The organism is Vallitalea guaymasensis (genome assembly GCF_018141425.1).
In the GTDB taxonomy this organism is placed as follows: domain Bacteria; phylum Bacillota; class Clostridia; order Lachnospirales; family Vallitaleaceae; genus Vallitalea; species Vallitalea guaymasensis.
The window spans coordinates 3806319-3863989 of the sequence record NZ_CP058561.1 but is presented as its reverse complement, the minus strand read 5'-3'; the positions used below and the strand labels follow the sequence as shown (position 1 = coordinate 3863989).

52 protein-coding genes (2 of these 52 cut by a window edge) are annotated in these 57671 nt (G+C 30.6%); 10 read left to right on the top strand and 42 right to left on the bottom strand.

Annotation, left to right across the window (positions count from 1 at the left end; translation table 11 throughout):
* The 9 genes from HYG85_RS16590 to HYG85_RS16550 form a co-directional block, all read right to left on the bottom strand.
* Positions 1–214, bottom strand: partial view of a hypothetical protein gene (locus HYG85_RS16590; protein ID WP_212690587.1) — the 5' portion only. It extends 221 nt beyond the left edge of the window; only the first 214 of its 435 coding nucleotides appear in the window; its start codon is at positions 212–214; its stop codon lies off the left edge, out of view.
* A gap of 131 nt (positions 215–345) precedes the next feature.
* The gene (locus HYG85_RS16585; RefSeq protein WP_212690586.1) at positions 346–780 is read right to left on the bottom strand and encodes a hypothetical protein; all 435 of its coding nucleotides are present in this window, start codon (positions 778–780) and stop codon (positions 346–348) included.
* A 107-nt stretch (positions 781–887) separates the two neighbouring features.
* Entirely contained in the window at positions 888–1709 is an 822-nt protein-coding gene (locus HYG85_RS16580) for a hypothetical protein (RefSeq protein ID WP_212690585.1), read from the bottom strand.
* 319 nt (positions 1710–2028) lie between these two features.
* Positions 2029–2211: a hypothetical protein gene (locus HYG85_RS16575; RefSeq protein WP_212690584.1), complete on the bottom strand. Its 183-nt coding sequence runs from the start codon at positions 2209–2211 to the stop codon at positions 2029–2031.
* Positions 2212–2326: 115 nt separating this feature from the next.
* A complete protein-coding gene (locus tag HYG85_RS16570; protein ID WP_212690583.1) occupies positions 2327–4378 on the bottom strand; it encodes a transglutaminase domain-containing protein in 2052 nt (683 codons plus the stop codon).
* A 457-nt stretch (positions 4379–4835) separates the two neighbouring features.
* Positions 4836–6068: a hypothetical protein gene (locus HYG85_RS16565; protein ID WP_212690582.1), complete on the bottom strand. Its 1233-nt coding sequence runs from the start codon at positions 6066–6068 to the stop codon at positions 4836–4838.
* 509 nt (positions 6069–6577) lie between these two features.
* Positions 6578–6928, bottom strand: a complete 351-nt coding sequence (locus HYG85_RS16560) for a hypothetical protein (protein WP_212690581.1) — start codon at positions 6926–6928, stop codon at positions 6578–6580.
* 70 nt (positions 6929–6998) lie between these two features.
* Positions 6999–7436, bottom strand: a complete 438-nt coding sequence (locus HYG85_RS16555; protein WP_212690580.1) for a hypothetical protein — start codon at positions 7434–7436, stop codon at positions 6999–7001.
* A 23-nt stretch (positions 7437–7459) separates the two neighbouring features.
* Entirely contained in the window at positions 7460–9064 is a 1605-nt protein-coding gene (locus tag HYG85_RS16550; RefSeq protein ID WP_212690579.1) for a hypothetical protein, read from the bottom strand.
* A 449-nt stretch (positions 9065–9513) separates the two neighbouring features.
* On the opposite strand from HYG85_RS16550, the gene HYG85_RS16545 reads away from it, so the two are divergent.
* A complete protein-coding gene (locus HYG85_RS16545) occupies positions 9514–9942 on the top strand; it encodes a hypothetical protein (protein WP_212690578.1) in 429 nt (142 codons plus the stop codon).
* A 99-nt stretch (positions 9943–10041) separates the two neighbouring features.
* On the opposite strand, the gene HYG85_RS16540 is transcribed toward HYG85_RS16545, so the two are convergent.
* From HYG85_RS16540 to HYG85_RS16525, 4 genes are all read right to left on the bottom strand, one after another.
* Positions 10042–11748, bottom strand: coding sequence for a glycoside hydrolase family 66 protein (locus tag HYG85_RS16540; RefSeq protein WP_212690577.1), 1707 nt, complete (start codon positions 11746–11748; stop codon positions 10042–10044).
* A gap of 18 nt (positions 11749–11766) precedes the next feature.
* Positions 11767–12597: a carbohydrate ABC transporter permease gene (locus HYG85_RS16535; RefSeq protein ID WP_212690576.1), complete on the bottom strand. Its 831-nt coding sequence runs from the start codon at positions 12595–12597 to the stop codon at positions 11767–11769.
* 17 nt (positions 12598–12614) lie between these two features.
* Positions 12615–13541, bottom strand: a complete 927-nt coding sequence (locus HYG85_RS16530) for a carbohydrate ABC transporter permease (protein WP_212690575.1) — start codon at positions 13539–13541, stop codon at positions 12615–12617.
* 92 nt (positions 13542–13633) lie between these two features.
* The gene (locus tag HYG85_RS16525; protein WP_212690574.1) at positions 13634–14944 is read right to left on the bottom strand and encodes an extracellular solute-binding protein; all 1311 of its coding nucleotides are present in this window, start codon (positions 14942–14944) and stop codon (positions 13634–13636) included.
* Positions 14945–15276: 332 nt separating this feature from the next.
* Here HYG85_RS16525 and HYG85_RS16520 point away from each other — a divergent pair, with 332 nt between their 5' ends.
* Positions 15277–16185: an AraC family transcriptional regulator gene (locus tag HYG85_RS16520; protein ID WP_212690573.1), complete on the top strand. Its 909-nt coding sequence runs from the start codon at positions 15277–15279 to the stop codon at positions 16183–16185.
* On the opposite strand, the gene HYG85_RS16515 is transcribed toward HYG85_RS16520, so the two are convergent.
* Positions 16169–16885, bottom strand: a complete 717-nt coding sequence (locus tag HYG85_RS16515) for a DUF2161 domain-containing phosphodiesterase (protein WP_244971213.1) — start codon at positions 16883–16885, stop codon at positions 16169–16171. The genes HYG85_RS16520 and HYG85_RS16515 overlap by 17 nt on opposite strands.
* 183 nt (positions 16886–17068) lie before the next feature.
* Here HYG85_RS16515 and HYG85_RS16510 point away from each other — a divergent pair, with 183 nt between their 5' ends.
* Positions 17069–19108 (top strand): discoidin domain-containing protein, encoded by a 2040-nt coding sequence (locus HYG85_RS16510; RefSeq protein WP_212690571.1) that lies wholly within the window; start codon positions 17069–17071, stop codon positions 19106–19108.
* 82 nt (positions 19109–19190) lie between these two features.
* Positions 19191–19412 carry a hypothetical protein gene (locus tag HYG85_RS16505; RefSeq protein ID WP_244971212.1) on the top strand — a complete coding sequence of 74 codons (222 nt, stop codon included), beginning with the start codon at positions 19191–19193 and terminating at the stop codon, positions 19410–19412.
* An 89-nt stretch (positions 19413–19501) separates the two neighbouring features.
* On the opposite strand, the gene HYG85_RS16500 is transcribed toward HYG85_RS16505, so the two are convergent.
* The 10 genes from HYG85_RS16500 to HYG85_RS16455 all read right to left on the bottom strand — a co-directional run bounded on the left by HYG85_RS16500 (position 19502) and on the right by HYG85_RS16455 (position 34156).
* Entirely contained in the window at positions 19502–20629 is a 1128-nt protein-coding gene (locus HYG85_RS16500) for a TMEM165/GDT1 family protein (protein ID WP_212690570.1), read from the bottom strand.
* Positions 20630–20984: 355 nt separating this feature from the next.
* A complete protein-coding gene (locus tag HYG85_RS16495) occupies positions 20985–22559 on the bottom strand; it encodes a MutS-related protein (RefSeq protein ID WP_244971347.1) in 1575 nt (524 codons plus the stop codon).
* A 2-nt stretch (positions 22560–22561) separates the two neighbouring features.
* Positions 22562–24154 (bottom strand): MutS-related protein, encoded by a 1593-nt coding sequence (locus HYG85_RS16490; RefSeq protein ID WP_212690568.1) that lies wholly within the window; start codon positions 24152–24154, stop codon positions 22562–22564.
* 151 nt (positions 24155–24305) lie between these two features.
* Positions 24306–25628, bottom strand: coding sequence for an FAD-dependent oxidoreductase (locus HYG85_RS16485; RefSeq protein WP_212690567.1), 1323 nt, complete (start codon positions 25626–25628; stop codon positions 24306–24308).
* A gap of 107 nt (positions 25629–25735) precedes the next feature.
* Positions 25736–27910 carry a helix-turn-helix domain-containing protein gene (locus HYG85_RS16480; protein ID WP_212690566.1) on the bottom strand — a complete coding sequence of 725 codons (2175 nt, stop codon included), beginning with the start codon at positions 27908–27910 and terminating at the stop codon, positions 25736–25738.
* Positions 27911–28189: 279 nt separating this feature from the next.
* Positions 28190–29473 carry a CehA/McbA family metallohydrolase gene (locus tag HYG85_RS16475; RefSeq protein WP_212690565.1) on the bottom strand — a complete coding sequence of 428 codons (1284 nt, stop codon included), beginning with the start codon at positions 29471–29473 and terminating at the stop codon, positions 28190–28192.
* 31 nt (positions 29474–29504) lie between these two features.
* Positions 29505–30872 carry a jacalin-like lectin gene (locus HYG85_RS16470; RefSeq protein ID WP_212690564.1) on the bottom strand — a complete coding sequence of 456 codons (1368 nt, stop codon included), beginning with the start codon at positions 30870–30872 and terminating at the stop codon, positions 29505–29507.
* A 38-nt stretch (positions 30873–30910) separates the two neighbouring features.
* Positions 30911–31774, bottom strand: coding sequence for a carbohydrate ABC transporter permease (locus tag HYG85_RS16465; protein ID WP_212690563.1), 864 nt, complete (start codon positions 31772–31774; stop codon positions 30911–30913).
* The gene (locus HYG85_RS16460; protein WP_212690562.1) at positions 31775–32692 is read right to left on the bottom strand and encodes an ABC transporter permease subunit; all 918 of its coding nucleotides are present in this window, start codon (positions 32690–32692) and stop codon (positions 31775–31777) included. It lies immediately after the preceding gene.
* A gap of 24 nt (positions 32693–32716) precedes the next feature.
* The gene (locus tag HYG85_RS16455; RefSeq protein ID WP_212690561.1) at positions 32717–34156 is read right to left on the bottom strand and encodes an extracellular solute-binding protein; all 1440 of its coding nucleotides are present in this window, start codon (positions 34154–34156) and stop codon (positions 32717–32719) included.
* A 314-nt stretch (positions 34157–34470) separates the two neighbouring features.
* On the opposite strand from HYG85_RS16455, the gene HYG85_RS16450 reads away from it, so the two are divergent.
* The 5 genes from HYG85_RS16450 to HYG85_RS16430 all read left to right on the top strand — a co-directional run bounded on the left by HYG85_RS16450 (position 34471) and on the right by HYG85_RS16430 (position 38943).
* Positions 34471–35955, top strand: a complete 1485-nt coding sequence (locus tag HYG85_RS16450) for a spore germination protein (protein WP_212690560.1) — start codon at positions 34471–34473, stop codon at positions 35953–35955.
* A complete protein-coding gene (locus HYG85_RS16445; RefSeq protein ID WP_212690559.1) occupies positions 35942–37093 on the top strand; it encodes a Ger(x)C family spore germination protein in 1152 nt (383 codons plus the stop codon). The genes HYG85_RS16450 and HYG85_RS16445 overlap by 14 nt, the downstream gene beginning before the upstream one ends.
* 43 nt (positions 37094–37136) lie before the next feature.
* Positions 37137–37328, top strand: a complete 192-nt coding sequence (locus HYG85_RS16440; RefSeq protein WP_212690558.1) for a hypothetical protein — start codon at positions 37137–37139, stop codon at positions 37326–37328.
* A 21-nt stretch (positions 37329–37349) separates the two neighbouring features.
* Entirely contained in the window at positions 37350–38444 is a 1095-nt protein-coding gene (locus HYG85_RS16435) for a GerAB/ArcD/ProY family transporter (protein ID WP_212690557.1), read from the top strand.
* 103 nt (positions 38445–38547) lie between these two features.
* Complete coding sequence (locus HYG85_RS16430; protein WP_113673986.1) at positions 38548–38943, top strand: hypothetical protein; 396 nt, start codon at positions 38548–38550, stop codon at positions 38941–38943.
* Positions 38944–38947: 4 nt separating this feature from the next.
* Here HYG85_RS16430 and HYG85_RS16425 read toward each other — a convergent pair whose 3' ends face one another.
* From HYG85_RS16425 to HYG85_RS16375, 11 genes are all read right to left on the bottom strand, one after another.
* Positions 38948–40051: a GntR family transcriptional regulator gene (locus HYG85_RS16425; protein WP_212690556.1), complete on the bottom strand. Its 1104-nt coding sequence runs from the start codon at positions 40049–40051 to the stop codon at positions 38948–38950.
* A 9-nt stretch (positions 40052–40060) separates the two neighbouring features.
* On the bottom strand, positions 40061–41521 hold the full coding sequence (locus HYG85_RS16420) for a rhamnulokinase (RefSeq protein ID WP_212690555.1): 1461 nt from the start codon (positions 41519–41521) through the stop codon (positions 40061–40063).
* A gap of 160 nt (positions 41522–41681) precedes the next feature.
* Positions 41682–42428, bottom strand: coding sequence for a glutamine amidotransferase (locus HYG85_RS16415; RefSeq protein ID WP_113673983.1), 747 nt, complete (start codon positions 42426–42428; stop codon positions 41682–41684).
* Positions 42429–42466: 38 nt separating this feature from the next.
* The gene (locus HYG85_RS16410) at positions 42467–43663 is read right to left on the bottom strand and encodes an adenine deaminase C-terminal domain-containing protein (RefSeq protein WP_212690554.1); all 1197 of its coding nucleotides are present in this window, start codon (positions 43661–43663) and stop codon (positions 42467–42469) included.
* Positions 43660–44217, bottom strand: coding sequence for an amidohydrolase family protein (locus tag HYG85_RS16405; RefSeq protein WP_212690553.1), 558 nt, complete (start codon positions 44215–44217; stop codon positions 43660–43662). Before HYG85_RS16405 ends, HYG85_RS16410 begins: the two co-directional genes overlap by 4 nt.
* Positions 44218–44296: 79 nt before the next feature.
* Entirely contained in the window at positions 44297–45298 is a 1002-nt protein-coding gene (locus tag HYG85_RS16400; RefSeq protein WP_212690552.1) for a LacI family DNA-binding transcriptional regulator, read from the bottom strand.
* Positions 45299–45432: 134 nt separating this feature from the next.
* Positions 45433–46107 carry a hypothetical protein gene (locus HYG85_RS16395; protein WP_212690551.1) on the bottom strand — a complete coding sequence of 225 codons (675 nt, stop codon included), beginning with the start codon at positions 46105–46107 and terminating at the stop codon, positions 45433–45435.
* Between the two features lie 85 nt (positions 46108–46192).
* On the bottom strand, positions 46193–46759 hold the full coding sequence (locus HYG85_RS16390) for a TetR/AcrR family transcriptional regulator (RefSeq protein ID WP_193774589.1): 567 nt from the start codon (positions 46757–46759) through the stop codon (positions 46193–46195).
* 98 nt (positions 46760–46857) lie between these two features.
* Positions 46858–47619, bottom strand: a complete 762-nt coding sequence (locus HYG85_RS16385) for an amino acid ABC transporter ATP-binding protein (protein WP_212690550.1) — start codon at positions 47617–47619, stop codon at positions 46858–46860.
* A 13-nt stretch (positions 47620–47632) separates the two neighbouring features.
* On the bottom strand, positions 47633–48283 hold the full coding sequence (locus HYG85_RS16380; RefSeq protein ID WP_212690549.1) for an amino acid ABC transporter permease: 651 nt from the start codon (positions 48281–48283) through the stop codon (positions 47633–47635).
* A gap of 65 nt (positions 48284–48348) precedes the next feature.
* On the bottom strand, positions 48349–49152 hold the full coding sequence (locus HYG85_RS16375) for an amino acid ABC transporter substrate-binding protein (RefSeq protein WP_113673976.1): 804 nt from the start codon (positions 49150–49152) through the stop codon (positions 48349–48351).
* A 291-nt stretch (positions 49153–49443) separates the two neighbouring features.
* Between HYG85_RS16375 and HYG85_RS16370 the strand changes: the two genes are divergently transcribed.
* Positions 49444–50928: a methyl-accepting chemotaxis protein gene (locus HYG85_RS16370; RefSeq protein ID WP_212690548.1), complete on the top strand. Its 1485-nt coding sequence runs from the start codon at positions 49444–49446 to the stop codon at positions 50926–50928.
* 130 nt (positions 50929–51058) lie between these two features.
* Here HYG85_RS16370 and HYG85_RS16365 read toward each other — a convergent pair whose 3' ends face one another.
* From HYG85_RS16365 to HYG85_RS16335, 7 genes are all read right to left on the bottom strand, one after another.
* Positions 51059–52033, bottom strand: coding sequence for a LacI family DNA-binding transcriptional regulator (locus HYG85_RS16365; protein WP_212690547.1), 975 nt, complete (start codon positions 52031–52033; stop codon positions 51059–51061).
* Between the two features lie 20 nt (positions 52034–52053).
* Positions 52054–54651: a GH116 family glycosyl-hydrolase gene (locus HYG85_RS16360; RefSeq protein WP_212690546.1), complete on the bottom strand. Its 2598-nt coding sequence runs from the start codon at positions 54649–54651 to the stop codon at positions 52054–52056.
* A gap of 197 nt (positions 54652–54848) precedes the next feature.
* Positions 54849–55040: a ferredoxin gene (locus tag HYG85_RS16355; protein WP_113673972.1), complete on the bottom strand. Its 192-nt coding sequence runs from the start codon at positions 55038–55040 to the stop codon at positions 54849–54851.
* Positions 55041–55125: 85 nt separating this feature from the next.
* Positions 55126–56040: an aldo/keto reductase gene (locus tag HYG85_RS16350; protein WP_212690545.1), complete on the bottom strand. Its 915-nt coding sequence runs from the start codon at positions 56038–56040 to the stop codon at positions 55126–55128.
* 18 nt (positions 56041–56058) lie between these two features.
* Positions 56059–56445, bottom strand: a complete 387-nt coding sequence (locus HYG85_RS16345) for a reverse transcriptase-like protein (RefSeq protein WP_212690544.1) — start codon at positions 56443–56445, stop codon at positions 56059–56061.
* A gap of 79 nt (positions 56446–56524) precedes the next feature.
* Positions 56525–57223 carry a L,D-transpeptidase family protein gene (locus tag HYG85_RS16340; protein ID WP_113673969.1) on the bottom strand — a complete coding sequence of 233 codons (699 nt, stop codon included), beginning with the start codon at positions 57221–57223 and terminating at the stop codon, positions 56525–56527.
* 138 nt (positions 57224–57361) lie between these two features.
* Positions 57362–57671, bottom strand: partial view of an ABC transporter ATP-binding protein gene (locus tag HYG85_RS16335; protein WP_212690543.1) — the end only. The gene runs 1430 nt beyond the window's last position; 310 of the gene's 1740 nt are visible here — the last part of the coding sequence; its start codon lies off the right edge, out of view; it ends in the stop codon at positions 57362–57364.

The following is a 57671-nucleotide window of genomic DNA, read 5'->3' as shown; positions in this document are numbered from 1 at the left end:
AAAGTAAAGGTACTTTTTCATAAGCATTTGTTTCATCAATACCCTCTGTTAATTTATTATATTTATCCATATATTCATTATAACATTCAGCATATAATATTTTACCCTTATTATTACTAGCTAATTGATTGCTATATAATAAATATATACCAATGATTAGTATAAAAAGTAATATTAAGAATGTGAATTTAGATTTAATATTTGACTCTTTCATTACAATTTCTCCTTAATATCTTTATCAATTTCTTACAATGCAATAATCTACATTATAGTAAAACCTAATGAAACAGAGTAATATAATGATTATCTTATCAAAACAATTATTAAAATTATCTATATAATTTTTTATTTGTTCCTCAAATATTCTTTATACATAATCCGTTGGCCTATTATATGATCCACTATTCGATTCTTTTCAAATCTGGTTAGATTATCCCAATCAGATACTTTTGCAAAAATCTTGTCCATTAGTTGATACTCTTTTTTTCGAGAGATATAAGAAAAAGAATCTTTCTGTGATTTTGAAAGCTTAGTATCCTCTATAATTTTTTTTACCTTAATCATAATTTCTTTGTTATTGTTGGTTAATAAAGTGTTTTTAATATCATAGATATCAATAGATACCATTATCTTTGCCATATTATTTTCAAAAGCGTTCACAAATCTTTCATGTTTTATTTTTTTGATTGAGTTATATATAAATACTATTGAAATCAACAAAATTGTTAATGCTATCCCTATTATTACCTTACGTTTTAAACTAATCTGTGTAAATCTCATTCACGACTCCTCTTGTTTATCTTATGGTATTTGTATAAGTAATATCTATATTATCTAGTCAGTCAATTTTTTTCAACCCTAACTGTCATCTTTACAAATATATTATTTTAAATTTTACCTTGTATCAATATGTACCCCATACTATTTTGTGTAGGAACAATGATGCCAATATTATCACCCATGATATAAAAATCATTCTCATGAGAAAATTGTGCGTAGGATTCAACAAATATTTTAATAAATGTAGTATTTTCTTCTATATCTTCAAAATTATTGTCTATTATTTCAAACTTAGTATGTAAATTATCTTTGATAAATGATTCGTCTATAACAAAAAATTCTTCTAATTCAAGTTTTCTTTCACTGGCAATATCAACAGTAATAGCATGTGCAAATCCATTTGATATGTTATGGTCACTTACTTCCCCTACAAATAGAATGCTTATAATCTCATCATTTGCTTCCATTATTTTATAATCAACACTATACTCTGTATACTCTCTATTATCTAAAATGTCATGATAATTTATAACCTCATTAAATAGTATATTATTTAATAGTTTTTCTTTTTCATTGTTTTTTAAATTATATATTTGAGGATATCGTATTTTAAGTGATTTAATCCACTCTGTATTGTCATTAGGTCTAACCATATCATTATTAATTAGTTCACTAGGTGCAATGCCATAACCATTAACTTTTATATACCATTTATCTGAAAATGTACCACTTTTTTCATTTACTACTACATTATCATTTAATTCAGTAAAACTATTATCTTTTGGGTAGGTATGTCCTCTTACCGTTTCATTATCTTTTGCTTTTTTAACATTTTTGTTATTTGGATTATTAACGATAAAACCACATGATGAAAACATAAAAATGCAAAAGATTATTAATAAACTAATTATGAACTTATTAATCTTCAAATACTATACTCCTGTTAATTGATGAATTGTTCAACTATGTAGTTTAATAGAAATAGAAATTTTTATTTTTAGTTATTCCAATTCTCATACGTTCTTTTAAATAAGTTCCGCTTTTTATTTTGTTTTAACTATAATTTGTTTTAATTGTTCATTTTTTTTAAACTCCATCTTTTATATTTTTTTATCATTTTGTTTTCTTCCTATATTAGTAACTTTATTTAATTTATAATCTTTATATATTAAATTTAATAAAGAGAATAAAACAAATTTATCATTATAAACAAGTGATTCTTTGCTAACTATAATATTATATTAATTATTAATCTTCAATATCTTTAATATTAATATCATGTTTTTCACAATATTTTTTTGCTCTATATTCTTTATATTTCATCCATAAAAAGAATCCTGCTAAAAACATTCCCCCAATAATATAAATTAAATAACTAATTTTAGACTTCCACTCATATGATGGTTGGCTAAATAGTACACTCAACATCATTCATCAAACTTCCTTTTAATAGTATAAATACTACAGTTTAGATTTCATATCCATATAATTTAGCGCTAAAAAACATGCCCCCTTTATAAACAGGGGCATATTATTTATTATCCTATTATTTTATTCTATATAAAGTATAGATATTTGTTTTCTCATCTAATGACAAGCCATATTTGAACTTATTTTTCTTGAAGAATCCTAAATCCGTATCAATATCTTTATTTGCTAATTTGAACTTAATGTCGTAGTAATACCCATATACTTCAAATTTACCTACTGATTCCAAAAGATATAATCTTAATTCTTCTGTTGACTGGATATTCATTGGGTCTGTATTTGGATAATTACCTTGTTGAATGCTTCCAAGTTGGTCCCATCCATGAGTTGACATAACTTCAAGTGGCGTTTTCAAAAAATATTTATATGATATAGATTTCTTTGCATCGTCACATGTTACATCAACATTATACCATCTATCATTAATATAAACTGCATTCCATGAATGTGAACCTACAAATGTATATATATCAGATAGTATCAATGTGGATATCCCTGCTTCATCGCACAAATAATAAAATAATGTAGCATAGGCAACACATACCCCTTTACCAGAGTTTAATGCATCTAGAGCTACTTTAGAAGTAGTATAATCTGGCTGTCCACTATATGTTATATTATTAGCAATATAATCATGTATTGTCTTTACCTTCTCTTCATCAGTCATCTTGGGATTAATTATTTTATTAATAATGTCTTTTGCTCTTCTTCTAACTTCTTGATTAGCTGAGTCACCTTTAGCTGTTTTTTCAAGTCTAGTATTTTTATCTACTGGCTTTGGTTCATATCTATTGATTATTGAATGATCTATATAGTAATAATTTTTATCCTTGAAGTTTTTATTCAAATGTATTCTACAACCTTCTTTAACAAAAATTGTTATTTTACTCTTTTTCGCATCAATATTTACATAAAACGGACCATAATCAATCATTTTAGCTGCTAGATTAAAGTCTATATCAGCTATTTCTTTTGTAAAAATATCTTTTATATAATCAAAGTCCCTAATATCCTCTAGAATTATTAAGTTTCCATCTAAAGTTATTTTAGCTGAACTCATAAGATATTCACTAGGAAATATGCCTCTCAAATAATAATTATAACAAGAGAAGTAATTATCAACATCTACAATAGCATTTTCTAGTTTATAGTATTCTTTAGGTTCAAATCTATGATTAATATAACTCATATCATAATTACCTGTATATTCAAGATATTCTGGATTTACATCATTATAATCAATAGCATTACATCTGCTATAATGACCATTAATTGAAGCAATCATGTGTGCCATCTCTTCACGAGTTAACATTTTATTCAAATCACTATATTTATCAATGAATCCAAATATATAAGCAAGTTTCACATAATCTGGATGTGTACTTTTTATACTTGGTTCATTAATAATAAATCTGTCAATATATATATCATCTTTTATTGATTCATAAACCAGTTGTGAGTATTCTCCAACTGTTATATTTCTATCAAATTCTTTTTGAAATTTTTCTGGTACTTCTCCATTTAGTATTGACTCCCCTATTTCAGTCCTATATTCAATTGATGGTAAGTCATACTTGAATGCTGTTAATGCTTTTCTGTCATTTTCAACTATATTCTTAGCCCATCTGAAGTAGCTATCTATTTCATCCAACACTTCCTTTAAAGATTTTGATTCCATTCTAAGGGTTGCTGGTTCTTTACTATATTCAAAAATTGTCTTGGTATTGGAAAACATTTCAATTATCTTTGCATATATTTTATTTTTTTCAGATGCGTCTTTACAATAATCATTTATATCTTTATCTATTTTCTTTATCTTTTTCATAATAGATTGCTGGAACTTCATAACATCTGAATGTGAAGGTGTCATAACCTTTCCTTTTATCTTTACTTCAGTATAGAAATTACCTAATGAATCCATGGAATAATCATACACTGTAGTATCTTTGCTTATAGCCTCATAATTTTCTAACCTTGTTTTAATTACTTTCTCAAAATCAATAACCTCTTCTTTTTGCAAATTTTCATTATCAGTAGATTGTTCTGCATATGCTACTACTGATAAATTTAGAGTCATGATACCTATCAATATTATTAGTAATTTTTTCATTGGTGTTGTCCTTTCTTAGTTTATTTGTTGAAACTTGTAATTATTAACCTTTAATATATTTATATATCTGTATGTAAAACATAACATATTCAATCAATCTCTTTATATCAAACTTGAATATTAAATGTTCAGTTTTTTACATGTAAAAAGATATTGTTAAAATCTATTTTTCTACTACTGGTGCACAAATAGCTAAAATAAATCTATTTATTAAAAGTAATAAAGCCAAAATAAATATACTTATTATTAGATGCTCAGTTATCCAAGTATTAAAAGTAATTAGTAATACTACAAAAGTTATAATCATTGGTATATTTACAAAAATTGGTTCTCCTATTCTTGTTCCACATATATTACATTTTTGAGAAAATCTTGGGTCCATTTTTAATTTTGTCAGAAAAGAAATCTCACATTTGCAATGTGGACATTTATGTTTTTTAATTTTAATCAACTCCTCTTAATCAAACCACATTTTATTCCTATTAATTTTTAAATCAGGTGAAGGATGTCTTTCATATAAATAACTATATTGTGCAGGTATAGTTACTTTAATTGGTTCTTGTTTTCTAGCACTAACAATTGTATTATTTTTATTCATAACATAATTAAAAGTTTCAATTATACCTTCATGCTCAAATGACACTGAAACACTGGAATATCCTTTTATTTTTTCCAATTCTTTATCAGTTTTCATAGCTGATATGAAAGTTATGAAAGTTCCTAAATTTTTAGGTTTAGGGGATAATCCCACTGTATTCAAAGTAACATTAAGCATGTCAGGTGTATTTTCATCAGTTATATCATTAGAAAGATTTGTACCTGCTTCTGGCGCTATTGAGCCTAATGCTGATACTACTCCTATTGGATATACTAATATACCAGAAATAGCATTCATAATATTAAATCCTTTTTCCATTCTGTATTTATCATTTTGAATTATGTTTAATTTTGAATGAATCCTACTATTCTTATAATAATATTGTGATTTATAATTTCCATCTTTATCTTGTGAATAATATAAACCATTATATTCATCTTTTTGTCGTATTATATCAATAGCTCTTAATATTGCAAGCATTTGATCATCTTTATTTTCTTTGGAAGATAAATAAGCATATGTTGTTTTTAAAGCATATACATTATTTAAATCTGAAGAAGATAATATATCCGCATCCTGTAAGTCAGCACTCTCTTTGATTTGTCCTACAGAGTGTTCTGAGTAATCTTTATTATTTATATGAACTCCATTATCCTCAAAAAACTTCTTTACATGAGTTATTTTACTTATCAATTGATTATACAATCGTTCAAACCAATTCTGTAAAAGACTAATACCACTTATACTTACTTCATCATGGTCCGTTTTTGTCGTATCTGTATCATGTGAACCAGTACTTGTATCTAATAATTGGTTAAGCAGATTTTGTATTTGATGTTCGCTATTGCTATATTCCATTACTGCTTTATTAATAATTTGACTTGAATTGTAAGTACTTTCAATAATATTTTGAAAATCATTTGTCAAAGTATTAAAATGGTCATCTATATTATCCCTTCTGGTAATATCAATGTCAATAGAATTCTTAATCATTTTGAATCTATTAAAAATATAGTCTATTCTTTTAGTTATTTTTATTATGTCATTTTCTTTTTCAGATAAAGTATTCAAATTGTATTTTGTCTGTCCCATAAATAGCTCCTTTCTATTATCATTTAATATTATATCTTTTTATAATTAAATACAATAAATCCTGACGAACGACACGATTTATGGGATAAAATGCATTTTCAAAACAAATATTACTCTTTATGTATAATAAGAATAACTATTTTGCCAATTAATTTCTAAACTTTAAATAGATATATATTATTCATATCAGCTATCTTTTTATTCTATCAATATACCTAAACCGCTAATTATGATATTATATTTTAATCCAATCTTTACGATATTATAGTATTAAAGTGCTATTTTTATAATTATTTCAATTTGATAAACTATAATAAGACAACCTGAGTTTTGCAGTATAAAGCCATTAAAAATAGCCGTTACCCCAGTAAATATAATGGTATACGGCTTTTCTTGTTTGTCAGAAAGTTATAGTGTAACAACTCCTTTTTTTGTGTTTCCTAAAATTTTTTTTATTTTTCCTAAAGTGAGCAATTTTCTAATGCTATATTTGTGTTTGGTATTCAATTCTAATATACGAGCAATAACCAAAGATACAAAGCATAAGCTTGTATGTGGTCCTGTCTAGAAACATAGACAAGGCGAGCCTCCAAATCGGATTTAGTCACACGGAAAGATTCCTTTTTAAGAGTAGCTTCCCTATCTTTACGAGCTTTTATAGCATACTTCTCACTATAGAAAACAACCTGTTTTTCATCAACAACTTTACTCATTTTCTTACCAGAAGAGGTAGTTTTCTCACAGTACTTTTTTGCTTTATAATCTAAATATTTATTTCCTATGAAGCATATTGCTAATAATATACCCGCAATTATCAAAACAGAATAACCAACTTTAAACTTCCATCCAGATTTGATCATTAAACATATTAATTTATCCTTAAAACAATACTCTTATTGATTATTCAAATACTGTTGAATCCCATTAATCTTATTTCTTATGCTTTGAACCATTAGAAATATTAATAATGGATTTATTACCTATAAGTATCATTTGTACTTCTAACTTTTCAGTATCACTCATATTTTCCCAATACTTAGCTTTCTCGAAGCTGTCTTTAATATCTAAATAAAAATTCTTTGCTGCTACTAATTCAAAAAAAGTCTTATCTGTTCTTAAAGAATCCATTTTAGGTATTAATTCCTCTAATTTTGCAACTTTATCAAGATTTTCTTCTGTTAAAGAAGTATCTAGATTTTTTATATCAATAGTATTTATTAACTCACTATATATTTCTGTAAATTCGTTATTGTATTTATCAAATTTGATTTCAATTATTTTAAGTCTAACGAAATTTGAAATAAAATATATCATAATTAACATAGCTATACTTGTTATAGTTATAATCTTCTTCTGTTTTTTTGTCATACTAATTCCTTTCTCATATTAATTTATACCCCTTGTTCCCGAGGTAATATGTAATTTTTATAGTACCATGTCTTCTTAAATTGCTCCTCGTGATATTTATCTTCTATATCTTTAAATATCACCTCTAAATTATTGATATTATGCTCATAATTCTTGTTTTTTTCAATAATTTCACCTATTTTACTTGATATTTTATATAATAAGTACTCTTGATCGTTATTTAGGTTTTTACCGTAAACATCAGTAAACTCATCATAAACATCTTTAGATATAGTTTCCCATTCATTAATAAATTCATTTCTATAACCTTTTAATAAAAACATATTAAATGGGTCATTATCTATTGCACTAGTATATTTAAGATTTTTGAGATTCTTTTTATCCTCAAATTCATTTTTAACCATATCAAATAATGCAATAGGCATTAATGCATTTGGATTATTAGCAAATGTACTCCACTCAGCCAGTGTATTTGCTCGCTTTGAATATTTTTCAAGTGTCTTACCAAATACAAATTGTCCTAAATCATTTGTACTTTTTAGCTGAGACATTTCGTAAATAAATTTTGTATTACCAACTGATTCAATTATTTTATCTACTAATTCTGTATTAAAATTATCATATAAATATGTATAATCCATATAGTTACTATCTGCGATAGGAATTTTTGTAAAATATTTATATAAATATGTAAAAGTATATATATCAGCCATTAGATCCAACTTGACAGCATTAGAATCAGGTTTAGGTGGATTAGTAAAATATGTTTCATCTCTAAGATTATTATTAATTTCTTTATTGTAATATCCACTAGTATCAATATGCAAAATATTATTATGATTTATATAAAAGTAATTATTTATATTGTTTATACTATCTTCCTCAATAAACCCATTTTCCTTTAATTCATCAATCCCAATCATATGTACCGCTTGGAAAGTAGCTCTATCTAATTTACCTGTTACCTCAACATTTAATCCTTTTTCACGAATATACTGTTGTAATTTCTTTATTCTTTCCTTATCATAATAATAACCTTCTTTTTCAGATGCCTTCCTAAAAATTCTATATGACTCAGATTTGCTATATGTACCTATTGCTGATTCGTCCAATACATTGCTTTCCAATGTATTGTCATCTTCAACTACTGACTTTAAATAATCTTTATTATTTATATGAACTCCATTATCATTAAAAAACTTCTTTACATGAGTTATTTTACTTATCAATTGATTATACAATCGTTCAAACCAATTCTGTAAAAGACTAATACCACTTATACTTACTTCATCATGGTCCGTTTTTGTCATATCTGTATCATGTGAATCAGTACTTGTATCTAATAATTGGTTTAGCAGATTTTGTATTTGATGTTCGCTATTGCTATATTCAATTACTGCTTTATTAATAATTTGACTTGAATTGTAAGTACTTTCAATAATATTTTGAAAATCATTTGTCAAAGTATTAAATTGGTCATCTATATTATCCCTTCTAGTAATATCAATGTCAATAGAATTCTTAATCATTTTTAATCTATTAAAGATATAGTCTATTCTTTTAGTTATTTCTATTATGTCATCTTCTTTTTCAGATAAAGTATTCAAATTGTATTTTGTCTGTCCCATAAATAGCTCCTTTCTATCATCATTCAATATTATATCTTTTTATAATTAAATACAATAAATCCTGACGAACGACACGATTTATGGGATAAAATGCATTTTCAAAACAACTATTACTCTTTATGTATAATAAGAATAACTATTTTGCCAATTAATTTCTAAAAATTAAAATAGCTATATATTATTTATATCAGCTATTTTTTTCTACTAATATAACTAAACCGCTAATTATAATCTAACATTATTAATCCAATCTTTGCGATATTATAGTATTAAAGTGCTATTTTTATAATTATTTCAATTTGATAAACTATAATAAGATAATATTATAGAAAGGGATAATAGTCCTATTCATATTTTTAGGTAGTGTGATAACTAAGTATGGAAATGTAAAAAAACAGTAGATTGATATAACCTAAGAATAAATTTTATTCTATAGAAAGGTGTTGCCTATGAAAAAGAATGCTTCCACATATATTGTAGCATATATGATTATATTATTAATTGGTGCTCTAAATTATATAATATTTAAATATAGTGCTAATTATAAACCTGTTAATTATAATTTTCATAACAGTAATTTTTATATAAGAGTTTTATTACTACCTATGATAGGTAGAATCTTATTTGGTATGAGTATTGGATTAGAGTCTCTATTGACCAAAGTAGGTAAACACGTCAAATTAAAGATGAATACAACAAGATTACTTATCATGGGGATTCCTAGCTTATTAATAAGCCTAATAAAAATACTATATGTATTTGGTATAATCCACTATTATTTTATTAGGAATGAAACTTTCTTATTATCTGCATTATTTCAAATTTTATTTGGCTACATAATAATTAGCAGTATAGAAAAAAAAGAAATCACTAATTAAATAAAAGTTATCCTCATATATTAATCCATATGATTTTAAATATATGAGGATAACTCTTCTATTATTACATAAAAATATCTACTGTTATGGCATTCATTTTTACCTAACCTTGATATAAACCATTCCCCAAAATTCAACTGTAGGTACTTCAAAACAAATATAACGTCCACGATCCATTGATTCCATTGTATATTCTAAAGTTTTGCTACTAGCCATCTCACCATCTGGCGTAGCATAATATACTCCCAATATCTCTTCATCTATCAAAGCTTGAATCTTAATCCCTTTTACTTTTTTAGGTTTGTTTTTCTTTTCTTCATTCCATATATCACTATCTATCCCCATCATATTGACTAGATGAATTACCTTACAATTATCAGTTTCCCTTATCTGTGTCCATATTGATTGTTCTTTAGGGTATGAGGAAAAATCACCACCTGAAAATATATATTCTGTATTAATGCCATTTGCATGAGTCATAGAAATATCCTTAGCATTAATGTCATATAGTATGTCACCATACCTAACAATAAAATCATAATAATTCCTAACCTTATTAGTATGTTCATCTAATATTTTACCATAGTTTACATAATATGGATCACATAACACCCCATTATTCTCACCTAACAATAATTGAAATCCTCCACTAGCCGAAATAACAGCAGTTGTTAGAAGTAGACTATTAAGACAACTTTCTGGACTACAATCATATTTCTTATCAAAACATTTTAGATATGCTGCAAGAATAACCTGCTTACCGCTTAATTCCTTAGCTCTATGAATGAGTTCATACAAATGTCTATATTTATATTGAGGATTCCACACCTCTATGTAACAAGCGGCTTGTTCACTAGGTGCTACAGCTTCTATTGCCCAGTTGCTGACAGCATTAAATATCAGACCAACTTCTGGCTTCACTTCTCTTAGTCTATCATAGGTTCTATTGATAAGAGGCAAAAACTGTTCATCCAGCTTTTCTAGTTTTCTCTCATTATTTAGCTTGGAATAAGCTGTTTTTGGAAAGCCATATGTATCAAGATGAATCCCGTCAAAATCAAATTTATCAATAGCTAATTGGAATTGATCTATTATATGCTTGGTCCAAGGTGAAGAACTTGCAATATTCATTATATAGAACCATTCTCCTAGATTCTGGGGTTTATCTTCGTTAGTATAAAGAGCCCATTCTTTATGAGTATTATAGAATTCCTTGGAAGCGGCATATATACAGCCATAACCTATTGAAGCCATATTGTAATCATGACAGCTTTTTATTTTACCCAAAATAGCTTCCTTTGACAACTTTCTATCTAATAGGTCTATAAAATAAGGTTCTCCAGGTATCAAATCTTCATGTTTATACATCCAATCATAAAATTGAACAGCATTAATGTGGTACTTAGACATCTGTGAGATATCTTCTTCGTCCTTTTCATCTTCTTTATAAAAATCACTTAAGAATCCATATCTTGGTCTGACCTTCCAGTGTTCAAGCACATCAAAAGCTGTATCTTTACACTCATTTTGAACCTTGATCTCAACACCATAACCTCTATTTTCAACAACTGGTGGTAAATATTCAATTACTATTTTATTTAGCCCTTCATTCAGTACGTGTATTTCTTTGGTATTAGATATTATCTCATCCAACTGATATATCTTACATCCAATATAATAAGGTTTATTATCTTTATTTCTATTATTGATCTCTACATTAATCTTTACTTTTTCATTTAGCTTATATACTGCTTTATCAGTAAATACATCCATAATTTCGATTCTTGTTGTATCTGTATTTTCCATTCTTCTCACCTCTAAGCTTTATTCTTTTATTGCACCTTCGCCAATGCCACCAACTACAAAGAACTTTTGGTTTATAGTATAGACAAGCATTACTGGAATAAGGGTAATTATTGATGCGGCAAAAACCAAGCCATATTTGGTTGCGTGCTGCCCATTGATTCTGTGAATTACAATTGGTAATGTCAATAGACTTTCTTTTGCCCCTAATATTATCTTTGCAGTCAAAAAATCATCCCAAGTTCCCAATAAGACAAGTATTGCCAAAGTACCTATGGCTGGTTTTGCCAGAGGCATAACTATTTTCTTGAATATTGTAAAATGCGAACCTCCATCAACTACAACAGATTCAATCAACTCATTTGGTATCGCCTCAAAAAATCCTCGTAGGAAAAAGGTATTTCCACATATCCCAGTACCTACATATAGTAATATCAATCCTCTTCTTGTACCTATCATACCTAATTCGTTGATTAACATGAATTGAGGTATGATATTAAGTACTCCTGGAATCATTAATGTAAAAAGATATAATTTGAATAATAATTCTCTGCCTCTAAAAGGTATCTTAGCAAAGGCATAAGCTGATAGGGCAGAAATGAATATGACAATTATAGTTGTAACAAAAGTAATAAAAACACTGTTTCCAAAGTAATTAAATATATGATAAACATTTATAATTTCTTTAAAATTATCTAATGTAAATTCCTTAGGTAAAAGTCTAGGTGGATTAGGTAAAGAAAATGTAAATGTTTCAAATGAATTACCAATCATAATTATAAATGGCAGCATAAAAATGATAGCTCCCAATATGAGTAGTAACCATGTGAATGTCTTTCTAAAACGTCTCAATATAACTCATCTCCTTCTTAATAATCCACTTTCATCTTTTTATTCAATATCAAAGTAACAATCAATATACTGACAGCTGTAAGAATTCCAATAGCCGCTCCTTCACCGAATTTGTACAACTTGAATGTACGTGTATATAGTAAGTATTGTAATACACTGGTCTTACCTCTTGGGTCGCCTCCTGTTAATACTAGCACTTGTAAAAATACATTAAATGACCCTATCAATAATTGTATAGTTAAAAAGAATGAAGTTGGTTTTATAAGCGGTATGGTCACTTTCTTAAGTTTCTGTAATCCTGTAGCACCTTCTATGTCTGCAACTTCATAATAACTTTTGTTGATTCCTTGCAATGCAGCCAAATATAATAACATGGCATAACCTATATTTTTCCATATTCCAAGTATCCAGATTGATATATTTCCACCCCATTCAGTCTTCAACCAATTTATAGGTTGTGGAATTATATGAAGGATATTGACAAGTAAATAATTAATAGGTCCTTGAATTCCAGGGTTAAAAAGATATTTGAACATTAATCCTGCAATAATCCATGAAGTTATTACTGGTAAATAGTAAATCACCTTGAATGTAACAGAAAATTTCTTAATAGAATTAATTGCTACCGCAATGATAAGCCCCAAAAACAAAGTAATTGGTGTTACGACTACAGCATACAAGATGTTGTTTCTATAAGCTGTAAAAAAACGTTGCTGCGATTCATTAAATAACTCTTTATAGTTGTTAAGCCCTGTAAAAGTTAACTTACCAGACATTATGTCATAATCTGAAAAACTGATTTGTATGTTTTTGATCATAGGATAAAATATAAATGCAATGGCTAATATCAATCCTGGTAATATAAAAATAATGGCTTGCCAAGATTTGTTATATATTTTGTTTGACTTAGTATGTGTCCTTTTCTTAACTAGGTTTGTTTTCATACGCCTTGACTCCTCCAATGAAGTTAATAATAAGGTCTATCCTAGAATACATAGCACTCTAAGATAGCCCCTTATCAATTTTATATCTCATGTTAATTTTGACTAAGAACTTCATCCAATAATGATGCTGCTTGTTTCAAACCATCTTCAGTTGTTGCTGCTCCAGTGAGTATACTGTCAAACGCATCTTTGATATATTCTTCAATAGTAGCTTTTTCAGGTGATGGAATACGTGTTCTGGCGTTGTTCAATTGTTCAAGATACACTGACCAGACTTCATCACTTGTTAATTTTGGATTCTTAGCTGCTGATTTTAAAACAGGCATTTGACCCATTTCCTGTCCCATAAGTACTTGTACTTCCTCTGATAGTAGGAACTTTATAAATAAGAAGGCTTCTTTTGGATGTTCACAGCTGTTGAATATACCGATACTTTCACCTCCAACTATTGAACCTGATTCATTATTGTAAGTTGGGATTAAAGCAGGTTTCAAACCTAATTCTTTCCAATCACCTGTGAAAGCAAAGAACCAAGGTCCTTCAAGGAACATAGCGTATTCTCCTGATTTGATACCATCCCAAGCATCTGTGGTACCATCAATCTCTTTAATAGTGAACATTCCTTGTTCATGAAGTTCTTTTAATTTATTCACTGCATCAATGCTTTGTTGGCTGTCAATATAACCTGTAGCTTTAGTGAAGTCTTCATTAGTCAACACGCCACCGAATGACCAGAAATAAGGTAAGAAATCCCATTCTCCAGCACTAGAAACATTTAATGTGTATCCACCTTTTTTGGTACTTGCGTCGATGAATTCTTCCATTGTTTTAGGAACATCTTCAAATCCTAGTTCTTTTAATTTGTTCATATTGAAAACTGCTGCTTTACAATTTGTATCTAGTGGTAATCCATAGTATTTACCATTATAATAATTAGTAGACATTGGTCCTTCAAATAGATTGTCTTTTAGTTCATTGAAACCTTCCATTTCATCTAGTGACATTAAAGCTCCTATTTTGGCTAATCCAGAAACATCAGTTATATCAAGTCTAGCCACATCTGGTGTTGTATTGGTTCCAGCACTTATAACAATTTGTTCACGGTATTGATCATTACCTTGTGCTACAACTTCTACTTCAATATTTGGATATTTTTCATTGAACATTGGTATAATTTTTTCTTGGAAGAATGGAGTTTCTTTGTCGGCACCATAGTTATGCCAAAAAGTTATTTTAACTTTTTCCTTAGACTTATTATCTTCACCTGTATGAGTTTGTTCATTTGTTTTACCATCTGTATTGTTGTTTGGGTTATCTTTTACATCTTTGGTTTCTTTAGCACATCCAGTTAGTAGTAACCCTAAGGTTAAAACTGCAATCATTATGTTTCTTATAATTTTCATTGTATTACCCCCTTAATAGTAGATTCTGTATATGTATAATTATAGCCATTGGATATAATAATAAAATAACTAAATCTGACTTTCTTTATACAAAACCTACTTTTTAAAAATTTATAGGTTGATAATTGTTGGTAAGAGATATTATACTTAATTAGGGAATAAATATATATTTTTTTAGTATTTTTATATTGTAAGATTGTCAGTGTAAAGGGTTAAAATCACTTGCCTTACCCTGAGAAGCGGTCGGTCTGCGTAATTTTAACCCTTTACACTTCTTCATTGCTATATAAGTAGTTACTGTTTATTATTATATTTTATAGGGGAGTGATTTTGTGATTTTTAGGATGAGAACTAATGTATTGCCTGTTGTAAGATTTATTGGGCAGATATCATATCATCAGGGGTGGAAGCATTTTGAGAGGAAAGCTGATGAGTTTATAGTATATGTTATCAAGAAGGGTGATATGTATATAGAGGAAGATGGAGTGCGGTATCATTTACGGAAGAAGGATATTTTTTTCTTTGAGCCTGGTAAAGTCCATAATGGTTATAAATCGGCATCTTGTGAGTATTTTCATATTCATTTTTCTAGTTTAGTATTGAAGGAATTGGAATTTAATAATGATAGTGATTTGGTTAATGAATTGCGTAGGAGGAGATATATTGCGACTACGAGTAATTGTTTGTCTAGTGAATTACCTAATGATTCCACTTGTTTTTTACCTAAGCAGTATTCGTTGGAGCATATTGATTATTATTCTAATAAATTAAAAGAGTGTATTAATAATTATGAAATACGGATTGAGAATTATAAGGAAATCATATCTACGGAATTACTTAATCTTCTCATTAGGATTTCTAGGGAATTTGCTTCGGATATTATAGAGTCTTCTTCTAATCAGATAAGTAAACCTTTGCATAAAGCTACGGAGGTTCTAGATTATATTAATAGTGAGTATACCAATAAGTTAACTGGTGAGATTATAGGTGAACATTTTGATTCTAATTATGATTATCTTAATAGATGTTTCAAACAGCTTACAGGTCATACAATCATTAATTATGTCAATATGCTGAGAATCAGTAAGGCTAAGGAGCTAATACTTACAACCAACATGAAGTTTACTGAAATAGCTTATCTTGTAGGTATTGACAATCCTTATTATTTCAGTAGATTGTTTAAACAACATGCTGGATGTACCGCTACTGATTATTATAATAATACTATGCTTCATCCTTAGGTAGTAGATTATAATAATAATCAGCTAATTCTTTATACTGTTTTATAGCTTCAATGCCTTTTGGGCTGATTCCATAGATGCCTCTATCTATTTTGGTGAACCAGTCGTAAAAATTATTATATAGTATGGAAGTGGTTTTATCACCTGTTCCTAGTTCCCTTAGCTGTTTTGGTGATAAGTTGCCGTATTTTTCTAAGCAGCAGGCAATATGTATTGAATTTTCCTTATATGCTGTCATTAGCTTTGTCTTAGTGCTTCCTCCTACATTGAAATTACCGTATCGTCCTTCAATCTCAGCTATAATATTATTTTTCTTCTTAGATGATAATCTCTTGCTTTGATTTCTGTCAAAAGGTTTAGGGTGATATACCACCTGAACCAATGGTTTGTTGCCTTTGAATGAAACAAATATCAGTCCTAGTTCTAATCTCCTGATTAGATAAAGCTTGTCCTTCCATTGCCTAGAAAACATTTTTTTAGGTCGTTCTATTGCAAGATATACTCTATCAGTTAGTCTTTGTCCTTTGGTTCCTTGAATCAACAGTTTCATGTTCAGAACTTTCTTAAGTTCAATGACAATTAGTTCATCATCTTTCACTGCTGTTACGTCAATAGATTTGACCTCGCCATTAACTTTGTATCCTAGATCCGTAAAATAATTGTATATAGGGTCATATAAATCCGTTTCTTTTATCTCCATCGTCATTCTCCATTTTATTTATATAAAATATTATATACTTTATAGATTGATTAGCCAAGTTGCAAGTTATAAATCCTTATAAAATAAATATATATGCCTATCCTTAATTTTTACTATTTTTGTATTTTTAGTGCTTGGTCATAATATTATAGTAATAAATACTTATAGAAAGGAATGTTATTTATGCAAAGAAAAATATCATTGATTATGGTAATTCTTCTTTTTTATAACTTATTATCTATTCCATGTGTACAAGCAGAAGAAGATACAGTTAATGAAATTAAGGTTTGGGAGAGCTATTTTGGTGATGGAGAGAAATATGCACTGAAGAAAATGGATTCCTTATATTTTAGTAAGTCCGGTACATGGGGAAAAGGTAATGTTATTAATGTATTATCTCATGAAACTGATCAAACCATGATTGGTATAGGGGGAGCACTTACAGAATCGGCTGTATCTGTTATTAATAGTTTGCCTAGTGATAAGCAGCAAGAGATATATGATGCATATTATAATGAATCAGGTGCTGAGTATTCAATTGTAAGAACCCATATAGGGTCTTGTGATTTTTCTGTAGGGGAATATTCCTATGCACCAACCCAAACAACTGATCTTTCTAATTTTTCCATTGACCCAGATAAGGATGATATCATACCAGCTATTAAAAAAGCTTTATCTTATAACGGAGATATCAAAATATTTGCAGCTCCTTGGGCACCTCCTGGGTGGATGAAATATAGTGGTATAAGATATGGTAATGGAGATGGGGGAGGTATTAATGCTGGATCAGTCTCTACAACTCCAAATCATATGTTGCCTGAATATTACCCTCTATATGCGAAATATTTTGCGGAGTATCTAAAAGCCTATAAAAAAGAAGGTATCGATTTTTATTCTATTTCTATGCAAAATGAAGCTCAGAATAATCCAGATTGGGAAGCTTGTTATTGGACCATTGATTCTACTATTAATTTCATAACCAATCATCTAGGTCCAAGCCTTGATAAAGAGGGATTTAAAGATATTAATCTGTTAGTATGGGATTGGGATAAACAAGAAGGTGCTATTGGTAAAGGTGATGGTTTTATTACCTTCAATGAAACTTTATTACAATCTAGTGCCGCTGAATATATTGATGGTATTGGGTTTCATTGGTATGGTCCTCTTGATATAGCTGATGAGATTGTAAAGCGACCTACTTGGGCGGTTGATGACTTCAAAAATATTGCCTATTTTCATCATAATTATCCTACAAAATTATTAATTGCAACAGAAGGTTGTCAAGAGAAAGGACCTTGGCTTAATTCCATTGAACCTGCAAAGAGATATGTGTTTGATATGATTAATGATTTTAAGGTTGGTACAGCAGGATGGATTGACTGGAATATGGTTCTTAATACATGTGGTGGACCTTTACACCGTGAAACCAATTATTGTCATGCTCCTATTATGGTTGATACTGCAACAAATGATATTATATACAATCCGGCATACTATGTATTCAAACATATGAGTAGAACTATAAGACCTAATGAAGTAAGAGTTAATACAGAAAGTACATCCCGTACATATAGGAAAGGTGATGTAATAACAGTTTTTGATGCTAAAGATTATGAATTTACAAAAGGGTTGCATGAAGTTGCCTTTCAAGATAAGGAAACAGGTAAAATCAAATTGATTGTAGGCAATATTTCTAGTGAAATACAAGAGTGTGTTATTAGAGAAGGGGGACGATATGTTACAACAGCTATCAACCCCTATACTTTATTAACTTTCTCCATAGAGCCAACAGCAAATACTGATTATCACACAGCTATTCACTCTGCTGCAGCATCTTCTTATGAACATAGTCCTATTCATGATTACTCTCCAATATCAGCTATAGATGGCAATATTGAAACAAGATGGGCTAGTGATTGGAAAGATGATGAAAACATTACCTTTGATCTTGGTGAAGAAAAGGATATAACAGGTATTGATTTACTATGGGAAAACGGATGGTCTAATGAATATGATATACTAGTGTCCCAGGATTCAGTAAATTGGGAAGCAGCTCAACATGTGAAGGGTAATGAAATGGATATTTATGAGATAGATGGTATGCATCCTACTACTATTAATTTTACACCTGTTTCTGGCAGGTACATAATGCTAAAAGGTATTAAACGAAATCAATCTTATGGCTATTCATTGTATGAAGTTCAAATAATTTGCAATAAATGAAAAAAATGGAGTATATTTTCTTGCAAAATAATAAATACTAGTATTGTTAAATTATAACTAATACAATTAGGAGGAAAAATATATGCATAACCAAATGAATAATCAAAATCAACAAGGCAAAAATGCTATTCAACATGTACATGATGTACAATCACAATTAGAAAGCGCTAAAAATTGTTTGAATCAAGCAATAAGCACAGTAGAAAAACCAGAAAACAAAAAGAGAATCCAAGATACTCTTAATGCAGTTAACAACGCATTAACTAGCGTAAATACTACTATTTCTAACTACCAAGAATCTTAATCAGCATTTAAAAAAGCATAGAAATTATTAAGGGGCTGTCGTAATACATAAGTCTTCAAACAATGTATTATACGACACCCCTTATGTATTTATCTATTAATACATAAATCGCTACTTAGTCTTTCAGCAATCTTTTTGTCCAAATCCTTGACAATTTCGATATATCTTGTCCAGCTATCAAATTCATTGATACTCTTTTTAAATAGAATCCTTTCAAAATTTCTTCTGATTTTATTTACATTCTCTTTATCTTTTTCACTGATATTATCATTATTAAGAATAGTGATAACAGTACTTAATGCTTCTATTACCCTATCTCTTTTTGAATCATTGATTACACTAATGAAATTTTCGTCAAATTCTATAATTGTATCATAATCATTATTTATCTTAACCTGTTCCATCAAGGATTTTGTGTAACCTACTATACATTTATCTCTATCACATTTACCACAGTATTTTTTGCCTAAACATATTTCTTCAATCTTATTGTCCAATTTAGCGTAATAATCATATAACATTTGTGAAGTCTTCAGATATTTTGATGCCTTTTCCTCTGCACGAGCTTTCAATAGAGCTCTGAGTCTTATAATAAATATTGTAGTGACTACCACAAGAAATAGTATTACATATACTGGTTGCAAATAACTCTTAGGTACTGTTGAAAATAATTTGGTTATACCAAAAATCATGAAAATAGAAGCAGCAATCAGTTTAATAATGAATTCTGGGATTTTGTTTCCTAACTTTCTGCCAATGAATATACCTAAACCTCCTGTAACAATCATACCTGATACAGTACCAAGAAGTATTATCAATGGATAAGAAGCATCTGTTGATAATGTAATTGCAGTAAGTTGAGTTTTATCACCCAATTCCCCAATAAAAAATGCTGTAGCCACAGTAAAAACCGGTCCTAGAGACATAGTTTTATTCTTCTCTTCACTATCTTCTTCCTCAATCTTTAATGTCCATATGGAAAAGCCTATGAAGGCAAAACCAGCAATCATTCCAAGAGTATTAACAGGAATAAAGCGACATAGATAGCTTCCCAATATGACAGCTAAACCATGATTGAGTAGTGCTCCTAGGAAAATACCACCTAGAACTGCCCTAACTTTGTAACGAGTTGCAAATGCCATTGCTAATATTTGAGTTTTGTCACCCATTTCTGCAATAAAAATCAAACCAAAAGCCTTAATAAATTCTGAAAACATTTCTAATCCTCCAATAATCTCTATAAGAATATCCAAAAGGTAGAACTTATCTTTAGTATATTGAATACATTCATGAGATACTCAATATTAGTAGATAATGAACGCTAAGTAACAATAAAAAAAGAAGTGAAAATTATAGATTGGTACCATTATACCAATCTAAAAGTCTCACTTCTTTAAATTCTATTTAAAGCGAATAAAACCAGGATTTCTCCATTATGTTGACTTTATTCATGACTACCGTCACAGTTACTCCCTTTTAGAACATCTATGATTTTAACACAAAAACATTCATATGTAAATATCAAAATAACAAATGATAATTATTATCAATTATTTCATTGTGTACATAAGATTATTCTATTAATTGCTCATAGCTCACACCATATTTTATAGCTATTTCCTTTGCATAACTTTGACCTAGGGGTTTACCTTCTCTAACCTTAAAGGATTGAACATCATCTTTTGAACCAGTTACCAAGTTAACTACTCTTGGTGCCTCTACATGTTCATCCATATTCATGTCCTCAACTTTTTCTCCTAATTCATGTAAATGTGTATTGAATATAACTGTTGCACCTAATAACTGAAGAGCCTTTAATACGTCTGTTGCTATTATTAAACTCTCCAGATGACTTGTTCCATCAAAAGATTCATTCATCAGTAGGAGGCTGTTGGGTGACATATGGGAATAGATAGTAGAGAATCTTTGGCATTCTTCTCCTAACCTTCCATAAGTCACTGTTTGTATTTCTTCACTTGGAAAATGCAGAAACAATCTATCAATCAATCTTATTGTTGCATTCTTAGCTGGAATATAGAATCCAAGCTGTGAAAACCAATAAATCTGACCAATTGACTGTGTAAAAGTGGTTTTTCCTCCTCTATTAGCACCTGTAAGTATGAATATATTACCTATGGGTTCTATACCGAAATCATTTAAAACCATTTCATTGTTTTTTTGAGAATCCATCATATCATAAGCCAAGTTGATATTATATAGTCCTTCGATCTTAGTTGAACCTTCACCTATAACTCTAGGCTTACATATTGGAAAACCTCCATCATTCATCTTATTATAAATTCTATAAGCAATTTCATAAAAGATTATATCTTGTTTCAAAGGTTCATAAACACCTAATAGACTACTGTTGAATTGATCACAGAAAGCTATTAATTGTTTCATTGCAGGTGCGATAATCTTTTCTAAGTTATTTAATGAATCTGGCAGCATCAGGCTTTCTGGTGCAAAAATTTTTCTTGGTATGGATTTTAATTCAGAAAAACCATAATTAACAATCTTAGAGACTTTTTTCAATTTTCTACTGTATTTGAAGGGCTTATCTTCTAATGATAAAACAATGGCTTCAACAGGCTTTAGATTATAGTCAAAATTAATTCCTACTTTTAGACTGTGAACACCTTCCTCCATCTCTTTTATATGATAGATGTCTTCTTTGAAGTTATGATAGACGTCACTATCTATGGTGGATTGCAAAAAATCTCTGAATAAGGTTAGTCCCTTTGAAGCAATACTAGAATTTTTTAACATATGATATATATTTTCCGTCAAAGACATCACATTAGCTACTTCATCAATTCTTTTCAACAAATTGTAAAGGGTGGCTTCACTTTCAAAAGCGAATTTTATCATATTCTTTATCTCAACACATTTCTGCAATGTATTTTTTAATGTATCTAATAGAAGGGGATTATTAATAAAATCGTTAAGTATATCTTGACGATATTCTATAGTATCAGCTGATGCTGGTACCTTTTTTAATAAAGAAACCAAGTCACCTTCTAGGTTGTCTGCTAGATCATCCAGGATTAATGATATATTGATATCTTCTATAGTTCTATCATCCAATTCAAAATAAGAATCAGAGTCTGTCAACCATAATAGACTAAGTTCATAACTATCATTCATGTTCAAGATTTTTCCCCCAATCTCTCTACTAATTGAGTATAGGTAACTTTATATTTTTCTGCTATCTCCCTGGCATGGCTCATCCCTAAGGGCTGTCCCTCATAGATTTTATAGGTGTTTTTACCATTACTAAACCCTACAACATAACTTTTAATATGGGTATCATTTTCTAATTCTTCATTGATTCTATGAGCCATCAAACCTAATTCGTGTAGATGAGTATTATATATCATACGAATTTTTTTGAATTTTACTGCCCGAATAACTTCTTCTGCTATCTTTAAGCTTTCCAGATGACTTGTTCCTGAAAAAGATTCATTGAGCAATAGTAAGCTTCTATTAGTAGCTTGTCTAAACAATCTACTGAAATCTTCACATTCTTTACCGAATTTTCCAAGATTGATAGTTTCTTTTTCCAAGAGTGGGAAATGAGTGTAGACTCCGTCAACCAAACTTAGCTCAGCCTTTCTGGCAGGAATCAATAATCCTAGTTGAGCAAATATTTGAATCTGACCTATGGCTTGAGTGAATGTTGTTTTACCACCCCTATTTGCGCCAGTCAGTATAATAACTCTTCCTTCTTGTCCCATTTCAAAGTCATTACATATGATTTCTGGTAAGTCATCCTCCTCTTTATTAGATAACATCTCATAAGCAAGAGATATATTATAACAATCTGTCACATTCATTTTTCTTTCGTCTGATGGTATAAGCTGTGGTTTGCAAATAGGTAATTCATTAATTTTCATAAGCTTCAATAGATCACAACTTGATTTATAGAAGGTAATTTCTCTAAGTAGCGAAATAAATGGTTCTGTATCAATCTTCGTGTATTTTTCCATGAAAGACTTCAATATTGCTTTGTGATCTTTTAATCCATACTCAATTTCATCTAATAAATCCCAATTAATCTTACTAATAGAAAAAACTGGTGCATAATTTTTAAGATAAGTACCGAGAAATTTCTCATTCACTTCTATTGCTGTAGATACTTTCCTGAAAGCCTTGGGATACCTATATTTGTATTCACTTACCTTAGTTACCTGTGCTTCATAAGGTCTCATGACAGGTGACATGTTAATAGATAACTCTACTCCTTTAATCTTGGTAAATATGTATCTAATCTCTTTTAAATCTTTCTTCATCTGTTTGAATCTATCTTTGTTTATGATTTCATCAATATTTACTTTTAGCCTATTCAATCCTGCTGATGAAGGTTTATAATATGATAATGTCTGATTAAGGGATTCTACACAGTTTATTGAAGCCTCTACTGTTATTACCAAGTCAATAAGGAAATATAAGTTAGTCAGGTTATTACTAAACTTCCCATTCTTGGATTTCAACTCCCAGAAACCTTTCAGGTCATTTTCCAAATCCAATATAAAATCTGGCTTTTCCATAAAATCAGCCATTATATCTTGTCTATATTTGATAGTAGCTTCATCCATACATAGTTTGTATATTATTGATTCATTCTCCTTGCTCATTTCAATTAGTTTTTTATAGATTATATGTAAATTAAGATCCTTGATTACTTCTTTATCTATGTTCCTTATTTTTGATTCCTTCAACCATAATAAACTATCAAACATTGATTAACATCTCCTTAATAACTCTTTTATCTAAATGTTAACTATAATCTATATTTTATCATAGATATAATAATAAAAGTGAAAAAAATAAGTGAAGTTGCATAATAATACAACTTCACTCATAGCATTTATCAATATTCTTTTAATCTTTTTATAGTATTATCTCTTTTACCATTTGGCTGAGGCTGGATTTTTCTTCAACACCTTTTATCAGGTCAGATGATTTTGATATATCTCCCATTAGGATACCACCAGTAAACTTATTACCTGTAAAGTATAGCTTTTTATAGATTGCTTTATCTTTATCTTGTTGATTAATACTATTATATGATAGGTCTTTTTTATTTCCTAGATCTCCAGTTGAAAATATGTCCATGTTCATTGCATTGAATATATTATTAGGTATAATATTTTTATAGGTAAGAGTATCTCCAACAGCATTGGCACCTGCAACTTCACCCTGTTCTATGGCTTGCTGCCATATATAATAGTTGATACCATCAAACTCAGTTACATCTCCTGCTCCATAGACGTTCTCAATATTGGTTCGCATATATTCATCAACAATAATTCCTCTATTGACATTTATACCCGCTTCTTGAGCTAATTCTGTATTCGCTCTGACTCCTACAGATACAATGACCATATCTGCTTCTATTATCATATCATTACTAAGTTTAACTCCTGTTACTTCATCTTCCCCAAGAACAGCATCAGCAGTTACACTTTTATGAATGTTGATTCCTGTTTTCTTAATACCATTTTCCAGTATCCTAGAACTTTCTTCGTCCAATTGTTTTGGTAATAGTCTATCAGCCACCTCTATAACAGTTACATCAAGTTCCAATTTCTTTAATTCCCAAGCTGCTTCAAGACCTAATAATCCCCCTCCGATAATAGCTGCTTTATTACAATTCTTTGCATAAGCTTTTACTTCATCAGCATCAGATAATGTCTTAATAGAAAAGACACCTTTTTTATCAATACCTTGAAGTTGTGGTATAAAATTATGGCTGCCATTTGCCAATATCAATTTTTCATAGGTTACAATTTCTTCATTATCAAGTATGACCTGGTTGTTACTGGAATCAATCTTAGTGACTGCAGTACCAAGCATCAAATTTATGTTATTCTCACTGTACCATTCTTTTTTATGAAGGTAAAAATATTCTTCATCATGGCTATCACTAATATAATCTGATAGACTAGGTCGATAATAAGCATAATTAGGGTCTTTGTCAATAACTATAATCTCAGCATTGGTATTTCTTTTTCTTATTGCTTCAACTGCTGAAATACCTGCAGCATTATTACCAACTACAACAACCTTTTCCTTTTTGTCAGAAGTAAATACTGGTTCTTCTTCAGTATATAATTCGAATTCTTCTGATGGTGCACCACATACTGGACAGATTTCAGGAGGTTCATCTCCTTCAAATATTTCTCCACAAATAATACATCTCCAAAGTTTCATATTACCGTCCTCCTTGATTATTCATTATTCTTATCTATAGGATATACTTGTTGATAATTATTGTCAAGTAAAAGTTATAATTACATAAAAAGACATTTTTATTTTATTTATCCTTCCCTTATATCTCTATATTCTCCAGGAGTTATCCCTTCATACTTTTTAAAATATCTTGTAAAGCTTTGAGTATTATTATACCCTACTTCTATAGCAATATCCTTGACAGTATCATCTGTTTCTATCAATAATTCTTTGGCTTTGGTAATACGAATATTATTTAGATAATTTATAAAAGTTATACCTAGATTCTCTTTTATTATCTTTCTAAGATGTGAATAACTAATGTCCAATTTATCAACTAACCAATTCAAATCCAAGTTGCTGTCAGAGTAATTATCACTAATGAGCTCTACTACCTGTTTAATGTTTTTACTATCCTTCACACTGTTATTCTCCTGATATTCGATTATATTCTTATAGATATATAATAAAAACTCTCTAATGTCTTCAACTGTATCTTTTTCAGATAGCTCTCTAAATATGTTGTATGATTCTTCAAATACTTCTGTAATACTTATATTGGCTTCAAGAAGATATTCTATGGTCCTGCTAAGTAAGGAATAGAATATTGGAACAATGCTTTCATAAGAAACATTTTTCTTGTTCTTAATCTCACTAATGATATCAATCAAACTAAGTTCAATATCTTCATAGGAGTTTTTCTTCAAATAATTCATTATATGCTTTTCTCTTGTTACAAAATCAAAATCGGCTCTATCATTATCCTTTAATCCTTCATAATATATAATGCTGTTGTAACCTGCAATTATTCTGTAGTTAAGTGCTTCAATAGCTTCTAGATATGACAGCCTGATTCTTTCTTTTCTCTTATATATATTTCCTACCCCTATTGAAATGGTAAAATCCTCAATAATTGAAGTTTGTTTTATTATTTCCTCTGTAATATGCTTCAATGAATCAACGAACCCTTCCTGGGTTAATCCTAGTATAATAACTACTTTATCTTGATTTAATAAAGAGCCTGCCCCTATAATGCCCTCGTTATTATTTGCCGTTACCTGCTCAGCAGTCTTTAATAATAAGGTCTTGAAGTAATATTGCTCCTTATATAAATATTTTTTTGAAAAACTATTATATCTATCTATTGATATAACCAAAGTACAATACATATTTACTCCACTATTAAATATCTCATTGATTTTTTCACAATTACCCCGAACCAGCTGCATAATATAAGATTGGCGGATAGCCTTTTCATTCATTTCAAATAGATTTATCAATTTTTGGTCTTCTTCTAGGATATTACTGACTACATCAGAGATTACATATAATTCATTTTTCTTAGCTTTATTTTTATCAATCTTGAACTTTAGATTTTCTAGAATATCATTAATTGGATTATATATTTTTTTGGATATATAGTAAGCGAATACAACTCCAAAAATTAATATGATGACTGATAGAACAATCAACCATATGTTGAAACAATTGACTTGTTTATACAAAGAATTTAAAGATATTGCATTAACATAGATCAATCCAGTATCCCTAGATTTGGAATATGAAACCAAGTATTTTTTATGGTGTATATCTTTTATAAGATAACCTTTTGCTTCTTGTGATTCAATGATACTATTTATTAATGACCTAGATATCTGTTGACCTTGATTTATTCCATTGACTATTATTGTCCCATCAGAATTAAGAATATAAAAGAAATCATTGTTATAAGTATCACTTTCGTTTATTGAAGAGAAATCAAATACTTCTTTATTGATGTTGATAACAAGAGCACCTTCAAAATCAAAGGTATTCAATAATTCTAATGGATATATCATAGTTACAACTGTACTTACTATATCTCTATCTATGTCTATATAATAAAAGTAATCAAGATTTTCTTCAACTATCTTTCGCTTAGGTAGAATTTTTATCTGTTCTTTATTCATATTGTAAGCTTTAGTCCATTCAGTATCATAAAAATTTTCTTTATTATAGATTTCTCCCCATGGAGTAATTATTTTGTTGGTTTTATTATTAAACAAGTATATGGTATGTATATCATCATTTGCTACAATATAAGAATTCAATAGATTCGCTACATCAATAACTTTTTCAATGTAGTAGTAATCATTGTTTTCCATAACATCCTTATACTTAAATAATTCTTGGACATCATTGTTCAATGCTATCTGAAGTACATTGCTTTTCAGTTTCTCTATAATCTTGTCAACATCTTTTTCAAGTATACTAAGATTGTTCATATTTGTATTGTTACTCTCAGTTTTAAAAAAATTAACAACATTCAATTGAAAAAATACAGCAAATAATAATAATGGAATAATTAATATTATAATATAAGTAATAAATATCTTCTTGAACAACTTTCCCCTGTTTCTTTTGAAGCTTAATCTATTATAATGTATAATAATCACTCCTATCATTAGTATTTGCTAGAGTATAAATATTCAAATTATTTATGTGTATAATTACAAATTATATGCAACTAATTATTTATTTGTATTTTAATATTAAGCACTATACTATTTATTATTATCCTTGATAGCACATTTATTGTCAATAAAAATAGGATTACTAATGCATAACGGTTCTTGCTGATATTCATTCCATAATTCAATCCTATAAAACAAGGTATCTGTACTCACATTAAACAATAGTTTTCTATCATTGTCTTCTATCTTTTTCTCAATGACCAATCCCCTTGATGAATACAATTTCAATAGAGCAGGTCTTACCTGCTTAATATAGCAAGTCAAAACAACATTTTCACTATCATTGGCAATATACGTTTCTCCCATAAATACATCTTCTATACTTATATCAACCATTGGAGCTTTTGGTTCTGCTGATACACATACCCTACCCTGACGAATACCATTCAATATCCCCCTTTTATTAAATGATAAACTATTCACCCATGTGGTAGGTACACCATACCATTTTTTAGGCTGTTTCCTATGGAAGTCACTACCTCCTAATGCTATAATCTTTTTACCTTTACATAACATGGAATGCCACCAATCTATAGCCCTTTGATTCCCTTCGGAAAACCATGAATTCCATATCTCAACATAAGAAAAGTCAAAATTCTCTAATCCCCATTTCCATTTATCTTTGTGAAAAGGGTGATTCAGAGAAATAATGGCATCATTAGCTTTGCCCTCTTCCATATATTTTCTTATATCCTCTATATTTTCATATCTAAAATGAGAAAAAGGTTTCTTGCAACCAAAAAAATTAGCGTGCCCTTTATAAGTAGTTAACTCAACACCTGGAATCACAACTAGATCATCAGATGGCTTATAATCTGTATTCTGGGAAAAGGTATTATGGTCAGTAAGTGCTATAAAGTCTAAGCCCTCTTCTTTAACATAATCCATAACCTCATTGAGAGTAAAACTGCCGTCACTATGTATAGAATGGGTATGCAAATCACCTTTATACCATTTACTTTGCTCCAACTTTATGTTGATATTCAAGGTGACTTTGCAATTTTTTCTTATATTAAAAATACCAAGAATGATTTTCCACTCTCCTGACTCAATAAATCCTGATAGATAACCTTCTGTAGCATAGTCTTCTTGGATAATAATCCTATTCTTCAATAAATTACTCCATCCCCTATATCCATTTATATCTTCTACCCCAAAATCAATTGCATTATGTTTTGCATCATCAACTTTGTATCTTATGATTATTTGTTGTGTATTTACTGGAACCTGAAAAGGCACTTGAATAAAAGTGCCTTCCTGTTCTTCTGTTACAATGTACTCCAAGTGCATATACAATAACTCTTCGTTACTCATTTTCTATCCTCCATGTTAGTCATCCACTGTATTATTGTGGTATGAAAATCCCACCTAACTGACAAATCTCTGCATTAGCCTTTCCATAAAATCCAGCTATTTGCCAGCCTTCTGGTGCTTCTATTGTCATCTCTTCGTCAGACTTTGTACCACCAGATAAAACTTTACCCTTATTGGTTTCAATTTTTATGTAATATATTTGTTTCTGCTTCCAATACCATCTTTTATCCTTACATATCTTTACTTTTACAATGTATTCATCCTCATCTAAAATGATCTCATCATAATCTCCACCATTTCCACCAGCTTGAGCACTTATATCTCCATATTGAATTTCAACTGAGTCAACCCTGTCGCCTGTTCTTATACTTACTTTTGATGGTTTAGCAGGCATATACTCTATAAAATTGAATGGGTCACCAGCTGTTCCTCCAAAAGTACTACTTAACTTGATATTATCCGATAGACTATAATCTATTGTAATACTGGTTGCATAATGATCTGACAATCTATCTCCGTTCTCATCAATGAACATTTCTTCTTCAATCTTATAGTCAACAAAATCAAATGTAACAATATCACTGCTTCTATACATTATCTTATCTATTGTTTCATAGTTAGGACCACTCAAGTCCTCATTGAGATCTTCCATGGTATCATGATAATCTCGAAATTCAGGAACTTCTCCATTACGAACAAATTCTATCCAAGGATCTGTCAATCCACACTCTGTAGTCAGATTTTCATATAGATTATCACATTCTCTTGTATAGAATGCATTGGTATCACCAAGTAGAATAATTGCATTTCCACTAGAATGATTATTGATATATTCTGCCAACTGAATAAAATTATCATGTCTTGCTTCTCTTGACCCTTCATCTCCTCCAGCATCTGCATGAAGATTATAGAGGTCAACAATCACTCCTGGCTCAAGCTCTATTCTCTGATATGAAAAACCTTTTGGAGTCATTTCATCAGCACCATGATATCCAGGTGGTGGACAAGTTATATTTCCATGTGTCATATCCCATGGAATATTTATTGACTCTTTGATAGGATAATTGGAAAGTACATTCAATCCACTTCCAAAAGGAACATTTCCTGGGTGGTCTGTTACATAAGGAAACTGTGATTTGGATAATAGATCATCATGGTATGCAAAATCTTCCTGTACAGCTACAATATCAAAATTATTGATGAGCTCCCCTATTCTCTTGGTATTCTTTTCAGGATCCGCACTGGATAATAATGCCGGTAATCCTGCAATGTTGTAAGTCAATATAGTAATTCTATTATCATCATTTGACTCAGCCAAAGTATATATACTTGTCATTGAAAATACTATAATCATGCATATAAACAACCCTGAAACTTTCTTAATCATATCTTTTAACACATTTACCATCTCCTATTTTTTAATAAACCTTCATAGTTCTAACCTTTCGTTGAACCTACCATAAGTCCTGAAATAAAGTATTTTTGAAGAAAAGGATATAAAATCAATAACGGAATAATAGCTATCATGACTCCAGCCATCTGTGTGTTTTTAGTAATGATTGTAGCTGACGATGATGCATCTGAATCAATAACCAGTCCTTTTAAGGCAATCTGCAATGTATATTTCTTAGGATCATTAATGAATAAAACTGCTTCCATGAAGTGATTCCATCTCCCAACAAATTGAAATAATGCCACTGTTGCAATACCAGGCTTTGCTAATGGTAAATATATTCTAATAAACATCTTAAGTTGGCTAGCACCATCTATATATGCCGCTTCACCAATTGACTCTGGTATACTTTCAAAGAAGTTCTTCAACAAAACAATAGAATATCCTGAAACAATTCCCGATATTATGATAGCGATTAATTTATCTATGAGATGCAGATTCTTATACAGTATGTATAGAGGTATCATTATGTTCTGAAGTGGTATCATCATAGTGATTAATATAAATCCCATAATAATTTTTTTCCCTGCCATATTTTTGGAAAGTGCATAACCTGTTAAAGCACATAGACCAACATGCAATATTGTTCCACACACTGTAACAATAATATTATTGAGAAAGGGACGCAATATCTTCACTTGCTGAAACAACGTGTTGTATCCTTCTGTACTGAATTTACTAGGCCATATTTTCACACCAGGTACCATAGAATCAATATCTGTTGAAAAAGAAAGCGTAAATGTGTTTAATATAGGAAGCACTGTAATCAAAATAAGGATTATCATAAATAAGATATTTAGTATTCGAAAGATACTGCTAGATATACTTTTTTTATTGTTATGAAGCATTTAGTCAACCTCCTTCTTCCGTACGAACATTTGATATATAAGAACAAACACACTAGTGAACAATAACATTATAAAGGCTATGGCAGAACCATAATCCATTCTAAAATTCTCAATTCCCATACTATATGTATAAGTCATTGCCACCTGAGTTTTATCTATGACAGCATAATTCGTTAATACATAGGATTGACTAAACATCCGTAGTACACTGATCAAGTTAAGCATGAAAACAACTTTCATGGTACTGTATAAACCTGGTATAGTAATATATAATGTTTGTTTGAACCTGCTTGCGCCATCAATTGCTGCAGCTTCATATAGATTTTTATCAATCCCTGTTATTGCAGCTAAAAATATGATACAACCATAACCAGCAGATTTCCATGTGTTAAGAAAGATGAATACAGGTTGAATTATCTTTACATTAGTCATAAAATTAATAGGTTCCATTCCAAACCATTTAATGATTTCATTAACCATCCCTGTATCAGGTGCCAACAAACTGATCCATATACCTCCAATTGCAACCCAAGAAAATAGATTAGGTGTATAGATAATTGTTTGAGTCAACTTCTTGAATTTCTTGTGAGTAATTTCATTAAGTAATAATGCAAGTAAAACCTGCATGATGAAGCCAACAATTAAATTACCACCTCCAATTTGTAAAGTATTCCTGAACGCACGCCAAAAATCAATATCCGTCAATATTTCTCTATAATGTACAAGCCCTGCAAATGTATGTTCACCACCTATACTGTAGTGTTGCAGGCTCATCATGAACCCATTAACTATTGGAAAATAACTAAATACAGCAAAATAGATTAACGCGGGTAGAATTAATATATATATACCTTTATTCTTTGATAACAACTTTAACAAGTCTTTGCTGCTCTTCTTTTTTAATGTGATAGAACTCATCTTAACCCCCACTGTCTTGAAAAATTAGTCAATAAACTTCTTGGCTTTCAATTCTTTCTGCATATCTTCTACGGCTTTTTCTCCATTAACTACACCTAATATTGCTTGTATTGCATGTTTTTTAATGATTTCTTTTGCATCTTTGGTAGTATCTCTTAGGATTTCACTCTTACCATATTTGATGACAATATCTCTTGCTTCTTCATAATTAAGTGGTTGAGGCATTGGTGATTCATAATTCAATGTTTTAGGAACAACAATACCATGATCCATTGCGTGTTGTTCACCAGTTTCTGTCAATACATATTTACCATTTTCTATGTTATAATCATGTCCTTCAATACCTAACGTATTAATTATTATTCCTTCTCTTGTGTAGAATGCGGATTCCAAAAATCTAAAAGCTTGGTCTTTATTTTTACTGGTCTTCAACATGACCCATAGACCATCTTGACCGCTTGTCAGCACACCATTACCATTTTCATCAAGAATCGGTGGTAATCCTTTTATCTCAAAAGGATTATCAGGCTCTTTACTTCTAACCTTTGAGTTAAACAATCCAACCCAATTATCCCAATATACGAACATTCCTGCTCTATTGCTAAGTATCATTTCACGACAAGCTGAACTTGTATTAGTTGCAAAATTAGGATCAAGCAATCCTTCTTCATATAACTTTGCAAGCCAATCATAGACTGGAACAGCTTCTTCAGTTGCCCATGGAATATACCACTTTCCATTTTCATCTTGAGCCTCGCCATCAAACAACCCATATGCACTCATGAATGGCTGAATATCATAGATAGCTTTTAATGTAAGTCCATATGTATCATCTTTATTATTACCATCAGGATCATTATGCGTGAAAGCCTTGAATACCTCATAGTACTCATCTAATGTACTAGGCTCTTCCAATCCAAGTTTCTCAAGCCAATCCCTTCTTATCAAAGGCATTCTTCCACCTTCATATTTGTTGAATACTGCATATATCTCTCCATCTTCCCGCCTTATTCGTTCCCATTCTTTGGGATCAACCACGTCAGGGTCTGAAAGTATAGGAGAGTTCTCAATATATTTGGTCAAAGGTTCAAATAACCCTGTTTTGAATAATTTTTCAAATTGCCCGCTATTCATATAAACTATGTCCATATCGTCACCAGATGCCAACGTAGCTGTTAGTTTTGTTACATACTCATTAGCAATCTTGGTAATATCAACTTTTATACCTAATACACGTTCTATCTCTTTTTGCCACAATACATGCTCGTCCGGATCTTTTCCACCTGTAATAGCTGACAATATTTTTACTGGTTCTGTATTATCTACTTCTTCAGCATCAATATCATTTACATCATTACGTATATTAGCATCATTACCCATAGATTCTTTATCTTTTCCACACCCCGTTATACTGGTCAATACTAGCAAACAAATCAATAAAGCAGAAAGTTTCTTAATCTTCACCTATTATCTCCTCCTATAATATAATTTTGTTGTACAAAATCTGTTAGTCCATATTTTTTCCAACATATGTTTTGGTGATTTTGTATAATCAGATTGTATCATAGGTCTTTTTTTTGTAAACATTCACTTTTTATCATAACATTCATTTTTGCTTTTTAATCGTTTGCATGTCACTGTCTATGGGCATTTCAATCCTATCATCATTTTTTAGTATATAAGTCCAATCATTGGTAATGATAATATCAAGGATAAATTATAATATTATAATTTTACTAATTTTATACCATCATTCTAGAAAAGTAGGTTTGATTAATATGCTATCCCATAATATAAATGAGAATATATCAAAACTAAAAAAAATATATAATAATGATAAATTTGTTCAATACAGAGAATTAGAAGCAAAATATTCTCCTATAAGATATTGTCTGATTTCTATTAATGGCATGGTTGATAATGAAGAATTGACAATAAATGTTGTTAAGCAATTATTAGTATCAAAATATCCTAAAAATATTGCTGGTGATAAATTAATAGAATTCGTATCAAAAAAAGTGCTGACTACTATAGATCTAGTTACAATTTCCAATGTCGATGATATAGTCTCTAATATTAGTTTTGGATACTCCCTATTATTAGTAGATACTTGTGATAAAGCTATACTCATTAATAGTAAAGGCTTTGAAAAAAGAGATGTTACAGAACCTGATGCAGAAAGAGTTACAAAAGGACCAAAAGAAGGTTTTACTGAATCATTATTGACCAACACCTCCTTAGTAAGAAAAAAAATCAGAAATCCTAATCTTAAGTTTGAAATAATGGTTTTGGGTAATGTCACAAAAACGAGAATATGTATTTCTTATATGGATGATATCGTCTCTAGGCAAATATTGAAAGAAGTGAAAAAACGTCTTAATAATATTGACGTAGACATAATCCTAGAATCCGAATATGTATGTGAGTACATTCAAGACAGGTCCATAAGTTTTTTTAATACTATTGGTAATTCAGAAAGACCAGATGTCATAGCTGCAAAATTATTAGAGGGTAAAATAGCAATATTCACTGATGGTTCCCCTAGTGTTTTAACTATTCCTCACCTATTCATAGAACAATTTGAAGTTAATGAGGATTACTATAGTCATTATTTCATTGCTTCTTTCAACCGTGTACTAAGGATATTTTGTTTTATTTTATCTACTAGTATTCCTGCTTTATATATTGCATTAATAACTTACCATCATCAAATGATACCTCAGGAAATTATGGTCAGTATTGTCAGCAGCCGGGAAGGTGTCCCTTTTCCTTCAATAATTGAATTGATATTAATGCTCATTACTTTTGAAATACTTAGAGAAGCTGGTTCAAGACTTCCTCAAAATATAGGACAAACAATAAGTATTGTTGGTGCTTTGGTACTTGGTGAAGCGGCTGTTAGTGCAAGACTTATAAGTGCACCTATTGTAATTATTACAGCGCTTACAGGTATAACAAGTCTTGCTCTACCATTCATTCTGGAATCAGTTATATTCATTAAGTTCTATTTACTCTTATTCTGCTCCTTTTTTGGTCTGTATGGATATATATTTGGAGTTATGAGTATAGCTATTCATCTGATGAATCTTAAAAGTTTCGGTGTGGATTATATGACATTCTATACTGACTTGAATAAACTGGATATTCAAGATACCGCAATAAGGACACCTTGGTGGAATATAGATAATGGTGCAAAGAATTTAGTGAATTACAGGATTAAAAAACTCCAAAAAAAGAGGATGAAGTCAAATGAAAGGAATTAAGTACTCTATCTTAATAATAATTATCATAGCAAATTCAATCTTATGTACTTCATGCTGGAACTATAGAGAGATAAATGACCTATCAGTAATATTTGGACTAGGTATAGATAAAAAAGATGGTCTATATGAATTTACTGGCAAGATATTATTGACAGCCAACGAAGAGAATGAAGGAAACAATCTTAGTCAAACATTCATCAGTTCTCAAGGATTGACTATTTTCGACGCTATAAGAAACCTAGTTCTACAAGATGGTAAAAGAGTATATTTTGGACATCTCGCTTTTATTATAATCAGTGAAGATATTGCAAAAGAGAATATTAATGAAGTATTAGACCTATTTATGAGAGATGATGAGACAAGAGAAGATATGTGGATGTTTGTTGCACCAGAGCCATATTCATCTAAAGAAATATTAGAAATTGGACTAGATCATCAAGAGCTTGCCACTTATGTTAATGATACCATGATAAATATGAAACACGTAGGTAAATCCTATCCTATCCGATTATATGAATTCATTAATATTTCCAGTTCCAAAGGAAAAGATGGAGTTGTTCCATTGATTTTCATAAAAAAGACATTGCTTGGTGAAAGTGCTTATATTATAGGTAATGCTGTATTCAACGGAAACCAGATGGTAGGAAAGATCAATGGTGATGAATGTAAAACTTTATGTGTTATTCTTAACGAACAAAAAGGTGGTATACTTCCAGTAACATACAATGATGAAGCAGAAACTACAACTGTTTCATTAGAAATTGGTAAGACTAAAACTAAACTTAACCCTGTCTTCACTGATGATAATATCACTATTAAAATATCAACACAAACAACTGCTGTTATAGCTGAAATTATGAATAACAATGTGAATGTACTAGATAAAGAAGGAAAAGATAAATTGATAGAAGCAGCAGAGAATATGGTAGAAAATAATATAAAAGATTTAGTAAAAAAGGCTCAAGCTGAATTGAACAGTGATATTTTTGGTTTTGGACAACTAATAAAAAAAGATAATCCATCATTATGGAAGCAAATCGAAGATGATTGGTCCAATATTTTTCAAGATATTGACATTGAGGTGAATTCTGTTGTTGAAATATCTGGAAGCGCATTGTATGAAAAAATAATCAAATAGGTATGTTTATTGAACTTATAAATACTTGTAGGAGTTGGAAACAATGATACTATCTATGTTATTACTTTACTTATTGATAGGAAGTGTGGAACTATATATTTTATATAAGAAACAAGGTAAATCAAAAGATGTAAAGATTTATCTGTCTATATTCTCTTTAGTAATTATCCTATATCTGCTAGGTATGATCGAGATCATTGACAGGAATTTTGCAAGTATAATTAAAATATGGTAATAACATTTAGGAAGGTAATCTATGAATAATAATAAATTAACCGAAAGACAAGCAATCAGTATAATGGCAATGTTTACATTAGGGACAGGTATGATAACTGGTGGTGCCAATCCAGCGGCCGAGAATGCATGGTTAGCGATGCTCATTGCAATCTTGGTATCATTTCCTATTCAGATGATGTATGCAAGGATGCTATCTAACTATCCTGGAAAAAACATATTGGAGATTACTGATTTGACCTTCGGCAAACTCATAAGTAAAATATTCAGTATCATCTTCTTATGGAATGGAATATATCTAAGTGCTTTACTCATAAGGATATTAGATCAATTCATGAGTGTTGTTGGTCTTAATGCTACACCACAAATCATAATAATAACTGTAATAATAATTGTGGCTATGCAGATGTTAAAATCTGGCATAAAAGTATTTGGAAAATGGAGTGAATTATTTATATATATATTGTTCTTTTACTTTATATTCATTCCCTTGACCTTGATACCTTTAATCAATATAGATAATATAGTTCCTATAATGTATGATGGAATAGAACCAGTTTACAAAGGAGTCATATATGCTATTGCATTTCCTCTGACACAGAATTTTATATTCCTATTGTACTTCAACAATTTTAAGGATAAAAAATCTTACTATAAGGTATTTGCCATAGGTCCTGCTTTTGGCGCTTTCCTGCTTTTTATTGTAGTCATATTCACTATATTAGTTATAGGAAAGGATAGTTATGTAGAATCTGTTTTCCCACCATACCTCCCTATTAGAAGAATAAGTATTGGCAACTTTTTTCAGAGACTAGAGATGATTCTGCTCCTTGAATATATATATGTGGCTTTTGTAAAAATTGTAGCCTCATTATTCTCTGCACTTATTAGCTTTCAACATCTATTCAATCTTAAGAATTACAAAACCTTTGTTATACCTATTACCCTACTAGTAGGCGTATTGAGCTACTTGACCTATTCTGATTACTTGGATTATCATTATATAACTTCAGAAGTCTATTTACCATACGCAATTGTTGTCAATATACTTGTACCCTTTATTATTTTTATTGCAGAAGAAATAAAACTCAAAAGGGATTCCAAGAAAAAAATCTGAAACTGTAATGCTTATTCTATTGCCTTATTTGCAAATTAATGCTAAAATTATATCAGTTTAAGGTTATTATAAGAAAAATACAAAACTTTATGGGGGTTACACTATGTCGAATTCATTCTCTATTATCAAAAAAGGATATTCACCACAGGAAGTTGATGACTTCATTATGGAGTTAGAAGATGCTATTGACGATTATAAATTAAAAGAGCAGTATATATCACAAGCTTTAGTTGAATCTCATATTACTTCTAAACAAATTATTGAAGAAGCTGAAATACGTGCATTTGAAATTGAAAAAGATGCTCTTATTCAGTTAGAACATCTAAAACATGAATTGGACAACACTAAGAAAAAACTTGAAACCTTTAAAAACGACTATGATATCTTTATAGAACATTTCAAGAATTCTTTTACAGATACTGAATTACAGACAATACTAGATACTATTGATGAAATAGATAATATTATTAGTGGTACAAAAAAAAATAAAGCTGGTTGATTATCTACCAGCTGCATGATTTTCTTCGTATCAATTCATAATTGACTTTTTTTACTTTTCTACTTACTTTATCTTTATTGATTAATCTATTAATAAGGATTTTGGCTGCTTCCCTACCTATTTTATCAGCATGTTGATTAAATGAGGTGAGACCTACTTCAAATATCGAATCAATATAAAAATCACCAAAACTGATTAATGCAATATCTTGTGGAATCTTCAGACCTAACCTTGCTGCTTCCTTATAGAATAGTAATGCTGTAATATCATTAAATGTTAAAACTGCCTGTAGGTCTTGATTTTTCATCAAATATTCTCTAATATTTTTACTTATTACATTATAGTCATATACATTTTCTTTCTTAGTTTCAGTACTTCTAACTATAAGATTTTTATTGACTTCAATATTATTATCTTTCATTGCTTGAATAAGTCCATTAACTCTTCCTCTAGTTACAGATGATTCAATAGAGTATGGATAATAATAGCCTATGTTCCTATACCCATTTTTTATGAAAATGTCTCCAGCTTCATATCCAGCATCAAAATCTTCTCCAATGACTGCATCAAATGGAAGTGATTCAAAGTATCTATCAATACATATAATTGGTATAGGCGAATCAATGAATTCTTTTAATCTTGTAGTTTCTTCATCTTCAAGACATCCACATAAGATTATTCCTTTTGCACCATCTTTTATTGAATTATTGATTTTATCGTATTGGGTTTTAGTATCATTCATTGAGTAATAAGTAGCTAGAGTTAATCCACCTTGTTTCAAGATCTTCTCGGCACCTAATATAATACTAGAATTAAATTCGGAGAATAATAAATTATTATCATGGAAAATAAGGTCAACCCTATTGCTTTCTTCTTGTTTACCACGTAATGAATTCTCTTGAACGAATGTACCTACACCTTGAACTCTATATATATAATTTTCTATAACCAATTCGTCAATGGCTTTTCTTACAGTTACTCTACTTGTATTAAATAATCTACAAAACTCATTTTCGCTTGGAATAGCTTCCTTAGGCTTATAGACTCCACTAGTGATACGCTGCTTAATATAATTTTTTAGAGTTTTGTACTTAGGTTGTATATCCATATTTTCACCTTATTTTATAATTTCTAGATATTTTTTATACTTATCATCCAAGTCAGTATTGTCCTCAGGTACATATCTTGCGATTTCGATTGAATTACGTACAATCTCACGACCTTGTCTTATATTCTCAATCTCTCCCAATCCAATTGCTTGAAGTAATATGTTACCCATTGATGTAGCTTCTTTTGGTCCAGTGATTACTTCTTTTCCAGTTGCATTGGCTACTAATTGGCATAATAACTTATCTTGGATTCCACCACCAAACATATGTATAGTATTATATCTTTTATTGGTAGTTTTTTCAATTCCTTCAATAGTATATTTTATTGTTAATGCCAAACTCTCTTCAATGACTCTGACAATCTCACCAATTGTTTCTGGTACAGGCTGTCCTAATCCCTCACAGAATCTCTTAATCTTATTAGGCATATCGGAAGGAGCGTAAAAGAGTTTATGGTCAGGGTTGATTATAGACGTAGTTTTTGCTTTTAATCCTTCTTCAACCATTTCACCGAATCCTATATCAATTCCATCTTTGTTCCACTGTCTTTTTGATTCTTGGATAAGCCAAAGTCCCATGATATTCTTTAGAAGGTTAACTTTACCACCAACTCCACCTTCATTGCTGAGACCATAATTTTGTGTGGTTTCATTAACTAGAATACCTTCGTTTTCAACACCTACCATAACCCATGTTCCTGTAGCGATAAAAATAAAGTCTTCTTCTATGGCTGGTATAGCGGCGATAGCAGAGGATGTATCATGGCTTCCTACACTTATCACTTTACAATCATCTATATCAAGTTCTTCCTTAATATCATCTGTAATATTTCCTATTTCATGACCTGGTTGAATTATCTCTGGAAATATCCTTGAAGGTAACCCAACTCTATCTATCAAATCATAATTCCAATCATTTTTATGGTAGTTGTATAGCTGTGTAGTTGTAGCTATTGTATATTCAGCTTTTTTGACCCCTGTTAATATATAGTTAAATAAATCTGGCATAAGCAGCATTGTCTGAGCATCTTCCAAGCGACTTAAGGCAGTCTCAGTTTCTGCTAACAGCTGATAGATGGTATTATATTGATTACAATCAATACCACTAAGACGTATTAGTTCCTCTTTTGAAATAAATTCAAAGCACTTGTTGGTCATATTATCGGTTCTTGAATCCCTATAATGGAAAGGACTTGTTATAAGTTCACCATCTCCGTCAATTAGACCATAATCAACACCCCATGTATCAATTCCAATACTTTTTATATCTTCACCGTCATTCTTACATTTAATAAGACATTTCTTTATTTCATAAACTAATCTTAGAAAGTCCCATTGTAAATGATTTCTAAGTTTTACAGGCTCATTTTCAAATCGATGTACTTCTTTTAGAATAATCTTATTATCCTTAAGTTCTCCTATTATACCTCTACCACTACTTGCTCCAAAATCAAATGCTAACATTTTCATATGCTGTCACCCCATATTTTATTAGTTTATTTTGACTTGTAATTACTTGTAATTACAAGTATAGTTATAATATACTTTACTAACTGTTTTTTGTCAATTAAAAATGTGGCATTGGAGTAATACTTATCCCCCAACAGCCACCTTTTCCAAAACTTATATATTATTTATTTCCCGCAAGCCAATTAGCAATATTGACAAAGAGAGTATTATAACATTCCCAACCAACAAATTCAGGCGATCCCCAATGAGGAGCTATATCACTAGCAAATGCAAAGGTTCTACCTTTTCCATAATTACCAGCTGCCATAAATGTATGTTCACCGCATTTGGCTATAACCTGAGCATCTTCTTTTGCTGTCAATATATTATATCCTAAGAAATGAGGCCAATCTTTTGATACTCCGTCAAGAATTGGATGATCTTCCATAATTATTTCTGGTGTAACACCTTCAGGTGCTTCAAAACGGTCATCGGTAACCATCATGTTAACAGGTAAAATTTCTTCTATAGGTGTTCTTGCATACTTTGCCTTGGCTTCTATACCTTGAAAAGATAAATAACCACCCATCATAGCAAAGCTGCCGCCTTTTTCTACATATTCTTTGATAGCTTTCAATCTGTTATTGGTAATCTTGCCTTTGACAAAAGTATCATTGTGCAATACTAGTGTATTACTACCTATATCACTTAATACAACAACATCATACTCTCCTAATTTTTCAGCAGTATCCGGAAATGAAGTAGCCGCTACATGTGCAGGCATATATTCAACTTCAATTCCTCCACTCTTGAAAGCATTGATTAAATCCCATCCTCCTTCTTCATAGGTGGTTGTAGTGAACTGATCAAATCCTTTCATATGAACTGAATGTATAACCCATGATTCTCCAACAAATAATAATTTCATTGCTTGTCACTCCTTTTTTTATGCTTTATATTAATACCTCAACTTATGATTATAGGTATTATTTCTTGTTTGTTTACATCTACAAGTCCCAGGTCAGTCAATCTTACATTAGGAATGACAGGTAATGAAAATGATGCTACCTGTATGATAGGGCAAGTAGCCTTTAAACCTAATTCACTTATCTTAGCTTTCAGTAATGCTGTTTTTGGTGCAAGCTCATCTATCTTTTTATCTGACATAAGACCTGCTATTGGTAGTTCAATTAATGCTTCAATCTCACCATCAACGACACATACTATTCCTCCCCCTACTTCACATAGAGTATCTACAGCTTTCATCATGTCATCTTCATTCTTACCTACAACCGCTAGATTATGTGTATCATGTGATACTGTACTTGCTATGGCTCCATGAGTAAGACCTAAGTCTTTTACTAAACAAGTACTCTTTTTACCTTTTTTTCCATGACGCTCAAATACTGATAGTACTGCTAAATCTTCCCTATCACTGATATCAACATAACCTTCTTTGGTATTAAGAGTAATCTGTTCTAGATCTGTTATGATAGGTACTTCCTTATTGAATGCTATGATATTCATAGTTGCTTCATCTTTATCCGAAGCTATTCTAAAATCTTCCTTAGTAGGTTTTTCCTCGAAAATAACTGTATTTCTATTTTCTAAAGGATAGTTTTTATTTGGTATAGGCTTAACCATTTTACCTTCTTTTGCTACCAATTCTCCCTTATAGAATACTTCATTGACAACGAATTCTTCTAGCCTGTCCAAAAGAACTATGTTTGCATATCTTCCTGGCGCTATCAATCCAATGTCATCTTTGTTTAATAACTTTGATGCATTGTAGGTAGCCATCTTAACTGCTTCAATTGGTGGTATGCCTTCCTTGATAGCAACTCTGATAACATGGTCCAAATGCCCTTCTTTCAATATGTCGTCTGGCTCTCTATCATCTGTACAAAAAGTTGTTGTAACAGGATAATTGAATTCTTTTAGAACAGGTGCTAAAGCTTTTATATCATGTACAATAGAGCTTTCTCTACATTCTAGAGTCATTCCTGCCCTTAGTTTGTATCTTGCTTCTTCAGAAAAACTGGTTTCATGGCAAGATGATATGCCAGTTGATAAATATGCTGACAACTCTCTCCCAACAAGAGATGGTGCGTGACCTTGAAGGAATTTGGTGTGATTTTTCGCTGTCTCTATAATTTCCATCATTCTCGAACTTTGATTGATGACTCCTGGGAATCCATTACTTCACCAAGTCCAGCAACCCTATCCATTTTCATGAGTTCTTCAATCTCTTCTTTTCCAAACTCTGCTCCTGCAGTTTCCACTCCAAGTGCAGAAGGTATACAAGAAGGAACTAATACATTTACCATAAGTGGTATATCTTCGCTGGATTCATAGATATATTTTACCCCTTCCATACCAAGAACATTACCTATTTCATGTGGGTCACAAGCGATTGTTGTAGTCCCATGAACTACAATGGCTTCTGCCATATTGGCAACTGTCATCATACTGCTTTCTGTATGCACATGAGTATCAATCAATCCAGGTATCGCATATTTCCCTTCTGCATCATATTCCTTATTTCCACTTAAAGGAGCTTCATTAGGCTGATTGACATGACCGATCTTTCCGTCAATAATACTAATCTCAGAATCATAGACTTCGCCAGTTATAATATTAACCAACTTAACATTTTTGATAACAGTATCATATAATGTACTACCTAGAATTGCGTCAATAACTTTACTTCTCTTCAAAATAACCAATCTCCTTTACATAATTATTTACATAAACAAATAGCTGCACTCGTATTAATAATTGTTTTTATATATAAATCTACTTAGGAGTAGATGTACTATCTCTTACTATGAGATTAGGCTGAAAGGAAACAACTTCATCTTTTAATTCTTTTTTATCTATAATATCAATCAACATTTTTGCAGCTTCCTGTCCCATTTCATATGTAGGCTGGGAAACGCTGGTAAATGCAAAATTATTAGCTGGTATATCTAGAATATCATCAAAACCTACAATGGATATATCTTCTGGTACTTTTTTTCCATGAGCCATTGCCGCTTCATATGCTCCCAAAGCGTTAAAATCGTTAGCACAGAATATAGCAGTAACGTCATTATATCTATTCAGTATGTTTTCTGTGTTCTTAAACCCAGAATCAGCTTTATATGTTCCTTTTAGTATTAATTCTTCTCTAATAGGTAAATTAGCTTCTTCTAGAGCTTTTCTATAGCCTTTCACCCTTTGTAGATTAGTAATACTTGTATCTGGTCCAGATAGACAAGCGATATTTTTATGCCCTAATTCAATAAGATGTGTTGTGGCTTTATATGCTCCTGATTCATTATCTACACATACGCAGTTAACATCCTCTGCTATTTCATCCAAAAACACGAAAGGTATATTGCCTGCTGTCAGGTTAGAAATATATTCCTTATCTTTACCATTGCTTACAGTAATTATAATTCCATCTACTCTTTTTTCTCTTAAAATCGATACGTAATTCTTTTCTCTTTCTATATTCTCATCTGTATTACACAAAAGAACCATATACCCATTCTTATAAGCGATACTCTCTACCCCGCTTACCATCTTAGGAAAGAAAGGATTGCATATATTCTGAATAACCAATCCAATAGTATATGTTTTCTTTGTTACCATTCCTCTAGCTAACCCACTTGGTGTATATCCCATCTCGTCAATCACTTTTTGAACATGCCTACGCATCTCTTCTGTTATTCCTTCTGTCTTGTTGTTGATAACACGAGAAACTGTAGCTGTAGAAACTTTTGCTTTTTCAGCAACATCTTTAATGGTCATCATATCACCTGCCAATTCATTAATTATAATTCCTATTAAATACCAAAAATAATGCATGTAAGAGTTTACGTAAACGCTTACATGCATTACTATATCATACCTGTCCCATAAAAGCAACCTTACATATGTTAGTTTTTCTATTTTTTGAGTTCAAGCTCTTTTTTCAATCCTTGATAACCCATCATAACAATCCATACATAAGCTAAGGTCTTAGGTATCATCAGTATACCTATCACAGGATAAGTATTTGATAAAAGGACAACAGGAATGTAAAATCCAAAAGATAATACAATTGCCAACCACATAAAACGAAACTCATTGTCATTATGTTTCTTAGCTTCTTTATAGAAGATATAAATAATAATCAATCCTAGTAGTGCAAAAGGTATATTACGGTAAATTCCCCACTCATAGGATGCATTGTAGAGTAACCATTGATTCTGTGGAAACATACACAAAACAATTCTAAAAACAGCTAAACCATAGATTACATATGTCAAATTGCTATACTTTTTAATATCATAACGCAGTCTCCATATATGATATAAGATAACATAAAAAACTGTCATAGTAATTGAAGTTATAAGTTTTCCAATGCCAAGTGCAGCCGCATTAGCTTCTAATCCTGTAGTTAATAGACCGTATGCCCTTGGTATAAGATGAAATGCATCACCACATCCTAGAATTATTGCCATAAATCCAAATAAGCGATACTGCACTTTATTCCCACTATGTTTTAATATGAAAATACCAATTGTGATGACCGTTCCTAGATACAAAACATCAAAAATCGTCTCCATGATTCCTTGCATAAAAATACCTCCCTATATCATTTGAACATTGTTCATTTTTATTTATAAAATAAATGCCCTCAATCCATGGCATTATTTTTAATATTTATATGTATAAGATTCTATTCAATGTCTCTACAAAAAACTGTAAATCTTGTTCTTTTCTACGAAGCATATCAAGCATACAATCGAATATAAATACTGATAATCGTTCCTTAGTAAAAACATCTGTCCAAATACTAGATTTAATGGTCTTTTCTTCCGCTAACATCTTAACAAGTATAGTCTGTATCTTTGCAAAAAAATCGTGCTCTCTCTTTCTTCCAAAAGACTTGTCACATGATTTTAACAAGGATAATTGCTCTAGCCAATTCTCTTGGAACTGATCAAGATATTGAAACAGATTGTTATATATATCTTCTATTTTCTCTATGAAACCTTTCTCCATTGTTATACATTTATTAATATCAATAAAGGCATTTTCCCAAAAGTCCTCAACAACTGAAAAAAGCAGATCATTTTTTGTTGGGAATGAATTGTATACTGTACCAATAGAAATATTACATTTTTTAGCTACTGATCTAATATTAATTGCAGAGATGCCTTCTTTCAAAGCAATCTCTTTTGCGGCGCTTAGTATCTCTTCTTTTGGATTGTCAGAAAACTTCTTCATAAACATAACCTCACATCTGAACATTGTTCAAGTAAATTATATCATAATAATACTATACCTACAAGTTGAAATCAATCTGTATAGTATAATTCTTAGTTTTATAAATTAACTCTTTTAATAAAAGCCTTTGTTCTTTCATTTTGAGTATTACCAAATACCTCTTCTGGTGAACCTTGTTCCACTATAACTCCGCCATCCATAAAAATAACATGATTGGCAACTTCTTTTGCAAAGCTCATTTCATGAGTTACTATTACCATAGTCATATGTTCTCTAGCCAAATCTTTAATAACTTTCAACACCTCTCCTGTAAGCTCAGGGTCAAGGGCTGAGGTTGGTTCATCAAAGAATAATACCTTTGGATTAAGGGCTAGGGCTCTTGCTATTGACACACGTTGCTGCTGTCCACCTGACAATTGACATGGATAAGCTTCCTCTTTGTCAGATAATCCCATTTTGACAAGCAATTCCCTACCTATTTTATAAGCTTCTTTTTTGCTCTTTTTCTGTACATGAATAAGAGCATCAGTCACATTCTTCATTACTGAAAAATGAGGGAACAGATTGAAATTCTGAAAAACTAGACCATAATAGCTGTATATTTTCTTTAACTCCTTATTAGAAGCATATTTCACTATTCCATTGTCACCAGTACTTACAGCGCATTCTCCATTATAGAATATTTCACCTGAATCAATTCTTTCTAACATAGTTGCACATCTAAGAAGAGTTGATTTTCCTGAACCTGATGGACCGATTATTGCTACAACTTTGCCTTGCTCTACATTCAAGGATATATTTTTAATTACCTCAAGGTCATCAAAGCTCTTTTTAAGATTATTTATTTCTAATAATTTCATTTACAATGACCTCCTATCTATAGTAATCCAAACTCTTCTCTATTTTCTCCATTACTGTCGCTACTATAAGGTTAAATACATAATAGAAAATACCCGCTACTACAAATGGAGTCATATTTGATTGTGCAGATGCTATAGCTTTAGCTGCTGTAAACATCTCTGAGAATGATATTACAAAAGCTAAAGAAGTATCTTTTACAAGGGTTATGACTTCATTAGTTATAGAAGGTAATATTCGTTTTATAACTTGAGGCAGGATAATCTTAATGAAGGTCTGTACTCTATTGTATCCAAGAAGTTTAGCTGCTTCATATTGACCTACAGCCATAGATTCAATTCCACCTCTATATATTTCAGCAAAATATGCTGCATAATTCAATGAAAAACCTATGATTACTGCACCAAAACGATAACTTCTAGGCATACCTATCCCAAATAAATAATATGGTCCAAAATAAACCACCATCAATTGCAGCATAAGCGGTGTTCCACGCATAATGGATATGTATATCTTAATAATATTCCTAAGTATAAGGTTTCTAGAAATCCTTCCTATTGATACTAATAGACCAAGAGGAAGAGATATCACCAAAGTAAGAGTGAATATCTCTATAGTTTTCAGCATACCTTCACCTAATTTAGATAATAAAACTAGTAAATCCAAGGTTATCCCCCTAACATTAATAAAACGTAATACTGTGAAAAGAGGCTATGCCTCTTTCCGTATAATTATTTCTTGATGGTAGTGATATCTTTTCCAAACCAAGTAGTAGAAATTTTTTCTAGAGTACCATCATCAGCCATTTCTTCTAATGTTGTTTGTACTTTATCTCTTAACTCTTCATTTCCTAGTAAGAATCCAACTCCATATCCTTCAGAAGCTAAAGATTCATCTAATATCACAAAGTCAGCTTTCTTTTTCTCAATATGATAACCTGCTACAATATAATCCATTGCAACTGCATCAACTGCTCCTGATTGAAGATCCATCAAAGCCATATTGTAGTCCGCTGCTTTTATATAATCTCCAAAAGTATCTACTAGGTCTTGACGTTCTGATAATGCCGCTTCTGCACTGGAATCAGCTTGTGCTACAATAGACTTACCAGCCAAATCAGCAAAAGTTTTAATATCCGAATCTTCTTTTACAACAAATACTTGTTTATTAGACATATATGCATCTGTCCAAGTATAATTATCTTCACGTCCAGTAATTGTAAATCCATTCCAAATACAATCTATATTTCCAGACTTCAATTCCATATCTTTTGCATCCCAAGCTATAGGTTGTAGAACTAGCTCGAAATCCAAACGTTTTGCTACTTCAGCAGCAAGGTCAAGATCAAATCCAGTAAATTCTCCATCATCTCCAACAAATCCCATTGGTGGGAAATCTTGATCAAATCCTACTGTGAAAGTGCTTTTTTCTTCGTTGCCTTCGCCATATGTATCGTCTGTAGTTTTTTTGTTTGAACAAGCTGTAACGCTTATTAGTAAAATGATTAGTGTGAATAGTAAATAACTCTTTTTCATAGTTGTTCTCCTTAATATTATCTCTTATTTAATTGTAAAGTAATTTCACCTTGCTATGTTATCACATTATCATATTAAAGTAAAGTTCAATTATTCCCTAACCCCCTTAATCACCAAAATGTTTATTATCATACCTTAATACATTGTATGATAATTTCATCTAGTAAATATTTTTATAATACTATAATTTGTATTTTAGGATATATAATGCAAAAAAATGTTAATATATATTGAAATAATTAGATATATGTCTTAAAATATTATTATACTATAAGAGGGATGTGTTAATATATGGAAGATGATCTATTTATTAAAAGGATTAATAAAATAGTTATTGCTTTAACGTATTTAGCAGCATTTGCAGCCAGTGGCGGACTTATATTTGATTACATGAACCATACTAGAAGACTCTATGAAGTTCTGCTAATAATATTTGTTACATTTACAGCAGCCATATCAAGTACTATCATCTACAGAAAACGAGTTGATTCAACTGTCATTAGAACCATTTGTATGGGTTCTTTAATTTTTTATTATGGTTTTCTGTACATAACTTATCCGACATTCTTACCATTCATTTTTATATTTCCAATATTGACTATAGAAACTTTATACGCCTCCCAGAAAGGTTTACTGGTGGATAGTATATTTGTTATACTGATTAATATTGTTGGCACAGTAATAAGACTACAAGAAAATGTGGTAGATACAGAGTTGAAATCTCAACTAATCATGCAATTCGGAACTATCATCGGTTTTATTGTAATTCTATATATAATAGTTTGTGTATACTCAGATTCAATGAAAAATGTTAATAAAAGTATAAAAGAGCTTAAACTTGCTAAACTAGAACAGCAAAATATTCAAAATGACATATTACACCTAATGAATATCTCAAATAATAATTCAAAATCAGTTTATGACATAGTAAAAGAGACTTCTGAATCCTCTGAAGTACTAGTTGATAATATTACCTTGGTAACGGACAAAATGAATTATAATACTGAGCATATACAAAACGAGGCTAACTTGATAAATAGTGTTCAAGACAAAATGATTGAAATAACTAAGCTATCTAATGAAATGAAAGATTCTTTTACTGACATGCATCAAATGGTATATACCAGTAACGATATATCGGATTCATTAACTGATAAGAGCAAGGAAGTAAAGGATAAATATAATTATGTTTACAACGGTATGAAAGTACTGAAAAACAAAACCAATGAAATAAGTGATATAGTAAAAATAATCACCAGCTTATCAGAACAGACTAATCTATTATCCCTTAACGCATCAATAGAAGCTGCTCGTGCTGGAGAATACGGTAAAGGATTTGCTGTAGTAGCTGATGAAATAAGACAATTAGCAGATCAGTCAAAAGAGTCTATCGGGAATGTTTCAATAATCATTAATGATATTATTGATGAAGTAGATAAAAACGTTGAATCCGTTGAAACAGCAAAAAATCTTAACAACAAACAAGAATCCTTGATAATTGAAAGCAAGAATTCTTTAGCAAATATAAGTGATAGTGTTGACTTGGTCAAAAATAAGATGGAAACAGTTAATGATCAAATATCATATGCACTTTCAGCCACCAAAAAAATTAATGACTCTATTATTAATACCAAAAAGACATCTGAAGAAATCTTAGCTAATTTTGATGATACATTAGATATCTCCAACAAGCACATAGATAGTTCTAATACTGCTATGAATCTGGTAGAAGAACTCATAAATACCTCACAGGAAATGGAAAAATATATAAGTTAAAAATTGGGCTGTATCATAATACAAATTATCGTGGATAGCTATAGTAGTGCCTATCTTACTAAAGCTAGTACGATAAATAATGTATTCTGAAACAGCCCCTTAATTTTCAATCGTATCTCTGTACAAAAAATTATAAGGATTCTCCTATAATAATTTCATGTGTAATAACCATATTTTGTATTTTATTACCATTTTCAATAGCTTGGCTTATTGAATCAATAGCTATTGCTCCTATTTGTTCAATTGGATAACTAACCGTCGTTAAATGTGGTTCAATATATTTCAACATATTAATATTATCAAATCCCATGACTCCAACTTGGCTAGGGATTTTTATTTTCTTTTCTTTCAAATAATTAAGAACCTCTAAAGCATATATATCACTTGTACATAGTATAGCAGTTTTGTATTCCAGAATATTGATAGTTTCAAGCTCTCTAATATAATCTTTTGATTCAATGATAATAGATTCATGTTCCATATTTACTTGACTAAATCCTTCAAACCTTTGTTTCAAAGCATAAATATTATGTGTATCTTCATAGGCAAGTGGGGGACTTATGTAAATAATTCTATCATACCCTTTATCAGCAACATATTGGGTTGCGTCTTTCATGGCTCTTCTATCATCAACGCTGATATATGGTATCTTATTGGATATTTTATTAGCCAATGATACTACAGGTATATTGAATTTTTGAAGCCATGAAGAATAATCTTTTTTATTATTTACAGAACACAATATTAAACCATCAACTTGTCTCCTTATCATACTCTCTACACATTTTTTTTCAGTATCTTTATCATAATGAGTTAACGCCAAATCAATATGATAATCTTTTTCTTTAGCTTTTTCTTCCATAGAATTAATTAGGCTAGAGAAGAATTCATTATACAGGTTAAAAACTATTATACCTATTGTATTGGTTTTACCTCTTTTTAAACTTCTAGCTATATAATTAGGTTTATATCCTAGTTCTTTTGCCTTTGCCAATATAAGTTCCTTTTTCTCTGGATTAATCTTTCCACGATTATTCAAAGCTCTATCCACAGTCCCTCTTGAGACATTACATGCATCAGCGATATTTTTAATTGTTACAGCCATATAATCACCTAAATGGATTTTTATTTTCTATAAATCATGAGTTTAGTATTTTGTTTAATGCTTATTGTTTCATTAAACTCAATACTACCTTCATTGAATCTGTGATTCATTATCTCTTCATTATTTTTAACAGCTTTAATTTTATCTTTTATAAATGATAATTGCAAGGTTTTTATCTCAAGTTTTCCATATAATACGGTTAATTGTACAGTTTCATTATTGCTAGTGAATGTACCCCATGCATTACCAATAGCCCAGAAACACTTGAAATTATCCTGATTGATGACTGGATTGAATCCTATTGCTTGATTGACCATATCAAATTCAAAACCACTTAATGCTAATAAAAGACCATAACTAGCCATAGAACGTGCATAATTACTGCCACACTCAAATTCATTCCAAGGATTTCTTTTATAACCATCGTATCTATCCCTTACGGCTTTAACAATCTCCAATCCTTCTGAAATCATTCCTTCTTGTATCATATGTGTCGCCACTTGATATTCAAAACCATTCATCGTTTCTTCTGCATATGGAACAGGGACTATAGGCTTATATTTATCGTCTGGCCAATCACATATTACAATTCCACCTTCTTTGTCTAAACAGTATACTCTACATGGGTTATAGAAATTAACCATTGTTGGTTTAAAGTTATATTTATATAAGGAATGTAAAGTTTTTTTAGTATTTTTAGGGTCAAATATTTCTCCTAAACCTATAATATTTGAATGCCATTGGGCAATTACCTGATCGATAATACACCCTTCTCCAATTTGATATTTAATTTCTTTAGACTCTTTATTCCAATACGAGTCTATAGCGCTATTATCATCATTAGTAACATATTCTTTCAATATTTCTTTGTCTTTCAGATCTATTTGCTGCTGGTAATATTCACCGTTGAACAGATTGTTGTCTACCCATTTTTTACCTCTGTTGAAAATGTCTCTATATTCATCTGCTGTTACTTTTTCCCCTAGGAATTCAGCCATCTCAGCCCCCGCTTTCAAAGCTGCAAGATAGAATCCTGTTAACCATGAATTAGGTCCGAAAAGCTCCATGTCAAGGGTATGATGCTGTCTTCCAGTCAACACCCCTGATTTCTCTGGGTCCCATTTATCATAATTGGTTGATTCCCAAGCATATTCAATGGATTTTTTAACAGCTTTCCAGTTGGATATCAACCAATCAGTATCACCTGATATCTTCCATTCACGATATACTTTGATTACATCACCAAATTGTCCATCGGCACATGCCCTAAAATCACTGATCTCTCTACCTAATGGCAATCGTAATCTGAAACACATTTCACCATTTTCTTTTTGATTATATTTATAATTCAAATCCCTCATGGAACGTTCTAAATTAGGGAATAAAAAGGGTAGTGCATATGCATAATTCCATACATGAGTACAGCTTCCTTCACAACTTCCAGTATCTTCATGACAACCCTCCCAACCATAAAATTCACCATTTTCTAGTCTTAAACAAGTTGGTGATTTCAATATTGAGATATTAGCCGATAATGCATCAATCACTTGAGCAGGTAAAGTTGAATCAAATAATGCCTCTTTGAATGTTAAGGTCTCTTTATATAATCTGTCCCAATTTTTATAACAGTATGTAGCTACATCTGTGGAATCTTCAAATATAGTACTATAGTAATTCTTCCAATAATTTTTACTAGTATCCTTGTATTCAGGCTCTTTATTAAATTCATCCCAATAGTTGTAACAATTAGGGAAATACCATGAAAGAACATATTTTACTTTTTTGGTCTCTCCTGGATTAATTGATATTGTTGCAGATATCATGCAAACATCGTTTCCAGTCAAGTTATCCATTTCAATAGTCTCATTTTTATCATATCTTCTATTTTTATAAGCTCCAAAAGAAGTAAATTCACGCCAATAAATCTCAAGATTATCGAACCATCTACCCCTAAACCAATATTCCTGATGATTAATATTGTTTGAATCTGTAGCTATTGATGCATTTCCATAGTTGTAATCTTTCTCCTGATATCCACCTGACATATTCATGATATGTAGCCCATCAATATTCTTGTATCTATTGATATTTATCCCTTTTAATGGATTACTCATGGCAAAATTGATTGTATAGTTTAACTGTTTATCAGTTATGTTTTTAACTTCTATATCAAAAAATGAAGCTGGAATACTTGAATCCTTATCATTAAGTGGTATAAAAGGGTTAAATGCAGTAAGCTTGATTAGTCCAGGAAAGCTATCGTCTGATAAATTAATATTTGCTATAGGAAATTCTCCTATGAATTCAACGTTTTCAAATTTTGGCAGCCCACTCATTGTTGTACGATTGACACCATGACCAAATCCTCTCCATTTATTTCCTGTGCCTGTATATGGAGGTTGAAGATGACCTTGTAATATTCTGGAATCAATAACTTTCTGTCCATCTTCGGCTTTAACAGCGAAATGTGTAAACCCATTATTACTATTTTTATTTGGTCTATTAAAAATCTCCCAATCTATTAATCTTCCGTCTCCTGCCAACCCAATACATCCAGCTCCTATTCCCCCTAAAGGGAAGGATATTTCTTTTGTTTTTTCTCCAATATAAATTCCCATACATACACAACCTACCTCTCAATTAATAATATGTGCTCGAGCACATTTAATTTTATCATCATATTTAAACAAAGTCAATTATTTTAAAATTTACACTCAAACTTCTAGATTATGTAAACCTATTTTATATTAATTTATATAAAAAACAGGAAGATCTATACTCTCTAATCTTCCTACTGGGTTTATAATTCATTTATTTATTTAATGTCTATTGCTTCCACTGGACATTGTTCTTCAGCATCCTTAGCATCTTCTAATGTATCATCTGCTATCTCAATATCCTTAGCAATGGCTTTTCCTGTTTCATTATCCATTTCAAATATTTCTGGACATATACTTGGACATAGACCACATCCAATACAAGTCTCTTCATCAACAAATCCTTTCATAATCAATAACTCCCTTCTAATCTTTAGATATCTATACACTAATTTAGTATTCTCCAATTAGAAGATTCTATTACAATGGATTTGTCTATGGCAACTTATTTCCTGCTACTCTATATATCTCATACCATTCTTGTCTAGATAAGTTAACATCAGAAGCCTTACAGATATCTTTTAATCTCTTAAGGTTGGTTGTTCCGACTATTGGCTGTATCTTAGCAGGATGTCTTAAAATCCAAGCAATGGCTATAGCAGTATTAGATACTTTCTTGACTTCTGCTATTTCATTTATTTTATCATTTAACTCTGGAAATTTATCGTTATCCAGAAATACTCCTTCAAAGAAACCATATTGGAATGGGGACCAAGCTTGGATTGTAATATCATTAAGTCTACAAAATTCCAAGACACTTCCGTCTCTATCTATAGAAGGATCTATCTTCATATTAACATTCAATCCAGAATCAATTATCCCAGTATTTGTAATACTAAGCTGTAATTGATTAATGATTATTTTATTCTCAAGATATTTATTAAGTAACTGCATCTGCATAGGATTTTGATTGCTTACTCCAAAATACTTTACTTTTCCACTTTCATGAAGCTTAGAAAAAGCTTCAGCCACTACTTCTGGCTCCATTAGTGTATCTGGTCTATGAAGTAATAATACGTCCACATAATCGGTTTTTAACCTTTTGAGACTGCCTTCTACAGATTCAAGAATGTGTTCTTTAGAAAAATCATAATAACCTTTTCTTATACCACATTTTGTTTGAATTATAATATTTTCTCTGATACTAGGATTCATGTTAATAGCCTCAGCAAAAACTTCTTCTGATTTCCCACCACCATAAATATCTGCATGGTCAAAAAAGTTAATTCCTTCCTCTAATGCAGTATTTATATGTTTTGAGGCTTCAGTTTTTGATAGATTATTTATTCTCATACATCCTAATGATATCTCGGATGCTTCAATTTTATTGCCAATTCTTATATTTTTCATATGTCTATCTTCCTTTGTCTATGATTCTAGAATTTTATTCCATTTTTTTAGTTCATCGTTATCTGTTCCAACATTAGTTACTGTAATATTTGGATAATGCTCTAATCTTTCTCTGACTTTCTTAGCAGTCTTCATTACTTCTTTGTTTTTTGATGTTGAAGTACCTTTTATCTGCTCATATAATGCTCCATCATTGATCTTAACTGTTATATCCTTATCTCCAAACTCTTTGAGTTTCTTTAATAGTGTGAGTAACGCCCAGTGAGTGACAACCAAAGGCTTTCTATATTCTCTCCAAACTGATTCTTTGCAAATAAGTTCATCATCATCATATATACAATATCTAACTTCTATATCTTCATTCTCTTGATAAGTTGAAATCCCTACTAAATAAGCTGTAATCATGGTTACCTCCGTTAATTATATAGTTTACCTTAGTTTAACACTTGTATTCATTTTTATCAATTATAAGTTAGTCTAGTTTTTATTCGTATTGAACGAACCCAAGACTTTCATATAAAGTCTCAGTTATGTAATAAGACCTAGGTAATCCTTTATCATCTTGGTAAGCATAGATTGCCAGCTTCATCTGTTCACCGTATTTTCCATCGCAAAAACCTTTATAGTAACCAAGTTCTCTAAGTCTCTTTTGAACAGCATAGACATCGGAACCAATATTACTAGGTTTCAATGTTCTAAAACCATCTCCAAAAGGTCCATATGGTCCTTGAACTATTGTAACCTTAGTTCCATATGGGATATATTTTTTTAACTCCTTAGCATCTTTATTATACATTCTGATGCAACCTTTTGAGAGTCCACTTCCTATACTCCACGGTTCATCTGTACCGTGTATACCGTATTTTCCCCAGGGTACATTAAACCCCATCCATGTTCCACCAAATCCTTCTCCCCAATTGGCTTTACTCACAATATTCCATGTACCCAGAGGCGATGGAGTACTATACTTACCACCTGAAACAGGATATTGCTTGTATATTTCATTATCTTTAAAAACGTACATGATATAAGTATCAAGATCTACATGTATAAAATAAGGATTATTCTTTTGACTAAAAAACACTTCCAGCAGATTTTCATTGGTCTTTTTCATACATATAAGGTTTGCTACACTTATAGCAAGTATAACAGTTAATACAATTTTTATGTACATATATTTCATACTACTAATCTCCTTTAAGTATGTACTCAATAATACAAACTTGTTGCGTCATATTAATAATATGAAATACAAACTGTCCATTATAACAAAAAATTACAACAGTATAAAAAAAGTTCACCTGAGTGAACTTAATTTCTACTATTTCTTCCCTATCTCCCAACTCCTAGCTCTTTCCCTGATTTTCCAAAACTCTTGATATCTGCCCTTAACTCTTGCAAGCTCTTCGTGAGTTCCTTTTTGAATTATTTTACCTTCATCTATTACTAGAATTTGATCAGCTTCTTTTATAGTAGCCAAACGATGTGCTATTACGATAAGAGTCTTATCCTTAACTAATGCACTGATGGCTTCTTGTATATATCTTTCATTATCAGGATCTACACTAGCTGTTGCTTCATCAAGGAGTATGATAGGTGCATCTTTCAATATGGCTCTAGCTATGGATATT

What these genes read in the sequence shown, in the direction of transcription:
- HYG85_RS16550 (WP_212690579.1), bottom strand. Translation starts at nt 9,064, where the DNA reads ATGGGACAGACAAAATACAATTTGAATACTTTATCTGAAAAAGAAGAT.
- HYG85_RS16340 (WP_113673969.1), bottom strand. Translation starts at nt 57,223, where the DNA reads ATGAAATATATGTACATAAAAATTGTATTAACTGTTATACTTGCTATA.
- HYG85_RS16360 (WP_212690546.1), bottom strand. Translation starts at nt 54,651, where the DNA reads ATGGGAATTTATATTGGAGAAAAAACAAAAGAAATATCCTTCCCTTTA.
- HYG85_RS16540 (WP_212690577.1), bottom strand. Translation starts at nt 11,748, where the DNA reads ATGGAAAATACAGATACAACAAGAATCGAAATTATGGATGTATTTACT.
- HYG85_RS16525 (WP_212690574.1), bottom strand. Translation starts at nt 14,944, where the DNA reads ATGAAAATTATAAGAAACATAATGATTGCAGTTTTAACCTTAGGGTTA.
- HYG85_RS16420 (WP_212690555.1), bottom strand. Translation starts at nt 41,521, where the DNA reads ATGAAAATGTTAGCATTTGATTTTGGAGCAAGTAGTGGTAGAGGTATA.
- HYG85_RS16485 (WP_212690567.1), bottom strand. Translation starts at nt 25,628, where the DNA reads ATGAAACTTTGGAGATGTATTATTTGTGGAGAAATATTTGAAGGAGAT.
- HYG85_RS16390 (WP_193774589.1), bottom strand. Translation starts at nt 46,759, where the DNA reads ATGAAGAAGTTTTCTGACAATCCAAAAGAAGAGATACTAAGCGCCGCA.
- HYG85_RS16395 (WP_212690551.1), bottom strand. Translation starts at nt 46,107, where the DNA reads ATGCAAGGAATCATGGAGACGATTTTTGATGTTTTGTATCTAGGAACG.
- HYG85_RS16435 (WP_212690557.1), top strand. Translation starts at nt 37,350, where the DNA reads ATGAATAATAATAAATTAACCGAAAGACAAGCAATCAGTATAATGGCA.
- HYG85_RS16355 (WP_113673972.1), bottom strand. Translation starts at nt 55,040, where the DNA reads ATGAAAGGATTTGTTGATGAAGAGACTTGTATTGGATGTGGTCTATGT.
- HYG85_RS16515 (WP_244971213.1), bottom strand. Translation starts at nt 16,885, where the DNA reads ATGGAGATAAAAGAAACGGATTTATATGACCCTATATACAATTATTTT.
- HYG85_RS16530 (WP_212690575.1), bottom strand. Translation starts at nt 13,541, where the DNA reads ATGAAAACAAACCTAGTTAAGAAAAGGACACATACTAAGTCAAACAAA.
- HYG85_RS16410 (WP_212690554.1), bottom strand. Translation starts at nt 43,663, where the DNA reads ATGATGGAAATTATAGAGACAGCGAAAAATCACACCAAATTCCTTCAA.
- HYG85_RS16545 (WP_212690578.1), top strand. Translation starts at nt 9,514, where the DNA reads ATGAAAAAGAATGCTTCCACATATATTGTAGCATATATGATTATATTA.
- HYG85_RS16490 (WP_212690568.1), bottom strand. Translation starts at nt 24,154, where the DNA reads ATGTTTGATAGTTTATTATGGTTGAAGGAATCAAAAATAAGGAACATA.
- HYG85_RS16555 (WP_212690580.1), bottom strand. Translation starts at nt 7,436, where the DNA reads ATGACAAAAAAACAGAAGAAGATTATAACTATAACAAGTATAGCTATG.
- HYG85_RS16560 (WP_212690581.1), bottom strand. Translation starts at nt 6,928, where the DNA reads ATGATCAAATCTGGATGGAAGTTTAAAGTTGGTTATTCTGTTTTGATA.
- HYG85_RS16570 (WP_212690583.1), bottom strand. Translation starts at nt 4,378, where the DNA reads ATGAAAAAATTACTAATAATATTGATAGGTATCATGACTCTAAATTTA.
- HYG85_RS16365 (WP_212690547.1), bottom strand. Translation starts at nt 52,033, where the DNA reads ATGGCTGTAACAATTAAAAATATCGCTGATGCATGTAATGTCTCAAGA.
- HYG85_RS16415 (WP_113673983.1), bottom strand. Translation starts at nt 42,428, where the DNA reads ATGAAATTATTATTTGTTGGAGAATCATGGGTTATACATTCAGTTCAT.
- HYG85_RS16375 (WP_113673976.1), bottom strand. Translation starts at nt 49,152, where the DNA reads ATGAAAAAGAGTTATTTACTATTCACACTAATCATTTTACTAATAAGC.
- HYG85_RS16495 (WP_244971347.1), bottom strand. Translation starts at nt 22,559, where the DNA reads ATGAATGATAGTTATGAACTTAGTCTATTATGGTTGACAGACTCTGAT.
- HYG85_RS16460 (WP_212690562.1), bottom strand. Translation starts at nt 32,692, where the DNA reads ATGAGTTCTATCACATTAAAAAAGAAGAGCAGCAAAGACTTGTTAAAG.
- HYG85_RS16505 (WP_244971212.1), top strand. Translation starts at nt 19,191, where the DNA reads ATGCATAACCAAATGAATAATCAAAATCAACAAGGCAAAAATGCTATT.
- HYG85_RS16480 (WP_212690566.1), bottom strand. Translation starts at nt 27,910, where the DNA reads ATGAACAATCTTAGTATACTTGAAAAAGATGTTGACAAGATTATAGAG.
- HYG85_RS16345 (WP_212690544.1), bottom strand. Translation starts at nt 56,445, where the DNA reads ATGATTACAGCTTATTTAGTAGGGATTTCAACTTATCAAGAGAATGAA.
- HYG85_RS16450 (WP_212690560.1), top strand. Translation starts at nt 34,471, where the DNA reads ATGCTATCCCATAATATAAATGAGAATATATCAAAACTAAAAAAAATA.
- HYG85_RS16425 (WP_212690556.1), bottom strand. Translation starts at nt 40,051, where the DNA reads ATGGATATACAACCTAAGTACAAAACTCTAAAAAATTATATTAAGCAG.
- HYG85_RS16475 (WP_212690565.1), bottom strand. Translation starts at nt 29,473, where the DNA reads ATGAGTAACGAAGAGTTATTGTATATGCACTTGGAGTACATTGTAACA.
- HYG85_RS16445 (WP_212690559.1), top strand. Translation starts at nt 35,942, where the DNA reads ATGAAAGGAATTAAGTACTCTATCTTAATAATAATTATCATAGCAAAT.
- HYG85_RS16585 (WP_212690586.1), bottom strand. Translation starts at nt 780, where the DNA reads ATGAGATTTACACAGATTAGTTTAAAACGTAAGGTAATAATAGGGATA.
- HYG85_RS16465 (WP_212690563.1), bottom strand. Translation starts at nt 31,774, where the DNA reads ATGCTTCATAACAATAAAAAAAGTATATCTAGCAGTATCTTTCGAATA.
- HYG85_RS16565 (WP_212690582.1), bottom strand. Translation starts at nt 6,068, where the DNA reads ATGGGACAGACAAAATACAATTTGAATACTTTATCTGAAAAAGAAAAT.
- HYG85_RS16385 (WP_212690550.1), bottom strand. Translation starts at nt 47,619, where the DNA reads ATGAAATTATTAGAAATAAATAATCTTAAAAAGAGCTTTGATGACCTT.
- HYG85_RS16440 (WP_212690558.1), top strand. Translation starts at nt 37,137, where the DNA reads ATGATACTATCTATGTTATTACTTTACTTATTGATAGGAAGTGTGGAA.
- HYG85_RS16510 (WP_212690571.1), top strand. Translation starts at nt 17,069, where the DNA reads ATGCAAAGAAAAATATCATTGATTATGGTAATTCTTCTTTTTTATAAC.
- HYG85_RS16370 (WP_212690548.1), top strand. Translation starts at nt 49,444, where the DNA reads ATGGAAGATGATCTATTTATTAAAAGGATTAATAAAATAGTTATTGCT.
- HYG85_RS16350 (WP_212690545.1), bottom strand. Translation starts at nt 56,040, where the DNA reads ATGAAAAATATAAGAATTGGCAATAAAATTGAAGCATCCGAGATATCA.
- HYG85_RS16430 (WP_113673986.1), top strand. Translation starts at nt 38,548, where the DNA reads ATGTCGAATTCATTCTCTATTATCAAAAAAGGATATTCACCACAGGAA.
- HYG85_RS16575 (WP_212690584.1), bottom strand. Translation starts at nt 2,211, where the DNA reads ATGATGTTGAGTGTACTATTTAGCCAACCATCATATGAGTGGAAGTCT.
- HYG85_RS16500 (WP_212690570.1), bottom strand. Translation starts at nt 20,629, where the DNA reads ATGTTTTCAGAATTTATTAAGGCTTTTGGTTTGATTTTTATTGCAGAA.
- HYG85_RS16400 (WP_212690552.1), bottom strand. Translation starts at nt 45,298, where the DNA reads ATGATGACCATTAAAGATGTTGCTGAAAAAGCAAAAGTTTCTACAGCT.